Consider the following 57,671-nt stretch of genomic DNA (forward strand, 5'->3'; position numbering starts at 1 on the left):
TCGAAGTGCTGGTCGGCGCGGGCCTCGATGACCTTGGCGCTAGCGCCTTCCTCGATCACCGGCAGGCGGGCGCTGTCTTCATCGCCCTCGTCGTCGCGGCCTTCTTCATAGACCGCCAAATAGCCGGGGAAGAGCACGACCTGGCCGGTCGCGCGCATTCCGGTTTGGCCATCGGCGCTTTCCAGATCGACCGTGGTGCGCTCGATGCGGGCGCTTTCCATCTGGGAGGCGATCATCCGCTTCCAGATCAGCTCGTACAGGCGACCCAGGTCCGGCTCCAGGCGCAGCGAGCCGGGGTTCCGGTTCAGGCTGGTCGGGCGGATGGCTTCGTGAGCCTCCTGGGCGTTCTTGGCCTTGGCCTTGTAGTAGCGCGGGGTCTCGGGGACGAATTTGTCGCCATAGACATTGCCGATCACGCTGCGCGCCTCGGCGATGCCTTCGGGCTCGACCGACACGCCGTCGGTCCGCATGTAGGTGATCAGACCGACGGTCTCGCCGCCGATGTCGATGCCTTCATACAGCTTCTGGGCGGCCTGCATGGTGCGCTGGGCCGAGAAGCCCAGCTTGCGCGCGGCTTCCTGTTGCAGGGTCGAGGTGGTAAAGGGCGGGGCGGGCGAGCGCTTGCCCGGCTTCTTCTCGACGGCGGCGACCTTGAACACGGCGCTCGCCACGGCGGCCTTGGCGGCCAGGGCCGAGGCCTCGGCGCCCAGGTCGAACTTGGTGAGCTTCTTGCCCTCGTGCTTGACCAGGCGCGCCAGGAACGGATCAGCGCCCGCCGAGACGTCGGCGTCGACGGTCCAGTATTCCTGGGTCTTGAAGCGCTCGATCTCCAGTTCGCGGTCGACGATCAGCCGCAGGCAGACCGACTGCACGCGGCCGGCCGAGCGGCTGCCCGGCAGCTTGCGCCACAGCACCGGCGAGAGCGTGAAGCCGACCAGATAGTCGAGGGCGCGGCGGGCCAGATAGGCCTCGACCAGCTCCATGTCGACGTCGCGCGGATTGGCCATGGCCTCCAGCACGGACGTCTTGGTGATGGCGTTAAAGGTGACGCGCTGGACGGCCTTGTCCTTCAGCGCCTTCTTCTTGTTCAGCACTTCCAGCACGTGCCAGCTGATCGCTTCCCCTTCGCGATCGGGGTCGGTGGCAAGAATCAGGCGGTCGGCCTTCTTGAGGGCGTCGACGATGTCGCTGACGCGCTTGGAGGCCTTGGCGTCGACTTCCCAGCTCATGGCGAAGTCGTTGTCGGGCTCCACCGAGCCGTCCTTCGACGGCAGATCGCGGATGTGACCGTAGGAAGCGAGAACCGTGTAGTCGGACCCGAGGTACTTGTTGATGGTCTTGGCCTTGGCCGGGCTCTCGACGACGACGACGTTCATTCTAACTCTGGGCTGGAAGGCGGATCGCCCGGGAGGCGAGCGCCGGGGAAAGTGGGGCCCGCTTGGGGGTCTGTCAACGCGGGCTCTGACGAACGGCTGTGCTTTGGGGCCCTGGTAGCCGCTTGTTAAGACGCTTGTGCGAGTTTTATCGCCTGGTTTTGTGACTGCTCGCCGATGGACCTGACCGTCAACAGGATCGCCACCGAGGCCTATGTCTCGCCGATCCGCCCGATCAAGCCCGTGACCTCGAACGCCGAACGCGCGGATATCGCCGATCGGCTGCGCGAGGCCGTGCGCGCCGCGCCGGCCGCTGGCACGGGCCTGCTGGTGGATCTGAGCGTCTAGAGCGGCGCGCCAAGCTCGACCATTCGCCCACTTCCTGACGCGGACGCGTGGTCCACAAGCCTTTGGGCCGGCGCTTCGGTCCGTGGCGTGGCGGGCCGATGGCGCACTGGAGACGACGTGGCGGGAAGGGCGTAGCTGTCGTCGTGAGCTTGGCCGCTCACGCCGCCGCCGTGGCGGTGTTGTTCGCCGCCCATGTCACCCCCGCGCCGCCCGAGCCGCCATCGGTGGTGGTCTCGCTGGTCGATCCGCCGCCTCCGCCGCCTCCGATACCCGCGCCGCATGAGGGGCCGAAGTCGCCGGTGAAGGCGCCCAAGAAGCCGCCTTCACCCGAAAAAACCAAGGACCAGGCTAGGGCCGCGCCGCGCTCGCCCCTTCGCGCGACCAAGGCTCCGATCCCGAAGGACGTGACGCCGCTGCCGGCCAGTCCGAAGCCCGCACCCAGCCGCGTCATGGGCCTTGGCGAGTCCGAGCTGATGGGCGCGGCGACCGCCGGTTCGGGCTCGGGAGGGGGTGCCGGCGGGGCGGGCTGCGACATGGTCCGGCTGCTGCAGGAGGGGTTGCGTAAGAACCCCCGCGCCCGGGCCTCGCTGATGCGCGCCCATGCTGGCACGGTTGGCGCCGGCCGCGCGCCGCTGGTCTGGAGCGGGGACTGGGTGCGCACCGACGGCGAGGAGGGCGACGGCCTCTCGGGTCTGCGCGAGATGATCATGCTGGAGGTCGCCTTCGCCCCCGCCGCCTGCCGCGCCGAGCCGATGCGGGGGCTGGTGCTGATCTCGTTGAACGACGGTCCAGGCGCGGCGCGCTTCGCTTTGGGGGGCGGCCACTGGCGGTGGTCGGACCTGCTATTCGCCAAGGGCGCGCGAAGGGGCGGCTAGACCCCCGCCACCAGCCCGCCGTCCAGTAGCTCCGCGCGGCCGGCCAGACTCAGCTCCACCAGCGCGGCCATGACCGTCGAGGCCGGGGCGGCGACAGCGCGGATCAGGTCGTTACGCGGGACCGGCGTCGGTGACAGCAGGGCGGCGACGCGCTCGCGCAGGGCGTCCGGATCGAGATCAGATGGCGGCTCGGCGTCATAGGCCTGGTCGCGCTCGCGCAGCCTGGCCTCGCCCGCCAGCGACCGCAGCACGTCCTCGGCGCCCTCGCAGAGGATCGCGCCCTGGCGGATCAGATCGTTGGTCCCTCTGGAGCGCGGATCCAGCGGCGAGCCGGGCACGGCGAAGACGTCGCGGCCTTGTTCGGCGGCCAGACGCGCGGTGATCAGCGAGCCGGACTTCAGCTCGGCCTCGACCACGACGACGCCCTGGGACAGGCCAGCTATGATCCGGTTGCGGCGCGGGAAGTCCTTGGCTTGGGCGCGGCGGTCTGGGGCGCTCTCGGAGACGATGCAGCCCTCGGCCGCCAACTGCGCGTGCAACTTGTCGTGCTCTGGCGGATAGACATCGTCGATTCCGCCGCCCAGGACGGCCACGGTCCCTGTCGTCAGGGCGCCTTCGTGCGCCGCCCCGTCGATGCCGCGCGCCATGCCCGAGACCACGACATAGCCGGCGGTCCCAAGGTCGGCCGCCAGGTTCCGGGCGAAGCGCTGACCGGCAGCGGAGGCGATGCGCGCCCCGACAATGGCGATCGACGGCTGCGACAACAGCTCGGCGCGGCCTCTGGCCCACAGCACCGGCGGCGGCGGGTCCAGCGCGGCCAGGCGGGGAGGGAAATCGGGCTCGCAACCGCAGATCAGGCGCGCGCCCAGCTTTTCGCCGATTTCCAGTTCGCGCTCGATCGTGTCGCGTGGTGGCGGGGCCAGGGGCGCGGCGCGTCCGCCCCGGCGGGAGAGGTCGGGCAGGGCCGACAGGGCTCGCTCGGGCGTGCCGTAGCGGGTCAGCAGATGGTCAAAGGCGACGGGGCCGACCGTCTCGGTGCGCGCCAGGCGAAGCCAGGCCAGGCGCTGGATGTCCGAGAGGCGGCCCGGGATCACGGCGCCTCGGTCGCGGCCGGATCGGCCGACTTCTTCTTGCCGATCTTGGGCTCCTCGCCCTTGAGCAGGCGCGCGATGTTCTCGCGGTGGCGAATGAAGATCAGGATAGCCATGAAGATCGCCAGGCCCAGCATCGGACGCGGCTGGTCGGTGGCGATGGCGAAGGGGCCGGCCAGGACCGCCGCCGTCAGGGCGGCCAGCGAGCTGATCCGGAAGATCGCGGCCATGGCCAGCCAGGTGACGGCCGCCAGCGCGCCAACCGGCCAGCAGGCGGCGAGCAGCACGCCGTAGAAGGTGGCCACGCCCTTGCCGCCCTTGAACTTCAGCCAGACCGGGAACAGGTGGCCCAGGAACGCCGCGCCGCCGGCCAGGGCGATCACTGTGGGGTTGCCGTGGGTCAGGTAGCGGGCCAGCAGCACCGCGACCACGCCCTTGCCGGCGTCGCCCAGCAGGGTGATCAGCGCCAGATCCTTACGGCCCGAGCGCAGCACGTTGGTCGCGCCGATATTGCCCGAGCCGATCTGGCGGATGTCGCCGGCGCCGCCCAGGCGCGTGGCGATCAGACCAAACGGGATCGAACCCAGCAGGTAACCGCCGACGACGGCGATCGCGAGGGTCAGATAAACGGCTGAGGCGAGGCTTTCCACGATTTCTACCTTAGAGAGTGTTTTGTGCGAGCTCAAGCGCGCCGTGTCGACGAGGGGTGTAAATCGCTTTGATCCGCTGGCAAAGTCGCGCGGAGTATCGTGGGGATAGGTTATGGCGGGGGCTATGGGCGCGACGCATCATGTCGAGGAGCGCACGACAAGTCGCGGCGAGTGGGTCGTCTGGGTCCTGCTGACCGCGCTGGCCGAACTGGTCGGGATTCTGCTGGGCGCCTCCTGGTGGGTCTGGGCCGACGGCCTGATGCCCGATCCGAACGGGCTGTTCTGGCAAATCTGCATGCTTCTGTTGAAAGCGCTCTCTGGCGTTCCTGAGGGCATGGTGCTGGGGCTGGTGCAGGCCAATCTGATGAGCCGACGGCTGCCGGAGCTGTCGATCGTACGCTGGACAACAGCGACCTGCGTCGTGGCTGTGATCGGCTGGGCGGCGGGATCGTCATTCTCGATCTTCGCCACAGGCGACGGCGGCGCCGGCAGCTTCGATCCCAGCGTGGGGCAGACCCTCCTGATGGCGGCCGGCCTTGGCCTGGCCTTGGGCGCTGTTTTCGGCGGGGTCCAGACCCTGGCGCTGGGCGGCCTGGGCGTGAAGCGCTGGCCCTGGATCGTTGGCAACGCCATCGGCTGGGGGCTTGGCCTGCCCGCGATCTACCTGGCCGCGTCCGGCGTGGCGCTCGCGCCGGTCTGGCTTCTGGGCGCGATCGGCGGCCTTGTCGCCGGCGCTCTGGTGGGCGTGGCGACCGCCGTGGCCTTCGCCGCGATGACGCGGGAGGGTTAGCCCTCCGCGCGGTGTACGATGCGGCCGTCGACCACGGTCATCAGCACTTGGCCCTGCAGGCGACGACCGTCGAACGGCGAGTTCTTGGACTTCGACAGCAGGCGGGCGGCGTCGATGATGATCGGCGCGTCGATGTCGCAGAGCACCAGATCCGCCGGTGCGCCCGGCGCGATCCGACCGCCGCGCAGGCCCAGGAGCTCGGCCGGCGCCAGGGTGACGGCGCGTATCAGGTCCACGAGCGCGATGCGCTCTTCGTGGTACAGCGACAGCAGGGCTGGCAGCAGGGTCTCCAGGCCGACCGCGCCCGGCGCGGCCTCGTCGAACGGCAGGCGCTTGTCCTCGGCCGGGGCGGGGCTGTGCGAGGAGACCACGACGTCGATCAGGCCGCTCGCCAGCGCCTCGATCAGCGCCTGGCGGTCGTCCTCGCCGCGCAGAGGCGGGTTCAGCTTGGCGAACGTGCGGTAGTCGCCGATGTCCAGCTCGTTGAACGACAGGTGGTTGATCGACACCGAGGCGCTGATCCGCAGGCCCTTTTTCTTGGCGCGCTGAAGCGTCTCCAACGCTTGGGCCGAGCTGATCTGGTCAACCAGCAGCTTGCCGCCGGTGGCCTCCAGCAGGGCGACGTCGCGCTCCAGCATGATCCGCTCGGCCATCGGCGAGATCGAGGGCAGGCCCATGCGGCCGGCGAACTCGCCGCCGATCGCCGCACCGCCGCGTCCCAGCCACGGGTCCATCGGCCGGTGCGCCAGTAGGGCGTCGAAGCCCTTGGCATAGGTCAGGACGCGCTGCATGACCTTGCTGTCGACGATCGGCTTGCCCGCGTCGGTGACATAGACGCAGCCGGCCTCGCGCATCAGGCCGATCTCGGCCATCTGCTCGCCCTTGAGGCCGCGCGTCGCCGCGCCGGCCACCAGGATACGGGCGCTGTCGATGTCGCGGGCGCGGCGTAGGATGAAGTCGACCACGCTGGGATCGTCGATCGCTGGCGCGGTATCGGGCTGGACCACGAACGAGGTGACGCCGCCGGCCGCTGCGGCCTTGGCGGCCGAGGCGAGGGTTTCCTTGGTCTCGGCGCCGGGCTCGCCGGTGCGCACCCGCAAGTCGATCAGGCCGGGCGCTAGCAGCGCCCCACCGCAATCAATAACCCGGACGGCCTTGGACAGCTTGCCGAACTCACGGCCCTTGGCGACGTCGGTGATGACGCCTTCCGAGACGATGACGCCGCCGGGGCCGTCATAGCCGCTTTCGGGATCGACCAGGCGGGCGTTGACGAAGGCGAGGGGCTGGGACGCGTTCATTGGGCGGCCTCCAGTCTGGCTGCCAAGCTGGTCAGCACCGCCATCCGGGCGGCGACGCCCATCTCGACCTGGTCCTGGATCAGGCTGATGGCCGGATCGTCGGCGACGTCGCTGTCGATCTCTACGCCCCGGTTCATGGGCCCCGGATGCATGACCTTGGCGCCGGGCGCGGCGCGCGAGAGCTTTTCGCGATCCAGGCCGTAGAAGCGGAAGTACTCGCGGGTCGAGGGCACGAAGGCGCCCTGCATCCGCTCCAGCTGCAGGCGCAGCATCATGACGACGTCCGCGCCGGCCAGGCCGGACTTCATGTCGTGGTGGACGGTGACGCCCCAGCGCTCGGCCTGGGACGGCATCAGGGTGGGCGGGCCCACCAGGCGCACGCTGGCGCCCAGGGTGTGCAGCAGGGCGACGTTCGAGCGCGCGACGCGGCTGTGCAGCACGTCGCCGCAGATCGCCACCGTCAGGCCCGAGACACGGCCGAAGGCGCGGCGGATCGACAGCGCGTCCAGCACGGCCTGGGTCGGATGCTCGTGCTGGCCGTCGCCAGCGTTGATCACGTGGCCGCTGACCTTCTGGGACAGCAGGGACGCCGCGCCGGACGAGGCGTGGCGGATGACCAACAGGTCGGGCCGCATGGCGTTCAGCGTGACCGCCGTGTCGATCAGGGTCTCGCCCTTGGCCACCGACGAGGTCTTGGGGTTCATATTGACGACGTCGGCGCCCAGCCGCTTGCCGGCCAGCTCGAACGAGCTCTGGGTGCGGGTGCTGTTCTCGAAGAACAGGTTCATCAGCGTCCGACCCTTGAGGATGTCCAGGGTCTTGGACGGCTGGCGGTTGAGCGCGACGAAGGCGTCGGCCAGATCCAGCAGTTCGACGGCCTGAAGCGCGTTCAGATCGCCGGCCGACAGGAAGTGGCGTTTGGGGAAGGCGAAGACGCGGGCGCGGATCGTCTCGATGGCCGCGTGGGCGGGGTCATGGGCTGAAGCCGTCATGAGCCCGCGTCTTAGGCGGCTTTGGCCGGGAAGGGAAGCGAAGGGACGCGAACGCTCTGTGGAGGATGTCGTGCCGCTGATAATCGGCCAGCGTCGCGGGCCCCCACCTGACCACGCTCCGCGTGGTCGTCCGCCCCCGGGGGGGGGCAGAAGGAAACGCGAGCCTTCTTCCCCCTCCGGGGGAGGAGCGCCGCAGGTGCGGAGGGGGCAAGTAAGAGCGTTCGCGGCGCTCTGTGATCCGCGTATTCAGAATCAAACTGAATGAAATCAACGACTTCTCACTTTTACACGCTGCTGCATCATCCGCGTTGAAACCGCCCTTATCCTTTACGCACCTCGTCGCGAGGAAAGGGCGCATGGCCAGCGACCATTTGCGGCGGCGGGGGGCGATCGAGCGGGGACAGGTTCGAGGGGGATACTCGGACGGTCCGGGGCTGGGCTTGCTGGGCTCACCCGCCCGTCGTCGGCGTGGTTGGAGGCAAAAGGGCGTGTTTGGCTGAAAGCCCGTCCTCTCCGACCGTTGGGACTCTCGGAAACGGGAGGCCCAGCTCCCGGTAAGGCCCAAACAGGGCCACCTGACGGGACGCTGGCGGATAACGGTCGCGCGGAGCGTCGGGCTTCGTCGAAACGGTATCTACAAACTCACACTCCGGACGGTGTCCGGCGCTCCGCGTCCCTTTCCATGCCTTCAGCGGCCCGCCGCGTGAAGTCGACCTTACTTGCCCCCACCTGACCGCTTCGCGGTCGTCCGCCCCCGGAGGGGGCAGAAGGGATCGCGCACCTTCTTCCCCCTCCGGGGGAGGAGCGCCACAGGCGCGGAGGGGGCAAGTAACAGGACTACAATCCCCGCAGCCGCTCCAGCGCGCCCTGCAGGATCCAGCCGGCCGCCATCTTGTCCACGACTTCCGCGCGTCTCTTTCGGTTCACGTCATGCTCGTCGATCAGCACCCGCGTCACCGCCGCCGTCGACAGGCGCTCGTCCCAGAAGGTGATGGGCAGCTCGGGTTTCAGGCGCAGCAGGTTGCGCGCCAGCGCCCGGTTGCTCTGGCAGCGGACGCCCTCTGTCCCGTCCATGTTCATCGGCAGGCCGATAACGATGCCGATCGCGCCGCGGCTGTCCATCAGCTTGAACAGGGCCTCGGCGTCCTTGCTGAACTTGGTCTTCTCGATCAGGGCCAGCGGGCTGGCGACCGTGCGGGTGACGTCCGAGACGGCCACGCCGATCGTCTTTTCGCCAGGGTCCAGGCCCACCACGGGCGCATACTGGGGCAGGGCGGCGGCGAAGGCTTCGATGTCGAGAACGGGCATGGCTCTCTTTATCAGGAGCCGCCCCGTCTGAAACCATCCTTGAAACCTTGTCTCCAGCCTAGTAACCGACGCGTTCGAATTTCAGGAGATCCCCATGGCCATTGACGCCGCCACGGTGCGGAAGGTCGCCCGGCTCGCCCGCATCGCCGAACCCGAAGAGCGCATCGAGGCCTTGGCTCAGGAGCTCAACGGCATCATGACCTGGATCGAGCAGCTGGCCGAGGTCGACACCGACGGCGTCGAGCCGCTGACCAGCGTCGTGGACTCGGGCCTGCCCCTGCGCGACGACGTCGTGACCATGGGCGGCGATCCGGCCCGGGTGACCAGCAACGCGCCCAAGTCGGTGGGCAATTTCTTCGTCGTGCCGAAGGTGGTCGAATAATGAGCGCGCTCACGAAGCTGACCCTGAAGGCCGCCGTCGACGGCCTGGCCAAGGGCGAATTCACCTCGGTCGAGCTGACCCGCGCGCACATCGACGCCGTCGAGGCCGCGCGCGGCCTGAACGCCTACATCCTGGAGACGCCGGAAAAGGCGCTGGACATGGCCGCCAAGTCCGACGCCCGTCGGGCTTTGGGCGACGCTGGTCCGCTGGAAGGCGCACCGCTGGGCGTGAAGGATCTCTTCTGCACCGAGGGCGTGCGCACCACGGCCTGCTCGAAGATTCTGGAAAACTTCGTCCCGACCTACGAGTCGACGGTGACCAAGCAGCTTTGGCGCGACGGCGCGGTGATGCTGGGCAAGCTGAACCTTGACCAGTTCGCCATGGGCTCGTCGAACGAGACCAGCTATTTCGGCCCCGTGACCAACCCCTGGCGGGCCCAGGGCTCGACCAAGGCCCTGACCCCTGGCGGTTCATCGGGCGGTTCAGCGGCGGCTGTTGCGGCCGATCTATGCCTGGGCGCCACCGCCACCGACACCGGCGGCTCGATCCGCCAGCCGGCCGCCTTCACCGGCACCGTCGGCATCAAGCCGACCTATGGCCGCTGCTCGCGCTGGGGCGTCGTGGCCTTCGCCAGCTCGCTGGATCAGGCAGGGCCCATCGCCAAGACTGTCGAGGACGCGGCCCTGCTGCTGACCTCGATGGCGGGCCATGACCCCAAGGACTCGACCAGCCTGGACATCCCGGTTCCGGACTTCACCCAGTTCGTCGGGAAGTCGGTGAAGGGTCTGCGCATCGGCATTCCCAAGGAATACCGCGTCGACAACATGCCGGCCGAGATCGAGAAGCTGTGGGCCGACGGAATCGCCTGGCTGAAGGAGGCCGGCTGCGAGATCGTCGACATCAGCCTGCCGCACACCAAGTACGCCCTGCCGGCCTACTACATCGTGGCCCCGGCCGAGGCGTCTTCGAACCTCGCCCGCTATGACGGCATGCGCTACGGCCTGCGCGAAGAGGGCGCCAACCTCACTGAGATCTACGAAAACACCCGGGCCTCGGGCTTCGGCGACGAGGTCAAGCGCCGCATCCTGATCGGCACCTATGTGCTGTCGGCCGGCTACTACGACGCCTATTACCTGAAGGCCCTGAAGGTGCGTCGTCGCATCGCTGAGGACTTCGACAACGCCTGGGAAAAGGTCGACGCGATCCTCACCCCGACCGCGCCTTCGGCGGCGTTCGGCCTGGGCGAGAATTCGAACGACCCGATCGCCATGTACCTGAACGACGTCTTCACGGTGACGACGAACCTGGCCGGCCTGCCGGGCCTCAGCCTGCCCGCCGGCCTCGACGCCAACGGCTTGCCGCTGGGCTTGCAGATCATCGGCAAGCCTCTGGACGAGGGCACGGTGTTCTCGGTCGCGGGGGCGGTCGAAAGGGCGGCCGGTTTCACGGCCAAGGCCTCGAAGTGGTGGTGATCTGATGTCGAAATGGCGACTTGGAGGAGTCTTTTCTATCCTTGGCGCTGTTACGGCCGGCATTTCCGCTGCCTTGGCTCTTACAATCACCGTCGTTTCGCTGCTATTCAGTGCAAGCGTTCCGCTATCGCTCTTCTCGGAAAAGGCTCTGTGGCTACTCAGCCCCTATTTCGGAGTGCTCGTTGGCTCGCTTTTCTGGAGCTTCGGAGCGAAGCTGGGAGGCTCCTCTAACCATCCGTTTTGGGCCATTCCCGCACTTTGGGCCGGCGCAACGCTCGCCGGTTCTGCAAGTTGTTTTCTTTTGATCTTGCTTGGTGGTCAAGACACGCTGCCGGACGTTGGACTACTACTGGTGGCAGCATCTGCAGTCTTGATCGCAGCGGCAATTGGGCTTGGCGCAGTTCTGTTGGGATTGAAGGGCTTGGGTCGTGGCCCATTGGCGAAGAAGGTCCAATGATCGGGTGTAGAAAAGGGCGGCTCCTGCGGAGCTGCCCTTCTTCGTTGGGGATCGGCCTGTTGCGGGTTGAACGGGGTAACCGGGGCTGGAGCGAAACGGCAAGCCCTGCGGCGAAGGCTTTTCCGCCGTGGGGCGCTGGGTGTAAGAGGAGCGTATGACGCAAGATTCCAAGCAGATCCAAGGCCGCACCGGCCCCTGGGAAATTGTCCTCGGTCTCGAGGTTCACGCCCAGGTCGCCAGCAAGTCCAAGCTCTTCTCCGGCGCCGCCGTCGGCTTCGGCGCGGGCCCGAACGAGCAGGTCAGCCTCGTGGACGCGGCTATGCCGGGCATGCTGCCGGTGCTGAACCGGTTCTGCGTCGAGCAAGCGGTGAAGACCGGCCTTGGCCTGAAGGCCCAGATCAATCTGAAGAGCCGCTTTGACCGGAAGAACTACTTCTATCCGGACCTGCCGCAGGGCTATCAGATCAGCCAGTTCGACCAGCCGATCGTCGGCGAGGGCGTGGTCAGCGTCGAACGCGACGACGGCACGACCTTCGATGTGCGCATCGAGCGCCTGCACCTGGAGCAGGACGCGGGTAAGTCGCTGCACGACCAAGACCCGAACGCGACCTATGTCGACCTGAACCGTGCGGGCACGGCGCTGATGGAGATCGTCTCCAGGCCCGACATGCGCACGTCCGAAGAGGCCGCCGCCTACGTCAAGAAGCTGCGGACGATCCTCGTTTATCTGGGCACCTGCGACGGCGACATGGAGAAGGGCAACCTGCGCGCCGACGTGAACGTCTCGGTCTGCCGTCCGGGCGCCTACGAGAAGTTCCGCGAGACGGGCGACTTCAAGCACCTGGGCACGCGCTGCGAGATCAAGAACGTCAACTCGTATCGCTACATCCAGCAGGCCATTGAGTACGAAGCCCGCCGCCAGATCGAGATTCTGGAAGACGGCGGCAAGATCGACCAGGAGACCCGCCTGTTCGACCCGACCAAGCTCGAGACCCGCTCGATGCGTTCGAAGGAAGAGGCGCACGACTACCGCTACTTCCCCGATCCGGACCTGCTGCCGCTGGTGCTGGACGCCGCCTGGGTGAAGTCGATCGAAGAGACCCTGCCGGAGCTGCCGGACGCCAAGAAGGCGCGCCTGCAGAGCCAGTATGGCCTTTCGGCCTATGACGCGGGCGTGCTGATCATCGACGCCGACCGCGCCGACTACTTCGAGGCGGCCGCGAAGGGCCGCGACGCCAAGCTGGTGGCCAACTGGGTGACCAACGAACTGCTGGCCAAGCTGTCGGCAGCCGGGATCGAGTTCACGGACTCGCCGCTGCCGTCGTCGGACATCGCCCAGCTGGTCGAGCTGATCGAGAACGGCACCATCTCGTCGAAGATCGCCAAGGAGGTCTTCGAGCACATGTGGGCCGGCGAAGGCCGTCCCGCCGAGATCGTCGAGAAGCGCGGCCTGGTGCAGATCAACGACACGGGTGCGATCGAGAAGGCCATCGACGACCTGATCACCGGCAATCCGGACAAGGCCGAGGCGGTGAAGGACAAGCCGCAGGCTCTGGGCTGGTTCGTCGGCCAAGTGATGAAGGCCACCGGCGGCAAGGCCAACCCCGCCACCGTCAATGAGCTGCTCCGCAAAAAGCTCGGCGTCGAATAGGCGCTACGCAAAGCTGACATGACGAGGGCTCGCGGTGAGAACCGCGGGCCCTTCTTCGTTGAGCGGACGACCCGCTCTATCGCAGGCTTGGCGGCGACGCCGAGCAGTCCCATGTTGCGTGCAGGCAAAGACAACGGAAGGGGAGGCCGATGAGTCAACCGATCGCACTCTACTACTGGCCCACGCCGAACGGCTGGAAGGTCTCGATCGCCCTTGAGGAGATGGGCTTGCCCTACGAGATGGTCCCGGTGAACATCGGCACGGGTGAGCAGTTCAAGCCAGACTTTCTGGCGATCAGCCCGAACAACCGAATGCCCGCCATCGTCGATCCCGACGGCCCTGACGGTCAGCCGATCTCGGTCTTCGAATCTGGCGCGATCCTGCAGTATCTGGCGCGCAAGACGGGACGCTTCTATGGCGACAACGAGCGGGACCGGGTCGAGATCGACCAGTGGGTGATGTGGCAGATGGCGGGCCTTGGCCCCATGGCCGGCCAGACCCACCACTTCCGCCAGTACGCGCCGGCCATCATCGCCGACCAGCGCCAGATCGCTTACGGCGTCGTCCGCTACACCAACGAGACGCACCGTCTCTATGGGGTGCTGAACAAGCGACTGGAGGGCCGGGATTTCATTTGCGGGGACCTGTCCATCGCCGACTTCATGGTCTGGCCCTGGGTCGTTCCCTGGAAGAACCAGGGCATTATTCTGGATGAGTTCCCCAATTTGAGGAGCTGGTTCGAGCGGGTGGGCGCGCGCGAAGCCGTTCAGAAGGGGTTCAAGCTTGGCGCCGAATTGCGCTCGCAAGGCCTTCAGGCGTCAGGAAAAGCGGCTGAAGAGGCGCGAAAGGTGCTATTTGGTCAGAGGGCGCGTTAAGGTCGCGTATACTAACATTTACAGCCAGTAATAAGGCTTAGGGCCTAGTATACATTTGGTCGCATTCATCATATCGGCGTGATTAACTATATGTTCAGTCGCGCTGGACTTTCCTCCATTCGAGCTCTGATCCGGCAGAACGCCGTGGTGAGCCTAAGAAAGGAGATGAGCCATGATGTTTATGAACGAACCGCCGGCCGTCGTCGCTACCCTGCCGCTGCCGACCGCCGAATCCACCGGCGACGAGCTGTTCCGCATGGGGCTGCTGTATTCGACCGGTCAGGGCGGCGCGCCGCTCGACTATGTTTCGGCCCACATGCTGTTCAACCTGGCCGCCATGCGCGGTTCGGTCGAGGCCAAGCTCTATCGCAAGGAGCTGGCGCAGGAGATGGCCAGCGAAGATGTCGCCGAGGCCCAGCGCCAAGCGCGCGAATGGCTCGCCCACGGCTGAGCCCGGTTCCCCGGGCTCACATTCTTGATCTGAGATCGCCTGAGTCCCGGCGTCCGCACTCCGGGGCCGCCTGAGGCGTCGGCGCCTTGCGTCGCTTGCGCAGGGCTTCCCTCAAGGCCCGCGCCATCAACCCGGCTTGTGGTCAGGGGCTTCCTGCAGACATCCGCGCAAGCAAGGGTGCGCTCCGACCTGTCCGCTATCGGACCGCTGAGCGGTCGCCTAGCAGGCAGGGCACGGTCATCAGGATGATGTAGAGATCCAGCCAGAACGACTGGCGCTCGATATATTCGACATCCAACGCCACACGACGACGCACGCATTCTTGCGTGTCGACCGGTCCGCGCGAGCCGTTGATCGCCGCCCAGCCGGTCAGGCCTGGCTTCATGCGATGGCGGTGAGCGTACTCCGCCACCAGCTTGGCCGACTCGACGCCTGCGGTCTTCATGCCGACCGCGTGGGGGCGGGGGCCTACGATCGACATCTCCCCTCGCAGGACATTGAACAGCTGGGGCAGCTCATCGAGGCTGGTCGAGCGGATGAAGCGGCCCACGCGCGTGACCCGATCATCGCCGGCGCGAATCTGGCGCGCGGCGTTTGCGTCCGCAGCATCGTTGCGCATGGAGCGGAACTTCCAGACCAGGAATTCCTCATTATTGAAGCCGTGGCGGCGCTGTCGGAAGAACGCCGGACCCGGACTGTCGAGTTTCACGGCGAGCGCGATCGCCAGCATGAGCGGGCCGGCGGCGGCGAGGCCCATCACGGCCAGCGTCAGGTCAAGCGCTCGCTTCGCCAGAAGACGGCGTCGCCGGAAGTCGCGCCAGCCTGAAAGTGGATGCTCCGCGCCGGTGGCGATACGCGCCAGGGTCGCGTCATCCTCGTCCGGCGTTCCGCCGTCGACGAAGAGGTTGAGGGGATGGGGCAAGACGCCCAGCTTATCGGCCAGTTCGCGGACGCGCGTCTCGGCTGTCGCGGTGATGGCGAAGACCACCCGGTCTATATAGGGCGCGAGCCGGTGACGGAGCAGGGCGTCGGTGTCGCCCAGCAACGGCACGCCCAGGATGTTCACGGGAGCGCGGCGTAGGCGGTCGTCGAACAAGCCCAGCACGTTGACCTCGCCGGTGCGCATCGCGGCCTCGATCAGGCGCTGTGCGTTGGCCGTAGCGCCGACGATCACGATGTTGGGCGTCAGTAGGCCCTGGCGCCGGGCGTGGTCGATGAGCTTCCACCATCCGGCGTGCAACGCGACGAGACAGGCGCTGGCGCCTAGCAGTGGCAGAGCGGAACGCGCGTCGATGGGATTGAAAACCAATGAGGCGAGGGTCGCCACGAGCGCGGCGCTCACGAGCGCCTTGCCGACACGGTTCAGATGCCGCTTGAGGCTCTGTTTGCGCGGGAAATCGTAGGCGCCGAAAGCGCGCATCGCGATCGGAATGGCCAGTGTCCAGGCGAAGCCCGTCAGAAGGTCCCGTCCCAGCGTCACCGGGGCCGCCATCATCAACGCGCAGGCGACATCGACCAAAGCAAAGATTCGGGCCAGCCAGCGCGCATCCATCCGCGAGCGCGAGGGCACCAGCTTGCCAGGACGCAGAGGGGCTCTGCGCCGCTTCCGGCCAGGCGGGCCGGTTTCGGGACCCATCCGCGCGGAAGCATCCCCTGAAGCGATGAACGCCAAGGCCGAAACGCGCGTGGAATTGATCTCTGGAATAGGCTGCATGACGACCGATGTTCGGAAAACGCCGTTCAATTTAACGGGGCGTTCTAAGTGCGACGTTAACACGCACATTTTTGGCATTGACGCCGTTGTCATGTCGCAGCGAACAGGCTATCGAACCGCTCCCTCTCAGGAGGAGACGTGGCCGAGAGGCTGAAGGCACCGCTTTGCTAAAGCGGCATACCCCAAAAGGGTATCGAGGGTTCGAATCCCTCCGTCTCCGCCACCTTCCGATACAGTTGTGGCAAAAGTTCTGCGGCGCGCTTGGGTGGCCGTTCGACTCGCCGCGTCACATCATCTGACCCTGATTTCCGCCGGCCTTCAGAGGCGGTAATGCGTCTTTGTTATTGAAAGTAACTCGCAGTAACGATTATACGCCCGAAACGTTGATTTTTGAGCGGGCTTCACAGTGCGGTTCCAAACCAAGGGCGCGAGTCGGCGCGCCATCCTCGCTTCCGGCCTGAGCCTGCTGGCGTTGTCGGCCAGTGGTGGCGCGCAGGCTCGCGCGGAAGAGCCCTCGACCAGCGTGGATCGCGTGGTGATCACCGCCGCGCGGACGATCTTGCCCGCCAGCGCCTTGCCGATGACCGTGGATGTCGTCGACAATGAGAGCCTGACCCAGCAGGTCGCTATCAGCGGCTCGGTCATCGACGCCATCGCAACCTTGTCGCCGTCGTTCTCGCCCACGCGCCAGAAGCTGTCCGGTGCAGGCGAAACCCTACGCGGCCGCTCGCCGCTGTACGCCATCAATGGCATTCCGCAGTCGACGCCGATCCGCGACGGATCACGCGATGGCTATACGATTGATCCCTTCTTCGTGGACCGGGTCGAGCTGATCTATGGCTCGAACGCTCTCCAGGGCATCGGCGCCACCGGCGGCGTGGTGAACCAGGTGACGGTCGGCGCGCCCAAGCAGGACGGGGTCTCGGGGCGCGTTCTGGCCCAGACCACGCTCGGCCACGACCTGGGCGACGCGGTTGGCGGCAAGCTGGCGGGCCTGGTCGGCTGGCGCGAGGGCGCGTTCGACGCGACGGCCGGCGTGGCCTACGAGTCGCGCGGCGCCTTCCATGACGCCCGCGGCCGCCGCATCGGCATGGACAACACCCAGGGCGACGTCCAGGACTCCAAGACGTTGTCGCTGTTTGGCCGTTTGGGTTGGCAGATCGACCCCAGCCTGCGCCTGGACATTGTCGCCAACCGCTTCGAGCTGAAGGGCGATGGCGACTATGTGACGGTCACGGGGACCGCCGCCGCGCCGACCGACGGCTCCCGCCTGACGCGTCTGCCCAGCACCGCCTATCGTGGCGTCGTGCCCGGCAAGCCGGCGCAGGGGCGCGTCGAGACCCTGTCGGCGTCCTTGACCGACGACGACCTCTATGGCGGCGCCCTGACCGCTCAGCTGTTCTTCAACCGTACGCGCGACACGTTCGGCGGAGACAGGAACGCCACCTTCCAGGACGTGAGCATCGCGCCGTCGGGCACACTGTTCGACCAGTCCTCGAACCGATCGCGCAAGCTGGGCGCGCGGATGAGCTACGAGCGCGCCGTGCCAGGCCTTGAGGGCTTGACCGCGACCGTGGGCCTCGACGCGCTGAACGACCGCACCGAGCAGCTGCTGATCGCCACGGACCGCGCCTGGGTGCCGCCGACCAAGTTCCAGAGCCTCGCGCCCTTCGTCCAGGGCAACTACGCCCTGCTGGATGGCAAGCTGCGCCTGGCGGGCGGCGTCCGCTTCGAGAACGTCGAGCTGAAGGTCGACGACTTCACCACCTTGGCCTTTTACGGCGCGCGCAAGGTGGCCGGCGGCAATCCCGACTTCAAGGCGACCCTGGCCAACGGCGGCGTGGTGTTCGAGCCCGCCAAGGGGCTTCGCGTCTATGGCAGCTACGCCGAGGGCTACACCGTCCCAGACGTGGGCCGCATCCTGCGCGCCATCAACGTGGCCAATGTCGATGTCGACACCTATCTGGCGATCGAGCCGATCGTGTCGAACAATCGCGAGATCGGCGCGGAGCTGAAGCGCGGACCGTTCGACGCCAGCGTCGCCTACTTCTGGTCCTCTTCGAAGTTGGGTCAGCTGCTGGTCAGGAACTCAGGCGGAGTCTTCGACGTGCAGCGCCAACGGGTGGCGATCGAGGGGCTGGAGGCCAATGTTCGGGCGCGCACGCCTGTGCCGGGGCTCGATGTCTCGGCCGGCTACGCGCGCCTGCGCGGTCAAACCGACACCAACGCCGACGGCAAGGTCGACACCGATCTGGACGGCGCGAACATCTCTCCCGACCGCCTGAATCTCGCCGCCGATTATCAGACGGGTAAGTGGGCGCTGCGGATGCAAGTCCAGTCCTATCTGTCGCGCGACATGCAGAAGGCGCTCGTGAAGGACGACTTCGAAGGCTACACGGTCGCCGACGCCTTCGTGCGATATCAGTTGCCCGTCGGCGCTGTGTCGCTTGGCGTCCAGAACCTCTTCGACAAGCAGTACCTGACCTACTATTCGGACACGACCTTGCCCACCAAGGACAAGATCTACGCCGGACGGGGACGGACCGCGACGCTGGGCTGGGAAGCCCGTTTCTGATGAAGACCCTGCGCCTGCTGCACCGCTGGACCGGCGGGTGCGTCGGATTGCTGCTGGCGCTTTTGGGTTTGAGCGGCGCGCTCTTGGTGCATGAGGACGCGTTCCTGCGCGCGACCGTGCCGCATGCGGCCGACGCGCAGCGCCAGGACACGAAGACCCTCGCGGCGGCCGTCGCGAAGATCTTCGCCGCCGAAGACCGTCCGCGCTCGATCGTGCTGGCGACCGACCGGCTGGGCCTGCACAAGCTGTCGTATCGGGGCGAGCAGGGCGCCTACGCGGACCAGGACGGGAACATCATCCAGCAATGGACCTCGAATTGGACGCGTCCCGAGGTCTGGTTGTTCGACTTCCACCACCATCTGTTCAACGGCGACACCGGCGAGATTATCGGCGGTGTTGTTGGCCTCGTGGGTCTAGGGTTCGTGGCGACGGGCCTGATCCTATGGTGGCCGACGCGACGGATGTTCAGCTTCCGACTCTGGCCCAAAGCCGCGAGGCGCGCCGCTATCGTGCACCACCATCGCGATCTCGGCGTCTGGATCGCGCCGCTTCTGGTTCTTTCGCTGACCACCGGCGCGGCCATGAATATGAAGTGGTTCTCCCAGGCCCTCCGCGCGCCGTTTTCACCGCCCGCCGTCATGGAGGCGGCGTCTGCGCCGCCGAAGATCGCGGGAGGAGAGCTGACGAGGGACCTTGACTGGTCGAAGGTAATCAACGCGGCCAAGACGCGGTTCCCCGACGCGGAGGTACGGACGATCACCCTGCCCGCCAAGAAGGGAGGGCTGGTCCAGATCCGCCTGAGAAGGCAGGCCGAGTGGCTACCGAACGGTCGCTCCGTCGCCTGGTTCGATCCCGCCGATGGCCGCCTGGTGGCCAGCCGCGACGCCTTGGCGCTGCCGCTCGGCTCAAGGATCGCCAACGCCGACTACCCGCTGCATGCGGCGAAGGTCGGCGGTCTGCCCTATCGTCTGGTGATGACTGTGTCTGGCCTGGCGCTGACGCTGCTGGGAAGTCTGGCGGTTGTGACCTTCTGGGGTAACCCGGGTGGGACACCCCGGCGTGCCCGTCGCGCCGCGAAGGCCTAGGCCAGAGGCGCGCGCCTCCAGTCCGACGAGGCGCCGGTCCCCGGTTTCGGAAGGTCGGCCCAGCAGGCGACCTGACGGGCGGTCAGCTTCGGCTGGCCTGTGACGGCCTACATTGGGCCGACGCCGCCTGGGCTCGTCTGGAAGTCGAAGGCCGGCTCGCGCGGACGGCGCGGATTGGCCGCGCCTTGGCCGCCGAAGCCGTAGGTGAAGCCGATGAAGACGGCCCGCAGATCGAGGTCCATGGCGCGACGTTCCTTCAGGGCGGCGGTGTTGATCACGAGCTTGTCGCCGAACGTCTTCAGCGAATCCTGGACGGTAATGACCCCCGACAGGCGGTCGTTGAACTTGTGACGATAGCCAAGGTTCAGCATGCCCGTGGGCTCGCGATAGCCTTGCGGCGTCAAGCGCTTGCCGATGGCGAAGCCGCTGATCTGCAGGAAGTCCTTGGGCGTGGCCTGGATGTTCAGGGCCGCGTAGCCCGAGACGGTCCAGGTTGATCGGCTGTCGGGAAAGCCAAGGTCCGTCGCGCCGATCTCGTTCCAGGCGGCATTGCCGCTGATCGTGTACGAGACCTTGGGCGTCAGACGGGCGTTGGCCACCAGCTCCAGACCGCCGCTGCGGCTCTTGGCGAGATTGGCCTTGGTCGTCAGCAGGGCGCCGCCGGGCAGCTCGCGCACCACGTCGGTGACGCCGTCCCGCGCCTCGCGCCAGTACAGCGTGCCCAGATAGTAGTTGAAGCCCTTGCGCAGCTGGTAGGCGACCTCGAACGAGTCCGTCACCTGCGGCTTCAGGCGCGGGTCGCCTTGGCGGTAGTTATAGGGGTCCTGATAGATCCGGTACGGGTTCAGGTCCTGGGCGGTTGGGCGCTGGATGCGGCGGCTGTAGCTGGCGTTGACTTGGCGTGTGTCGTCGACCTTGTACTGGACGTGCAGCGATGGGTAGGCGCGCAGGTAGTCGTAGGAGTCCTTCAGGTTCGAGGTGACCTGGTTGGTGTCGATATGGACCTCTTCGAGGCGCAGGCCTGGCATCACCGTCCAGTCGCCCATCGAGCGACTGTAGGTGGCGTAGAGGGCGTTGACCGCCTGACCGTACTTGAACTGGTTTGTCAGGGCCGGATCGGTGGTCAGCGCGCCCCCGATCGGGCCTCGAGCGCCGAGGTTGTCATAGTCGTTGTCGTCGAGTTGCAGTTCGTAGCCCGCGACCAGCTTGGCGCCGCCGGGGAGGGGGCGCTTGTACTCGGCCTTGAGCCGGGTCTGGACCAGCTCGTCGCCGACGCGGACGCGCTCTGCGTAGTTCGAGACGATCGGCAGCTGATTGAAGCCGTCCGACTCGGTGGTCTGACGGTTGCGCGTCCGCTCCAGGCTTGCGCGTACGGTGAGCTCGTGCTCGTCGCCGGACAGCTTGCGACGCAGGTCGCCCGAGAGGCCGGCGACCGAACGCTTCATCTCGCCGTCGCCCTGCCGCTGGAAGCGAACGCTGGGCGCGCCGGTCGAGGTGCGGCCGTCATAGTCCGAGCCGGACTTCGACTTGTAGCTCATGTCGTTGTAGCGGGCCTCGGCGCTGAGGCTGGTCTTCTTGTCCAGGTCGTAGTCGACGCCGGCCCGGGCGTTGTGCGACTGGCCCCGGCTGACGAAGCCGACCTCCTGGTGGCTAGGCGAATACTGGCCGGTGGCGGCGTCCAGGCGCTCGCGGTCGTCGACGATCTGGCCCTTGGCCTTGTCGCGGCGCCAGCCGGCATCGGCCGAGAGGGTCAGGCCCTTGGTGTTGCGGGCCAGGCTGATGCTGGCGTTCTTGCGGCCTTCCGTACCGACGTTGGTGCGCACCGAGCCGGTGGTCCCGACTCCGCGCTGCTGTTTGGTGATCAGGTTGATGATGCCGGCCGAGCCCTCGGGGCTGAAGGCGGCCGAGGGATTGGTCATCACCTCGACGCGCTCGAACTGGCTGGCGGGGATCTGCTGCAGGACCTGGCCGCGATTCTCGCCCTTGAACATGCCCGACGGCTTGCCGTCGATCATGATGGTGACGTTGGCGTCGCCGCGCAGGCTGACATTGCCCTGCACGTCGACCTGCACCGACGGCACGTTGCGCAGCACGTCGGCGACCGAGCCGGTGGTGGCCTGGATATCCTTGCCCAGGCTGTAGCTACGCCGGTCGATCGAGGTCTTGATGTCCTGGTTGGATGGCGCGGTGATCGTCACGCCCTGCACCTGATTGGACGGTTCCTTCTTGGCGGGGGAAGGAGCGGGGGTGGTCGTCTGGGCGAAGGCGTTGGCGCTGAAAGCGACCAGGCCCGTGGCGGCCAGCAGGGCGGCGCGGCGGGTCGTGAAGGTCATGAAAGGTCTCCTCTGTTGCGAGGAACCTGACAGGGCGACTCAAAGCGGTGCAGTGCCTGGGGTCACGCGCTTGAGGTGACGTTTGTCATGTCCCGCTCAGGGCGCGACCGCGTCCAATGTCTGAGGCGCGCCCGCTTCGGACCCGTTGAAGATCAGGGTGCGCGTGACGCCCAGGCGGCGGATGTTCACCTGGTTGACCTGGTCGCCGTAGACATCGGCGAACATGGCGGCCCTCACGGTGATTTCTTCCGAGACGGCGGTCGGCGGAATTTTGCCGACATATTCGAAACGCACCTCGTCCGCGCCGAGGGTCATGTCCTTGAGTGTGAGCGCGATGGGCGCGCCGGCGGCGGCCACCGTGAACCGTGTGGCCATGTAGCCTTTCAGCGCTTCGATCGCGTCCGGATCATCAAGGCTGGCTTGGGCGTCGGGCGCGATCACGGCCAGCGCCGGCTCCGCGTCGTGAGCCGGGATGCGGTGGCTGACCGTGACGGCGCCGGTCTTGCCGTCGATTTCCACGACGCTGAGCGCGCCGTGGCCGCGATGCGCGGCCGCCGGAAGCGGGGCGAACACAAGGCCCGCCACCGCCAGCAGAACGGCCGCGCGCCGGTTCACTTGGAGCCTTCGTCCTTCTTGGGTTCGGCGTTGGGCAGGGTGGCCAGGCTGTCGGGTTCGACCTTCAGATTGGCGTCCTTCATGCGGTTGGCGGCTTCCGGCGGCTTGGCGATCTTGAAGGTCGTCGGGACGATCGCGCCTTCATAGACGTTGTTGCCGCGATCAGCGTCAGCGGTTTCCCACAGCGGATCCAGCTGGGCGCCCTTCAACTGCTTGGTCGACACATACTGCCAGGTGACTTGCTTGGAGCTCTTGCGCCAGATCTCGGCGGGAATGCGAACCGTCTCCGAGGAGCCGTCAGCGAAATCCATCTTCAGGATCACCGGCATCACCAGGCCGCCGATGTTGCGGAAGGTGAAGCGATAGACGTTGTCCTTGAAGTCCTGAGCGGCCAGCTCTTCTGGCGTCAGGTCTTCGCGCGCCGACTTGGCCTTCTTACGAGCGCTGTCGAATACCGCGAACTCGTCGTTGGCGTTGTAGAAGTCGCGCGTCTTGGCGTCGAGCTCGACGACGGTCGGAGCCTTGTTGTTAGCGGCGGTGCGCGATTCCGGCTCCTTGGCGCGCTCGGTCTTGCGGCTGGCGGACTCGACGTCGGGATCGCCGCTGTCGAGGCGACCCTGGACGATCTTTTCCAGCGCGATGTCGACGTGATCGGTCGAGTAAAACCAGCCGCGCCAGAACCAGTCGAGGTCAACGCCCGAAGATTCTTCCATCGTGCGGAAGAAGTCGTAGGGGGTGGGGTGTTTGAACCGCCAACGGTTCGAGTACTCCTTGAAGGCGCGATCGAACAGCTCGCGGCCCATGATCGTCTCGCGCAGGATGACCAGAGCGGTTGCGGGCTTGGAATAGCCGTTCGGACCGAACTGGATCACCGAGTCCGACTGGGTCATCAGCGGCACTTGGTCCTGGCTGACCATGTACTCGACGATGTCCTTGGGCTCGCCGCGACGCGCCGGGAACTTCTTGTCCCACTGCACCTCGGCCTGGAACTCGAGGAAGCTGTTGAGGCCCTCGTCCATCCAGGTCCACTGGCGCTCGTCGGAATTGACGATCATCGGGAAGTAGTTGTGGCCCACCTCGTGGATCACCACGCCGATCAGGCCGTACTTGGCGCGTTCGGTGTAGGTGAGGGCGCCGGTCTTCTTGTCCTTCACCGGCCGGGGGCCGTTGAAGCTGATCATCGGATATTCCATGCCGCCGACCGGGCCGTTGACCGATTGGGCCACCGGATAGGGATAGGCGAAGGTGAAGTCCGAATAGACCTTCAGGGTGTGGGCGATCGACTTCGTCGAATAGGCGTCCCACAGCGGGCGCGCCTCCTTCGGGAAGAACGACATGGCCATCACGACCGGATGTTCGGCCTTGGTGTCTTCCTGCTTCACGCCCAGAGCGTCCCAGACGAACTTGCGCGAGCTGGCCCAGCCGAAGTCGCGCACATTGCTGGCCTGGAAGACCCAAGTCTTCTCGGTCTTGGCCTTGCCCTTCTCGGCGGCCAGGGCCTCTTCGGGCGTGACGACATAGACCGGCTCGCTGGCTGTGCGGGCCTTGGCCAGGCGATCACGCTGGGCGGCGCTGAGCACGGCGGCCGGGTTCTGAAGCACGCCTGTGGCCGACACGACGTGGTCGGACGGCACAGTCAGGGCCACGCGGTAGTCGCCGAACTCCAGCGTGAACTCGCCCGAACCGAGGAAGGCCTTGTTGTGCCAGCCCTCATAGTCCGAATAGACCGCAAGCCTGGGGAACCACTGCGCGCCCTCGTAGATGCAGTTGCCGTCTTCGCCCTTGCCGGTGAAGCACTCGTAGCCGCTGCGGCCGCCAACCACCTTGTTCTCGACCATGGGCAGGGACCATTCGATCGTGAACTTGGTCTCGCCGCCATTGGCGCGCACGGCGGCCGGCAGGTCGACGCGCAGCAGGGTGTCGACGACGGTGAACTTCAGCGAACGGCCCGAAGCGTCCTTCACCGACTTGATGGTGAAGCCGCCTTCCCATTCCTTGAGGCGCTGTATGCGGCGAACCTGGCCCAGGCTCATCGAGTCGCCGGAGACCGTCTCGGTCATCTTGCTGATCGAGTCTCGCTTGTAGTCCTGGTCCAGCAACAGCCACAGATAGGGCAGGTTGTCGGGTGAGTTGTTGCGGTAGGTGATCGTTTCCTTGCCGGTCAGCAGCTTGGCGTCTTCGTCCAGACGAACCGAGACGTCGTAGTCGACCTTCTGCTGCCAGTAGCGATAGCCCGGCGCGCCCGCGGCGTTGCGGTAGTCGGTCGGGGTCGGCCAGTCCTCGCCCTCCAGTTGGCGGAACTTGTCCTCGAACGGCGCCTTGGTCTGCTTGATAGCGTCGGCGTGAGCAACAGACGCGGCCAGTGTGGCCACGATGACGCCGGCGACGGCGTAACGAATAGAACTCTTGGACAAGTTCAGCCCCTCAATTCAGAACCCTGACGAACCCCGACGACACCTTGGCTATGGCGGCGGGGGAAATCATCCCTTTTTTCCGTCCTTCGGCGTCAAAAGCTTATCTTGACGCCCGCGCGCACAGCCCGGGGCTCCACCGGATGGAAATGGATGTCCTCGACCCCGCTCGCCGGCTCTCCGGGCAGCCTTGAGGCATAGAGGTAGGCGATGTCGTCGCGCTTGCTGTTGGTCAGGTTCAGCACCTCGACCAGCAGGCTGGCGCGACCCAAATCCTGAGCAAGCAAGGCGTTGACCAGGCTCGTGGGGCGCGAGCGGACCGAATTGTCCTCGACCAGAGGCGCGCCACCAAGCCTGCGATAGGTCAGAGACAGGGACGAGCCCTTGATCGGCGTCCAGGTGGCGCCCGCGCTGAGCACAGAGCTCACCGCGTTGGGAATGCGGTCGCCTTCGGGCGGATCGCCGGCGAACCGGGCGTGCGTTGCGGCGTAGGAGCCTGTCAGGCTCAGATGAGCGGTCGGTCGCCAGTCCGCTAACAGCTCCACGCCCCGGCGGCGGGTGGCGCCGCTGGCTTCGGTGAAACCCGCGTCGCCGACATAGACGAGCTCGGAGTCTACACGCAGCGCCCAGGCTGCGGCGGTCAGGGCCAGGTCGCCGCGCTTCCACCGCAGGCCCAGCTCCGCGCCGTCGGTGGGGGAAATCAAAGGCGCGCGCTCGGCCGGATCGCCGGTGACCGGATCGACCGTGATCACCACGCCCCGCGCGTCATTGGAGTGGAAGCCGCGCCCCGCGTCGGCATAGAGCTCGAAGGTCTTGGAAATCCGCCAGGCCAGAGCGAGCTTGGGGCTGACCTGAAGATCGCTGACGGTCCCGCTGTTGCGAGGATCGCCCGCGTCGACATCGGCGCCCAGGGCGTCGGCGCGCAGGCCAAAGGTGGCGTCCACCTGGCCAAAGCGCCTGGAGGCTTCACCCCACAGCGCCGTCGACCATTCAGTCAGTGAGTCTTGGCGCACCGTCGCCCGTCGCAAGCGGGCGGTGGTGCGATAGAGGCCTACCTTGCCGATGTCGTCTATGCGGGCCGAGACACCTGTGCGGGCGCTCCAGCCGTCGCCCAGGCTCCATCGCTTGATCAGCGAGCCGCCATAGATCCAACGGCGATCGACCTGCTCGAACTGGTCGCCGTTGATCGGATCGTCCAGGAAGTAGGTGAAGTTTGAATAGAGATCGAGCGTATAGCGCTGGACGTAGACAACCGCGTCGAGACCGCGCAGCAGGTCGCGGCGACGGGCCGACAGCATATAGCGCGCGGTGTTTCCGCCGTCGGTCGCATCGACCGCGTCCAGACGCCCCAGGGCGCCGGACTCGACCGCTCGGCGCGGAATCTGGTCCGTGGCGTTCCACTTGGCGTCATAGGCGAGGGCGGTGATCGACCAGCCGCCCGCCAGAGCGCGGCCTAGAAGATTGATCTTGCGAAGGTCCTCGGGGTTCGTCCAAGCCCCGCGCGCGGTCGAGAGGTCCGCCGCGACCAGGACGTTTTCGGTCAGCGCCTTCGACCCGACGGCGCGATAATAGTCGTTCTCACCGGCCCAGGCCTGGAGCCCGTCGCCGTGCAGGTGGTCGGCGGTCTCGAAGGCGACAGCGCCTGCCGTGGCGAAGTCGCCGTTCTCGGCCGAGTAGGGACCCTTTTTGAAACTGATGTCATGGACGAACTCGGGCGTCAGCAGGTTCAGGTCCAGATAGCCCTGGCCATGGCCGTGCGACGGCAGGTTCAGAGGGACGCCATCCAGCGAGGCTGCCAGGTCCGTGCCGTGGTCCAGGTTGAAGCCGCGCAGGAAATACTGGTTGGCCTTGCCCGCGCCGGAATGCTGGGTCGCCGCCAAGCCCGGCACCGCTTCGATCAGCTCGCCGGGCCTGAGCAGAGGGCGGACGGCGAAGTCCGCATAGGCGATACGGCCCTCGCTGGCCGAGGTCGCGCGCCCAAGGTCGTTGGCGCGTCGCCCCCAGACCGAGATCGCCTCGACCTCCTGGCCTTGAGCGAAGGCGGGAAGGGATGTGGCCAGCACCAGGGCCAGCAGGGAAACGTTACGCGACATGACCGGCTGTTACCGGCGCGCCGCGACGGGAGCAAGGCTGGGTGGCGTCACGCCGCTTTGAGCAGGCCGTCGAAGTATTCGATGGTCTTCGTCAGCCCAACCTTCAATGGCGCCTTGGGCGTCCAATCCAGATGCTGCTTGGCGAGCGTGATGTCGGGCTGGCGCTGGCGCGGGTCATCGGAAGGCAGGGGGCGATGGACCAGCGCCGACTTGCTGCCGGTCAGTTCAAGAACCAGCTCTGCAAGCTGCTTCATCGTGAACTCGACGGGATTGCCAAGATTGATCGGGCCGGTGACGTCGTCGCCCGTGTTCATCAGCCGGATCAGGCCGTCCACCAAGTCATCGACATAGCAGAACGACCGCGTCTGGGTGCCATCGCCATAGAGGGTGATGTCCTCGCCCTTCAGGGCCTGGACGATGAAGTTCGACACCACCCGCCCGTCGTTCGGATGCATGCGCGGGCCATAGGTGTTGAAGATCCGCGCCACCTTGATGCGCAGCTTGTGCTGGCGCCAGTAGTCGAAGAACAGCGTCTCGGCGCAGCGCTTGCCCTCGTCGTAGCAAGAGCGGATGCCGATCGGATTGACGTTGCCCCAGTAGCTCTCGACCTGAGGATGGATGCTCGGGTCGCCGTACACCTCGGAGGTCGAGGCCTGCAGGATCTTGGCTTTCACCCGCTTGGCCAGCCCCAGCATGTTGATGGCGCCGTGAACGCTGGTCTTGGTCGTCTGCACGGGGTCGAACTGATAGTGCACGGGGCTAGCGGGGCAGGCCAGATTGTAGATTTGGTCGACCTCGACATAAAGCGGCATGGTCACGTCGTGACGCAGCAGCTCGAAGCGTGGGTTGGAAAGATGCTGAGCCACGTTCAGGCGCGAGCCGGTATAGTAGTTGTCGACGCAAAGCACCTCGGCGCCGCTCTCAAGCAGACGATCGCACAGGTGCGATCCGACGAAGCCGGCGCCGCCCGTCACGAGAATTCTCTGCATATGCATAGCGCGATCTGACTCCCCCGGACTCACGTAGAATTCGTTTGTAACGCGCCGCTCGCCGCGTCTCCAAGGGCGGGTTTGCGCCGGCGCCGGGGCAAGGTGACGTTTGTCATGTCGGCCCAGTGACGGGTGGCACTGATGAACAGCGTTCCCCCGCCGCATGTTGGTTTCGACATCGAGGGGAGCCAACCATGTCAGAGAGCCCAACCCAAATACCTGTCGGCCTGCTCAGCCAGGTCACCAAGCGGCGGGGCGCGACACAAGCCCTGGACGGTCTGGACCTGATCATCCGTCCGGGCCAGTGCGTAGCCCTGCTGGGCCCCAATGGCGCGGGCAAGAGCACCAGCGTCGCCTTGCTCACCGGCCGTCTGCATCCGGACGCCGGCCAGGTCCGCCTGTTTGGTGGCGATCCGCGTGACATCGACACCCGTGGCCGCATGGGCGTGATGCTGCAAGAGGCCGGCCTTCCGCACACTCTGACCGTAAGCGAGCAGGTGGACCTATTCCGCGCCTACTACCGCCGGCCGCGGCCTTTGGAAGAAGCTCTCCGATTGGCGGGGCTTGATGGTCTGGAGAACCGTCGATGTGGCGCGCTTTCGGGCGGCCAGCAGCGACGGGTCCAGTTCGCTATCGCGATCGCCGGTCGTCCAGACTTTCTCGTTCTGGACGAGCCGACGACGGGCATGGATATCGACGCCCGCCGGGGGCTTTGGACCGCGGTCCGCGCCGAGATCGCTCGCGGGGCGGCGGTCCTGCTGACGACCCACCACCTTGACGAGGCAGAGGCCCTGGCCGACCGCATTGTCGTGATCGACCACGGTCGCGTCATCGCCGACGGCACGCCCGAGGCGATCAAGAGCCAAGTGTCGGCTGTCGCGATCCGCTGCCGCACGCGCTTGGCCGACGCCGACCTAGCCAGCCTTGCGCGGGTGACCAGCCTTAGCCGCGACGGCGGCCGCGTCACCCTGCTGACCACCTCCGCCACCGCCACCCTGCGCGAGCTGCTGGCGCGTGATGAAACCATAGATGACCTAACCGTCACGGGCGCTTCGCTGGAAGACGCCGTCACAGGTCTTGTCCAGGCCGGTTCCCCGGCGCAACGCCAAACCGAGGTCGCCTGAGATGTCCACTCTACACACCTTGGCTATCTACGGCCGTGAATCCCGCGCTCAGATCGTGTCGACGGTGCGCACCCCCCAGTTCGTCATTCCCAGCGTCGCCCTGCCGCTGCTTTTCTACGGCGTCATGGGGCTGGGACTCAGCAAGGGACGCGAGGAGGTCGCGCATTTCATGCTGGCCAACTACGTGATCTTCGCCGCGATCGCGCCGGCCATGTTCGGCTTCGGCGCGGGGGTCGCCGCCGAGCGCGAGGCAAAGCTCATCCAGCTGAAACAGATCGCGCCCCTGCCTGCCGGCGGTTATCTGGTTGGACGGCTGGCTGCGGCCTTGGCGCTGATCGCCGCTTCGGTCGTGCTTCTGGGCGGCCTGGCCTGGTTCGGTGGGGTGCGCATGGACGCCTGGCGCTGGGCGGCGACCCTGGGTCTTGGCCTGGTCTCGACCATCCCCTTCGCCATGATCGGCTTGAACATCGGGCTGCGCATGGGCTCACAGGGCGCGACGGCCTTGGCCAATCTCGTGTTCCTCGCCTTCTCGCTGTTTGGAGGCCTGTGGATCCCGCTGAGCGCGATGCCTGGATGGTTCGGTGATATCGCCAGGCTGACGCCGTCCTACTACCTTGGGCAACTGTCCCAGATGCTGTCGGGAATGCAGCCGATGGCGAATGTGGAGCACCATGTTTCGATCCTCGTCGCCATGACCCTAGCCGCTGTGTTCGGGGCTTGGGCGGCCTGGCGCCGCCAGACGGCTTGACCGTGGGCTCCTGGGCGCGCGACACCGATGGGATGAACAAGGATCAGGCGACTTCGCTTGAGGGCGCGAGCGAGCACTCCCCCAAGAGGCCGGCCTTCTCTGGCCGCACCCTCCAGGCCCGCTGGCATTTTATCTGGCTGATCTACGTTCCGTTCTACTTCATCAGCTGGCTCTACAGGAAACCAGGGCCGGTCGAGGTCGCGGCCTCTCTCGCGGGAGCGGCCGCCTTCCTGGCGCTCTTCGTGATGATCTGGCGGCAGCGGGGGCGGCCGACGCTGTGGCAGGTGATCGCTATCTTCTGCCTGGGCCTGGGGCTCTCGCGGTTCAACGTCGGCTGGAGCGTCTACACGATCTACGCCATGTCCTTCGCCGCGCGCATGACGTCCCGTGGCGTGGCGGTCCGGACGATGATCGCTCTGGAGCTTATCCTGCTCGCGCTGGGCCCCTTGTTGCAGGCCCATGGCTTGTCGGCCTGGGTTTCGGGTCTGATCTTCGGCGCGGTCGTTGGCTTCGCCGGGCTGATGCAGAGCGACATGGAGCGAAAGAACCAGGAGCTCGCCGTCGCTCACGAAGAGGTCCGCGCCCTGGCGACGACCGCCGAGCGCGAGCGGATATCGCGCGACCTGCATGACCTGCTCGGCCACACCCTGACCCTGGTCGCGATCAAGGCCGAGTTGGCCGCGCGTCTGGTCAGCCGAGACGCCGAGGCGGCCGAGCGTGAGATGCAGGAGGTCGCCGCCGCCGCCCGCGAGGCCTTGAGCGAGGTGCGGACAGCGGTCGTCGGCATGCGAGGCGCGTCGCTTGCGCTCGAGCTGGACAAGGCCCGCCAGGCCCTGGCCGCCGCCAATGTCCAGGCCGACATAACCGCCCTGGCCACCGACGGTCATCCGGGCCAGGAGGCGGTGCTGGCCATGGCTTTGCGCGAGGCGGTCACCAATGTGATCCGCCACGCCGGCGCCCGTCGATGCGAGATCCGACTGGAGCCCACCGCGTCCTCGCTCGTGCTCACCGTCGCTGACGATGGGGGGGCGGCAAGATCGCGGAGGGGTCGGGCCTGAAGGGTATGCGCGCGCGGCTGGCGGCTATCGGAGGCGGCCTCGAGATTCAATCCGACAAGCGCGGCTCGCGTCTTGTCGCCACCGCTCCCTTGCAGGCTGCTCTATGATCCGTGTCGTGATCGCCGAGGACCAGAAAATGGTGCTCGGCGCCCTAAGCGCCCTGCTGGAGCTTGAGGGCGATATCCAGGTCGTCGGGCGTGCGGCGGACGGAAACGAGGCCTTGGCGTTGGTTCGCGCCCAAAGGCCCGACGTGCTCATCTCCGACATCGAGATGCCCTACCTGACGGGCATTGACGTGGCCACCCGGCTGAAGAGCGAAGGGGTGGCGACGCGGGTGCTGATCGTCACCACGTTTGGCAGACCTGGCTACCTTCGTCGCGCCCTGGACGCCGGTGTGAAAGGCTATCTCCTGAAGGACGGACCCAGCAGCGTTCTGGCGGCCGCGGTCCGCACCGTCGCCTCGGGAGGGCGCGCCATCGCGCCTGAACTGTCCGAGGCGATCTGGGACGCTGAACCAGACCCGCTCACCGACCGCGAGCGAGAGATCTTGCGCCTCGCGGAGGAGGGGCGTTCGAACAAGGATATCGCCGACGTACTGGAGCTCTCCCCCGGCACGGTCCGCAACTATCTCTCTGAGGCGGCTCAGAAGCTGGGCGCGGCCAACCGCGTGGAGGCGGGCCGGATCGCCCGCTCCAACGGTTGGCTTTAGAGCCCTAGCCTCGACCCCAGAGCCGTTCCCACTTCCAGCCGGTCAGATCTTCGACGATCTGCTTGGACTCGGGCGTCTCCGCTTCGGTCGCGCCGGCGCGCAGGCGCTCGACTTCGTGCACCAGCACCTCGTGGGTGCGCGCGTTGAGGCGGAAGCGCCAGGAGATCACCATGCCGGCGATCATCACCAGCAGCGGCCCGCCGACCATGACCAGCACCAGGGCCTGGATGGCTTCCGGCGTCTGCTGGGCGAGCGGCTGGCCCTTGGGCGCGGAGACGAAACCGCCCATGCCGATCAGGCTGGTAGTCAGCAGGATCGCGCCGGACTGGGCGACCTTGCGGGTCAGTGTCATGACGCCGGCGAAGATGCCTTCGCGACGCTGGCCCGTGACCGCCTCGTCGACGTCAGGCAGGTAGTTGTAGACGCCCCACGGCACGAAGTTCAGCGTGCCACGACCCAGGCCCGCCAGGATGATCGGGACGAACAGCCAGAACAGAACCGTCGGGCTGGCGGCGAGGTTGTAGATGTTGCCGTTCAGGTTCGCGACGCTTTCGGTGAAGCCCGCCGGCGGGATCAGGTAGAAGGCCATGAACAGCAGCAGGGCCAAGCCGACGCTGGTGATGGCCATGCGGTAGGCGACCACCGGGCCTGTCCGGATGATCACGCGGATAGCGATCATCACCGAGATTAGCTGAGCCACGTACATGGTCGTCATCAGCTGCGAGATGATCAGGGTCGAGCCGACCATCACCGTCGCCACGAACAACGGGAAGGCGGTGTTGAAGATGTCCTGGCTGATGTAGCCGCCCAGATACAGCGACAGGTGTTGGCGGAAGGCCTTGATCTTCAGGGTCGAGAACAGGTCGCGGAACATATTGACCGGGATCATCGCCGCCTTGCCCCAGTCCATGGGTTCGGGCTGGATTAGCTTCTCGTCCTCGGTGTAGGGGCGTTCCCATGACAGCAGGATCACCAGGATCACGACCAGGCTGAAAAGCACGCCGAAGATTGTCGCCATGATCAGGAAGGTGTTTGGCGAGTCCTTACCGCCGAAATTGTTGATGATCAGCGTCGGCAGGTACGAGGCCAGGATCGCCGAGCTCTGGGCGACCAGCATCCGCGCGCCGGCGAACTTCGCTTTCTCCTTGTAATCCTTCGTCATTTCGGCCGCGAGAGTTTCCCACGGGATCAGGAACATCGTGTAGACGAGTTCGAAGAAGATGAAGGTCACCAGATAGTAGGTGAAGGTCTGGCCCGTGACGAAGATCAGGGCGAAGGCCGGCAGGAGCGGGATGGTGATGAGCAGGAAGATCTTCCTGCGGCCGATCTTTCGCCCGACCCAGGTGTGTCGCAGGTTGTCGGAGATGTAGCCGATCAGCGGGCAGGTGATCGCCTCCAGAAGGCGCGGCAGGCCCAGGATCAGGCCTGTCTCCACCGGAGACAGCCCGCAGAAGGTGATGAAGAAGTAGGCCAGCCAGCCGGTGATCACCGCCTGGGCGCCGGCCCCGAGCATGTCGCCCGATCCCCAGCCCCAATAGTTGACCCAAGTGGGCTTGCGCGCGTCCGAGGCAGCCATATGCGTTTCGTTCCCAGTTCAGGGGGTCTTGCCGCCCCGTCCGGTCCGCCCCGAAGAGCGGACCGGTAATCAATACAAAGGCTTGTGGGCCTAGATGAAGGCGCGCTGGAACTCACCCAGCGCCAGCATGGCCAGCGATTGGCCATAGGGCATCGAGGTCAGGGGGATGTCCTTGTAGCCCTGGATGGTGTCGAACACCGGCGTGCCGAACGAGACCTGCTGCAGCTCGCCCTTATCGTCGATATTGGCCAGCACGCCCTTGATCGCGCGGATGGCGACAGCCTCGTATTCCTTGCTGATGTAGCGCTTCCGCACGGCCTTCAGGATGCCGTAGGCGAAGCCGGCGGTCGCCGAGGCTTCCAGGTAGGAGGTCTTGTCGTTGATGATCGTGTGCCACAGGCCCGTCTCCTGGTCCTGGAACTGCGTCAGCGCCTTGATCTGGGCCTCCAGCGCGTCGATCAGGAAGGCGCGCAGGCCATCGCCGGGCTTCAGGTCCAAGAGCTCGATGAACTCAGGGATGGCGATCGTGACCCAGCAGTTCCCGCGCGCCCAAAGGGCGTCGGCGAAGTTGTGACGGCCCAGGAACGTCCAGCCGTGGAACCACAGACCGGTCTTGCGGTCGGCCAGGTACTTGATGTGGACCATGAACTGACGCTTGGCCTCCTCGACAAAGTCGGGGCGGTCGAGCAGGAGGCCGATCTTGGCCAGCGGCAGCACGCTCATCATCAGCGTGTCGTCCCACAGCTGCTGCGGGTTCTCGCTGTTGAAGACGATGTGCTGGAAGCCACCTTCCTCGGTGCGCGGACCCTCGTACATGACGTAGTCGGCCCAGGTCTCAAGATAGGGGATGTAGGTGTGGTCGCCGGTGGCCTCATAGAGGTAGGCCAGGGTCAGGAACGGCGAGACGGTGTTGATGTTCTTGGTCGGCGTGCCGGCCTCGAAGCGGTCGGCGAACCACTGGGTCATGATGTCGAAGGCGCGCTCGTCGCCGTGCATCTCGTACTGCTTCCACAGGCCGTAGAGACCAACGCCGTGGGTCCATTCCCAGTCGTTCCAGCCCTTGGTGTCGATGACTCGGCCGTCATCGAGGCGCAGCAGGAATTCACCGGTCTCATCGGTGATGTCGACCAGATTGCTGATCAGAGCGGCGATCTTGGCCTTGATGTCCTTGGCCTCGAGGCCGTGGGCGAGATTGGGCACGGGTAGTCTCCAGTAACAGTCGGCGGGGGAGCGCCGGTCTTAGGGTTTGAAGTCGGGCGCGGCGACGCGAGCGACGGGAAGGCCGCCGCGCACCGTGCGAAGGTTGACGAGTTTGACGGCTTCCAGCGCATCGCCGGCGTCGCCGTCGCTGGTCACCGCCAGGGCGATCGTGTTCTTGCCGTGCGGGTCGATTATCCCGTTCGGCAGAACAAAGGTTCGCTGGGGGCCGACATGGGCGATGAACTGGCCCATGTTCCAGCCGTTGACGAAGATCAGCACTCGGTAGTGCTTGTTAGGCGAACGGGGAACATTCGGGTCACCGATCGTCAGTCCCAGGGTCACGTCATGATCCTTGGGCAGGGACAGGTCGAAACGGGTTCGATACCAGGTCGTGCCGGCATAGGCCTTGGTGGCGGCCATATCGGCCTTCGCCCAGGCTGCGTCCGGGAAGCCGGGCAGGTGCCAGCCTTCGCGTTCGCCATACTGACCGCCATTGTTGAGCGAGCCACGAACGGGATCGGCGATGTCTTCGCCGCCCTTGTTGCCCTGGATTCTCCAGGCGATCGGCACGGCGAAGCTGTAGGTCCCCGGACCCGACAGCGAAGCCGAGACCAGACCGCGCGCCTCTTTGTGGAAGTCGTCGGCGTCGAGATCCCAGTTGTGACCGTTGTTGCGGACCATGACCGAGAGCAGGTGCTCGCCCGCTCCGCGCAGCTCGGCGGGGATCTTGAAGGTCGCGACGCCCGTGGTGATCGGGCGGGGCAGGCCGCCGTCCAGCTCGTGCTGGCCCAGGAACTTGCCATCCAGCCAGACCTGCAGCATGCCCGCGCCGCCGGCGCCGTAGTGCAGGGTCAAGGTGTCGATGTCCGCCCGACCCTGATAGCGGCCCCGGTACCAGACGTCGCCGTTGTGGAAGCCATAGGTGCTCATGTCGAGCGCCGGCTGGCCCGTAGGGCCGCGCACGGTCGAGGCGCTGCGGCGGCCCTCTGTTTTCATCCAGGCGCTGTCGTCGAACTTGGGGTCGGCCTCGGGCGAGCCGAGGGCGGCTTTCCAGTCGAGCTTGGTCAGATCTGGCAGGGTGATCGCCGCCGGTCCGGGGAGGGCCTTGTCGACGAGCAGGCTGCCGGAGGCGGTCGCCCTGGCCGCGACCTTGGCGTCGTTCCAGCGGAGCGAGGTCACCGGCTTGGGCGCGAAGATTTCCAGCGGACTGTCGGTCTCGGTGTCGCCGGTCAGCGAGAGCACGCCGCCCTTGATCTGGACGTTCCGCACCAGGCCGGGACCACGCACCAGCACCTCGTCGCGTCGCCAGAAGGTCTGGCCGGTCTCGGCGTCGGCCAGCAGCAGGGTCAGCGGCGGGCGACCGCCGCCGGTGATCCGCACGCGGGCCAGGCCCTTGTGAGCGTAGGTGAGCTTCAGGTCGCCCTTGGCGGCGTCGAAGGCGGACTTAGCATCGCCCTCCAGCACCTCGACCTTTGGCGCGCTGGCATAGCGCAGCACGGTCTCGCCCGCCTCGCCGGCGCGGCCATAGAGCAGGGCCAGATCGCCGTCGTTCCACTTCAGGTGCGTCTGGATTTCCGACGTCGAATAGACCAGCCGCTGGCCGCCCAGATCGTAGCTGGCCATCAGCATCTTGCTGTCCTGGCCCTTGATCCGGCTGGGGACCAGGTATTCGCCATCGCGCGTCTTCACCTTGAAGGTAAAGGCCTCGTCGCCCGTGGCGCTGCTGGGATTGTGGACCACCACATAGAGGTGGCTGCCCGTCTCGGCGTTGACGTTATGATAGACGCGGACCTTGTCGTTCGAGGCAGCGACCGCCTCGCCCTTGTCCATGCGGGTGAGGTCAGGGACGGCGTTGATGAAGTCGCCCATCTGCTTCATCACCCGCGCCTTGTCGCGCAGGCCGCGGGCCTCGTCGATCGCCGAGCCGTAGTCGTAGGACGTGAACACGACCGGGGCCGGCAGCCAGCCCCAGCTGGTCCCGCCATAGGTCATGTAGAAGCTCTGCAGCGTCAGGCCGTTGGCGATGTTGGTTCCGTAGAACACCCGCTGATAGCCTACGCCGCGATGGATCGCGGTGCAGTCGTAGTCGCCGTTGCTGCCCCAGTAGTCGAACCAACCGCCGCCAAACTCCGCGAGGAAGCCTGGCGTATTGGGGCTGGCCGAGGCGCCGCCCTTGGCGCCGCCTGCCCCGTAGAGACCCCAATCGGGCGCGACGCCCGGACTGGAGGGCGTGGAGTCAACCTTGCAGTTGCCGCCCGGATAGCCGTCGAAGGCGTAGAGGTCGTTCGGACCCTCGACCGTTCCGGGCACGTTCGAGCCCTTCGGCACCCAATAGCCGTTGCGGCCCTTGTCGTTGTGGAAGATCGGGACCGTGATCCCATCCGCCCTGGCCTTGTCGGCCAGCCACGTCATGTAGCGCTGTTGCGGCGCGCCGACGACGTCGAGCTCGTTCTCGATCTGGTGGGCGATGACCGTGCCCTGGCCGGTGGTTAGCTGATGGCGGGCCACGACCGCGTTGATCTGCGTGAGCCACTCGTCGGAGGCTGTGACGTATTCGGGCGCGTCGGTGCGGGCCCGGGCCTGCTGGTTGACGAGCCAGCCAGGGAAGCCGCCCCGGGTCAGCTCAGCGTTCACATAGGGGCCGGCCCGCGTGATGACGTAGAGCCCTTCTTCCTTGGCCATGGTCAGCACGCGATCCATGTCCCGGATGCCGGAGAAGTCGTAGACCCCCTGCTTGGGCGAGTGGTAGCCCCAGTCGAAATAGATCGCGACCGTGTTGTAGCCGCTGGCCTTCATCTTCTGGAGGATGTCGCGCCACAGGTCGGGGCTGGGCACGCGGAAGGGGTGGAACTCGCCGCCCCATGAGAAGACCCGCTGGCCGTCGACCATCAGCGAGTACTTGTCCCACGTGATCTTGTGGACTTGCGCCGGCTTGGCCGCGACGGTCTGATCGCCGCCTTCCTTCAGCACGGTGAAGTGACGAACCGTGCCCGACAGCTCGGGCAGCTCGGCCTTCGGCGTCCAGGTCCGGAAGCCGTTCTTGCTATCGGAGTACCAATAGCGCTTGGCCATGTACTCGTCGAAATAGATCCGCCAGCCGCCGTCAGGCGTGCGGACCATGGCGGGACCTTCCAGGAAGCGGCCCCAGCCGGCCCAGTCGCCGGTCCCCTTGGGCTGCCACGGGCCGTCCAGCGACGGTGCGGTCCAAAGCTCGATGAACTTGCTGGTCTCGTTCTTGGCGAAGGCCTGATAGAGGCTTCCCTCACGCACCACGAAGGTGTCGATGAAGTTCGGGCCCAGACCCGAAAGCGGCTTCGGCGCGCTCCAGTTCGCCAGCGAAGCGTCGCTCGCGGCAAGGCGGTAGGCCTGGAACTGGCCTGCGATGCCGGTGGTTGAGACCGACAGGATCAGGTTTACCGAGCCATCCTCGTCGACGAACCACTCCGGCGCCCAGCTGTTGGTGGCGCCAGGAACCTCGACCTTCAAGTCGCGCAGGAAGGTCCAGTCCGTCAGGTCCTTGCTACGCGCCAGGCCGATCGTGTCGCCCGACCAGCCGGTGGTGTAGGCGACATAGTACCAGCCGTCGGTATGCTTCATCACGCTGGGGTCGCGGATCAGCCCCTTGGGCGGCGTGTAGGCCAGCGGCTTTTTCAGTGAAAAACGCGTCCCGTCCGCCGAGTCGTAGACGCTCATGTTCGACTGGCTAGCGTTGGTGAACGCCGTCATCATGTAGCGCGTGGGCTCAGCCAGCGCCGTGGTCGCCAGAAGAGCAGCCGCCAGGCCTAGAACGGGGAGGGCGCGCATGTGCTCAGCCCTCGAAGTAGAAGACGGGCTTCAGCGGCCACTCGACGGGCTTGTTGTCCGGATGGACGGCCATCAAGTCGGCCATATAGTCCCACCAGCGCTTCATCACCGGCTGCAGCGGCAAAGCGTCCTTGTTGTTGTCTGGACGTAGGCGCAGCACTGCGAAAAGGCTCATGGTCTCTTCGTCCAGGAAGATCGAGTAGTCGTAGATTCCCGCGTCGCGCAGGGCTTTGGCGAGATCGGGCCAAAGTTCGTCATGGCGGCGCTCGTACTCGGCCGCGACGCCCGGCTTCAGCTGCATGCGGAAGGCGAGGGGGCGGCTTTCCTGGATCGTGCTCATGTCGTCCTCCCGGATCGTTCTTGTCGTTGTCGAATAGGGGTCAGGCGGCGAGGCGGTAGATACGGCGAGCCGCGCCGGCGAACAGGGTCTCCCGCTCTTCGTCGCTGAACTGGGCCGTGATCGCGTCATAGGCGGCGTAGAAGGCGCCGAAACCGCCGTGCACCTTCTCCACGGGGAAGTTGCTGGCGAACATGCAGCGTTCCGCCCCGAAGGCCTCGATCACTTGCAGCACGAAGGGCTTCAGGCTCTCGACGGTCCAGGCCCGGTCGATCATCGCCAGACCGGAAATCTTGCAGGCGATGTTGGGACGCTTGGCCAGCGCCGCCAGACCTTCGCGCCACGCCGCGAGTCCGGCCTCGTCCCGGTCGGTGGGCATGCCGGCGTGATTGATGATCAGCGGAATGTCCGGATGAGCGTCGGCCAACTCGGCGGCGACGGCCATCTGAGATGGATAGAGTTGTAGGTCGAACGACAGGTCGTACTTGGCCAGTAGCGCGAAGCCCTCGCGCCAGCGGGCGTCTAGCAGCTTGTCCGTGGGGCCATAGGTCTTGGCCGGGTCCTTGTGCCAGTTCACGATCTGGCGGATGCCCCGGACGCTTCGGCGTTCGGCATGCGCGGCCAGCATGGTCTCGACGCCGGGATCATCCAGGTTCGCCCCGGCGACGATGCCGCCGATCACGCCGCGCTGGTCGGCGATAGATTGCAGCCAGTCGGTTTCCGACAGCTGGTCCTTGGGCGGCAGGCCGCATTCGACATGGACCACCTGGACGACGTTCCAGCCCTTGGCGTCGGCCAGATAGTCGTCCAGCCCATAGGACTTATAGGCGATCGGCGTCATGTCGCCGGCCGGGTTGTTCGGCAGCGGGGTGTCCTGGAGCCAGGCGTAGTAGTGCCGATCGAGGTCCCACAGGTGCATGTGGGGATCGACGATGGGGCCCGTGTACGCCATGGCTCCGCTCCCCTTTTAGAACGTGGTCCGGCCGCCGGAGGTGTCGAAGGTCGCGGCCGTGGTGAAGCTGCACTCCTCCGACGCCATGAAGCAGACCATGGCGGCGCTCTCGTGGATTTCGCCGAGACGACCCATCGGGATCTTGCCCTTCATGTACTCAACCTGGCTCGGCGGCAGCTGCGCCAGGATCGGGCTCTCGAAGGTGGCCGGGGTGAGGCTGTTGGCGATCACGCCCTTGGTGGCCAGTTCCTTGCCCAGCGACTTGGTTAGGCCGATCACCGCCGCCTTCGACGCCGAGTAGGCGCCGGCGTTGGGGTTGCCTTCCTTGCCCGCCACCGAGGCGACGTTGATAATGCGGCCGTAGCCGTTGGCCAGCATGAACGGCACGACGGCCTTGCAGCTGTAGAAGACGCCGTTGACGTTGATGTCGAACACGCGCTTCCAGCTGTCGGTCGGATACTCATACACGGTGGCCGTGGCGCCGGTGATCCCGGCCGAGGCGACCAGGATGTCGATGCGGCCCAGGGCGGCGTTAGCGGCCTCGGCGGCCGCCAGCACAGCGGCCTCGTCGGAAACGTCGAGCGCGGCGGTGTGGTCCGCGCCGACTTCCTCGGCGGCGGCCTTAAGGGCGTCGGCGTGAAGGTCCCATAGCGAGACCTTGCCGCCTTCGGCCACGATCCGGGCGGCGACAGCCTTGCCCAGGCCCGAGGCCCCGCCGGTGATAACGGCCGTGCGGCCGGCGAAACGGTTGGCGTAAATGGCGGTCACGCGACGCCTTCCTTGGTCCAGGAGACGACGATCTGGCGTTGTTCGCCCAGCTTTTCGATGCCGAGGCGAATCTCGTCGCCGGCTTTCAGATAGACCGCCTCGGGCTTCTGGCCCATGCCGACGCCGGGCGGGGTGCCGGTGGTGATCAGGTCGCCGGGCTCCAGCGTCATGAACTCGCTGATGTACGAGACCAGCTTGCTGATCGGGAAGATCATGGTCTTGGACGAACCGTCCTGCTTGCGCTGGCCGTTGACCTCCAGCCACATGCCCAGGTTCTGCGGGTCGCCGACTTCATCCGAGGTCACGAGCCAGGGGCCCACCGGACCGAAGGTGTCGCAGCCCTTGCCCTTGTCCCAGGTGCCGCCGCGCTCGATCTGGAAGGCGCGCTCGGAGACGTCGTTGATCAGCACGTAGCCGGCCACGTAGCCCAGGGCCTCGGCTTCCGAGACATAGCGCGCGCGCGAACCGATCACGACGCCCAGCTCGACTTCCCAATCGGTCTTCAGCGAGCCCTTGGGCAGCATGACCGGATCGTTCGGGCCCTGCAGGCAGCTGACGGCCTTGGTGAAGATCACCGGCTCTTCCGGGATCGGCAGGTTCGACTCGGCGGCATGGTCGGCGAAGTTCAGGCCCACGGCGATGAACTTGCTGACGCCCGCGACCGGGCAGCCATAGCGGGGCGCGCCCTCGACGAGGGGCAGGGTGTTGGGGGCGATCGCCGACAGGGCGTTCAGGCTGGCGGGCGACAGCTGGGCGCCGGTGATGTCGGGCACGTGGCCGGACAGGTCGCGGATTTTGCCTTCGGCGTCGAGCAGGCCGGGCTTCTCGGCGCCCTTGGGGCCGTAACGGAGCAGTTTCATAGGTCGTATGCCTTGCGGGAAAGTCTATCGGGCGTAAGGGCGGTGCAGACCGACCTCGCGATTGAGTTCGACGCCGAAGCCCGGCGCGTCGGAAAGCTTGAGCTTGCCGTTCACCGGCACAGGCTCGCCGATCAGCTGCGGGTGGAACATCGGAACCACCTCATCGGCCTTGGGGGCCATCATCAGGAACTCCGCGAACGGGCTGTTATGGCGCGTAATGACGAAGTGGTAGCTGTAGACGCTGGACCCGTGCGGGATCATCATCACGCCCTTGCTGTCGGCCAGGTTGGCGATCTTGATCAGCTCGGTGACGCCGCCGCACCAGCCCACGTCCGGCTGGATGATGTCGCAGCACTCCATCTCCAGGAGCATGCGGAAGCCCCAGCGCGTGGCTTCGTGCTCGCCGGTGGTGACCAGCATGCCCTTGGGCGCGTTCTTCTTGAGGTCGCGATAGCCCCAATAGTCGTCGGGGCTGAGGGCCTCCTCGATCCACTTGAGGCCGTACTCGTGGGCCTTGTGGGCCAGCTTGGTGGCGTAGTTCAGGTCCAGCGACATCCAGCAGTCGAACATCAGCCAGAAGTCCTCGCCCACGCGCTCGCGCATGGTGGCCAGTTCCTCGATGTTCTTGCGCAGGCCTTCCTCACCCTCGGCGGGGCCGTGGTGCAGGGGCATCTTGCCGCCGATGAAGCCCATCTGCTTGGCCAGATCCGGGCGCGCGCCCGTGGCGTAGAAGGTCAGCTCGTCGCGGACCTTGCCGCCCAGCAGGGCGTAGACCGGTTCCTGGCGCAGCTTGCCGAGCAGGTCATAGAGGGCCAGATCGACGCCCGAGATGGCGTTCACCACCAGGCCCTTGCGGCCATAGTACTGGGTCGAGAAGTACATCTGATCCCAGATCTTTTCGACCTCGCTGGGATCGCGGCCTTCCAGGAAGCGCGAAAGGTGCTTTTCGACGATGTAGGCGGCCGGCTCGCCGCCGGTGGTCACCGCGAAGCCGATCGTGCCGTCAGCCGCCTCGATCTCGACGACCAGCGTGCCCAGCACATTGATGCCGAAGCTTTGGCGGCTCTGCCGGTACTCGGGGTAGCGCGACATCGGCGTCGCGATATGATCGTCGATCCAGTGGCCTTCGCCCTGATCATGATAGTCTGCGCCGCCCCCGCGGACGACAAAGGCGCGGACGTGTTTAATGACGGGGAACGCCATGGACGACGAGGCTCCAACCTATTGGGCGGTCGCCCTCGACGACGCCCGAGACAAGGAAGGCCTGTCCGCCGAACATTTTCGGCAAGACTGGGCGCGGTTTGGCCGCGCCTACCTCCCCAACACAACCTATGACACGCTATCGGTCCGCGTCGTTCGGCTACTTCTAGGAGTCTCCGAGCGCCCGCTTGCCTTGCGTTCCACAATATGAGAGGTAGTGCTATAAAATGAAACGAGCGTCAAGGGGAGCGGAGACGATGGCGGGGGAGGACAAAACGACGCCCAAGTCTCCCAGCGGCAGTCAGACGCTGTTTCGGGGCCTGGACCTGCTGGACGTGGTCGCCGAGTCCGGAACCATCGCCCTGCCAGCTCTGGCCAAGCAACTGGGCCTGACCCGCAGCACGACCCACCGTCTCGCCACAGCCCTGGTCGAGCGCCGTCTGCTGTCTCAGGCGCCGCGCGAAGGCTACAGCCTCGGTTCGAAGCTTCTGGAGCTGGGCTATCTGGCCAGCCAACAGATGGATCTGCCGCGCATCGCCAGGCCGCATCTCGAAAAGCTCTGGGAAGACACGGAGGACACTGTCCACCTGGGCGTGCTCGACGATGACCGGGCGCTCTATCTGGACAAGCTGACGGGGCGCCGTCGGATCAATATCAGCTCCCGCGTCGGCGATCGCCAGCCGATCCGCTCGACGGGCCTGGGCAAGGCCCTGGTGTTGGATGAGCTCGAGGGGCGTTGGCGCGCGCTCTACCGATCGGAAGGCCCGCCCGCGCCGGGCGCGCCCGACGAGACGCAGTGGATCGACTGGATGCGCGACTACGCCAAGCGCGGCGTGGCCTTCGACTTGGAAGAGAACGAAGATCGCATCCGTTGCGTCGCTGCCCCGATCCGCGGCGCCGCCGGCCAGATCGTTGGGGCGATCGTTGGGGGCGATCAGCGTCTCGGGTGCGGCGCAATACATGGACGACGACCGCCTGAAAGCGCTGGTCGATGACGTCCGCGACACCGCCAACGCCATCGGCCGTGATCTCGGCTGGAACGGCAAAAGGACAACCGTCCGCAAGGGCTAGACGGATAGTAACGGAGTGGAGAGACGATGCTTCTGAAGGACAAGGTGGTGCTGGTGACCGGCGCCTCGCAGGGGATCGGCAAGGCCGCGGCGATCGGCTGCGCCCAGCACGGCGCCGACGTGGCGATCAACTACCACTCCGACGAAGCGGGCGCGGCCGACGCTGTCGCCCAGATCGAGGCTCTGGGCCGCCGCGCCATCGCGGTGAAGGGCGATGTCGCCAAGGTCGAAACGGCCGGTGCGTTCGTCCAGGCCGCCGTGGATGCGTTCGGCAAGGTCGACGTCTTCGTCAATAACGCCGGCATCTGCCCCTTCCACGCCTTCCTCGACATGCCGCCCGAGGTCATGGAGCGGACGATGAAGGTGAACCTTTTCGGCGCCTACTACATGGTGCAGGCGGCGGCCAACCAGATGGTCAAGCAAGGTCATGGCGGCGCGATCATCGCCGTCAGCTCGATCAGCGCCCTGGTGGGCGGTGGCATGCAGACCCACTACACGCCGACCAAGGCGGGTGTGCACAGCCTGATGCAGTCGACCGCGATCGCGCTGGGCAAGTACGGCATCCGCTGTAACTCGGTGCTGCCGGGCACCATCGAGACCGCGATCAACAAGGACGACCTCGCCGACGTCGCCAAGCGCGAATACATGAGCAGCCGCATCCCGCTGGGCCGTCTGGGCGAACCCGACGACCTGGCCGGGCCGATCGTGTTCCTGGCCTCGGATCTCGCCAAGTACGTCACCGGCGCGGCGCTGCTGGTCGATGGCGGCGCCTTCGTGAACCTGCAGTAGCCCAATGATCGTCTCGTCCACGACGGACTTCCGCGAGGCGGCGCGGCGGAAGCTGCCGCGCTTCCTGTTCGACTATATCGACGGCGGCGCCTATGCCGAACGGACCCTGGGCCGCAACGTCTCGGATCTGGCCGACATCGCCCTGCGTCAGCGGGTGCTGAAGGATGTCTCGGCCGGCGATCCGTCGACGACCCTGTTCGGCGTCAAGCAGGCCCTACCGGTCGCGCTGGCTCCGGTGGGTCTTACGGGGATGTACGCGCGACGTGGCGAATGCCAGGCGGCGCGGGCCGCGGCCAAGAAGGGCGTGCCGTTCTGCCTGTCGACCGTCTCGGTCTGCGACGTCGACGAAGTCAGCAAGGCTTCGTCGGCGCCGATCTGGTTCCAGCTCTATGTGCTGCGCGACCGGGCGTTCATGCGCGACCTGCTGACCCGGGCTCGCGAGGCCGGCGCCACGGCTCTGGTCTTCACGGTCGACATGCCCGTGCCCGGCGCCCGCTATCGCGACGCCCATTCGGGCATGAGCGGTCCGAACGCGGCCGCGCGGCGCATAGCCCAGGCGGTGTTCAAGCCGTCGTGGGCCTGGGACGTCGGCGTCATGGGACGCCCGCATACCCTTGGCAATGTCGCGCCGGTGCTGGGCGAGAACTCGGGGCTTGAGGACTTCATGGGCTGGCTGGGGGCGAATTTCGACCCGTCCATCCAGTGGAAGGACCTGGAGTGGATCCGCGACCTCTGGAAGGGCCCGCTGATCATCAAGGGCGTGCTGGATCCCGAGGACGCCAAGGCCGCCGCCGACATCGGCGCGGACGGGGTCGTGGTCTCCAACCATGGCGGTCGCCAGTTGGACGGCGTGCTGTCCAGCGCCCGGGCCCTGCCAGCGATCGCCGATGCGGTTGGCGACCGGCTGACGGTGCTGGCCGATAGCGGCGTGCGCTCGGGCCTCGACGTGGTTCGGATGCTGGCGCTGGGCGCCAAGGGCGTTCTGCTGGGACGCGCCGCGGTCTATGCGCTCGCCGCGCGCGGCGAGGCCGGCGTCACCCAGCTGCTGGACCTGATCGAGAAGGAGATGCGCGTGGCTATGGCCCTGACCGGCGTGCGTGACGTGGCCAGCATCGACCGGTCCATCCTCGCTGAGCTGAAATCGTGATCGCCGCGCTCGCCTTGGCGGTCGCTATCAGCGGGGCTCCCACGCCGGAGCCGCGTATCGTGATCGCCAGCGACTCCACCGCCGCCAACTACGGCGCCGACCGCTACCCGCAGATGGGTTGGGGCATGGTGCTGAAGTGCTCGCTCGATCCTTCGGTCCAGGTCGTCAACCTGGCGCGCGGCGGTCGCTCGACCAAGACCTTCATCGAAGAGGGGCTGTGGGACCAACTGGTCGCCCAGCTCAAGCCCGGCGACACGGTGCTGATCCAGTTCGGTCACAACGACGCCGACACCAAGAAGATGGAGCGCCACACCGATCCGAACGGCGCCTACGACGTGAACCTGCGGCGTTTCGTGGCCGACGTGCGCAAGGCCAAGGCGACGCCGGTGCTGGTCACTCCGATCGCCCGCTGGATGTGGGAGAATGACGAGCCCAAGGACGCCCACGGTCCCTACGCGGCGACCTTCCATCGGGTGGCCCAGGACCTGAGGGTTCCGCTGGTCGATCTGGACGGTGACATGATGGCGGCGCTGAAGGCGAGGGGACCTCTGGCGTCGCGCGGTCTCTATCTCTTCTATCAGCCGTACGACCATGTCGCGCGCTATCCCGACGGGATCAGCGACGACACCCACATCAATGAGCAGGGCGCTCGCCTTGGCGCGGCCTTGGTCGCTACGCGGCTGGCCAGCCTGAATCTGCCGATCTCCCGTCACGTGCGTCCGGCTTCCGTCGCCGGCCAGCCGCGACTGGGCGGACCAAACTGTCCCTGACGACATAAACGGGGGAGGAAGACCATGAAGAATTTTCGCGCCGCGCTGCCGCTGGCGGTGATCGCCGCTGTCCTGACCGCGGGGCCCGTCCTCGCGGCGCCTAAGCCAAAGCCGGCGGTCGCGGCGACGCCGCTTTCGACCTGGTCAGCCGCCTGGGGAACCGCGCCGCTGCAGTCGGTTGCTGTGGCTCGGCCCAACGAGGTCCGATCGTTCTCGGACGTCACCGCGCGACAGATCGTGCGCCTCAATCTCGGCGGCGACGCTATTCGCCTGCGCCTGACCAACGAGCTCAGCGAACGCTCGCTGAAGGTCGGTGCGATGACGGTGGCGCTGGCGAGCGCGGACGGAAAAATCCTCGGGACGCCGATAGCCATCACCTTTGGCGGCAAGCCCGAGGCTTCCATACCGCCCGGCGCGCCGCTGCTGAGTGATCCGATCGCCTTGCCCGTCAAGGCCATGGACCGTCTGTCGGTCTCCACCTTCTATGTCGAGCCCACGGCGCCCGCCGGCCATCGCGTGCGCCTGTTCGTTTCGCCACAGGGCAACCACACGGGCAAGAGCGAGATCGCGGGCGAGCAGGCGTTGCGCGGTCCCGGCCTGATCTCGGGCGTCGAGGTACGCGGGGGCAGTCAGCGGCCGGTCATCGTCGCTATCGGCGACTCCATCACCGAGGGCGCGCGGTCAACGCCGGACGCCGACCTGGGCTGGCCCGAGCAGTTGGCGGCCCGGCTCGCGGCGCGCGGCGTTGACATGAGTGTGGTCAATGTCGGGATCAGCGGCGGTCGTCTGCTGCGCGAAGTGTCTGGCCCCAGCGCCCTGACGCGCTTCGATCGCGATGTGCTTTCGACTTCCGGCGTTTCGAGCGTCGTGCTGCTAGAAGGAATCAACGACATCGGCCGCGCCGCCCAACCTGGCTACGCTAGCGAGGCGGTCTCGGCCGACGATCTGATCGCGGGCTATCGCCAGTTGATCGCGCGGGCGCATGCGCGGGGCGTGAAAATCTACGCAGGAACGCTACTGCCCTTCGAGGGCGCGATGTACTTCCACGCCGCTGGCGAGGCGACGCGCCAGGCCGTCAACGCTTGGATCCGGACCAGCGGCGAGGTCGACGGCGTCATCGACTTCGAGGCGGCCATGAAGGACCCGGCCAAGCCGACGCGGATGCTGGAGGGCCTGCACAGCGGCGACTTCTTGCACCCCGGCGACGCCGGCTATGCCCGCATGGCCGAGACGGCCGATAAGGCCCTGTTTGGCGGGCGATAGAGATCGCGAGCGCCAAGGTTGCGGCCTTCAGGGCTGCGCCTTGGCGATCTCCACGGCGTAGACTTGGTTGGCGCCGTGCATGTTCGAGCGGAACACCAGCCACTTGGCGTCGGGCGTGAAGTTGACGTTCGGCTCCAGGCGATAGTCGTGGTCGCGCATGTCGACCAGCCGCTCTGAATCCAGCACGCCGGGGCTGATCAGGTGCTCGGCGCCGGGCGCGTGAATACCCGCCACGTCCGGGATGGCGCGCGGCTTCAGCAGCACGATCCATTTGCCGTCCGGCGCGTGGGCGACCATCTCGCTGTCACCGCCGTCGCCCGCAAACAGCTTGCCGTCTAGCGACGAGTTGAAGTGCACCGACCAGTCGTTGCGCTGGACGTGCAGCCAGGTGCGTTTGCCCGTGGCGATCTCGTAGCCGGCGACCCAGAAGTCCTCGCCGCGCGGCGTCTGCAGGTCGTACCAGACCGTTTTGCCGTCGGCGCTGAACCACTCGTGGCCCGCGATCTCCATGTTCATGGTGCGGGTGTGGATCTTGACCGGCGTGTTGCCCGGGTCACTTGGGGCCTTGTCGGTCCGGACCAGCCAAAGGCGGTCGACCTTGTGCCAGGGCCCCTCGTGGCAGAACATCAGGAGGCCCGGGTCCGTCGGCGAGAACTGTAGATGGTTCAGCCAGTCGGTGGCTTGGTGGACGACCTTGCGCTCGCCAGTGACCGTGTTGATCGTGAAGATCTCCATCGGAATACGGCTATCGAGGCGCGCGTTCAGCTGCACCTCGCGGCCCTCGGCGTAGGAGAGCGCCTTGCCGTCGGCGCTTTCGACGTCGTCCGGGTTTTTGGGCAGGGCGTCGGCCAGGTTTGGCGGGATCGGAACGTCCGTGCGGATGGCGACGCCGGCCAGCAGCGTCTCATCGGCGTTGAGCGTCTGCAGGCCGCCGTGCGCCATTCGGGCCACTTCGCGCGTCGCCTTGGTGTAGGGATCGGTCGCCATCACGACCTTCGGCCCCATCGGATCGGCGGTCAGCGCCTTCTCGTAATAGACCGCGCCGGTCTTGCGGCCGACGAACAGCAGCTTGACCTTGCCCTCGACGATCTTGGTCAAGGCCCGAGTCTTCAGGTCCATCGCCGTGACGCCAGTCGGCGTCGAGAAGACCAAGCGATCGCCCTTGGGCGTGTAGGCGTTGTAGTTGAAATAGAGGCTGGAGCTGCCGGCTTCGCGCGACAGGCGCACGATCCGGTGGCCTGTGGCCTTGTCGATCCATTCCAGCGGCGGCTCGGGCGCGCCAGGCTTGGCGGCCGTTTCCATGTCCTGGCTGTGGGCGAAGCCCGCCAGCAACAAGGCGGCGACGCCGCCGATCAGAAACGCCTTCATGGCTGGGCCTTCCGGGTCACGATGTCGGCCGGCTTGGGCGCCTTCATGCCCGCGCCAAGGTGGAAGCTGGTGTGCGGCGGCTGATTGTAGGCGGTATTCTGCCAGGCGATCGCGACGCGATACTGCGGGTCATGCATCAGGGTCGTCAGTCGGCGATCGGTGGAGTAGGGCGTCGCGTAGATTCGCAACGATCTGTTGTCTTCCGCTCGCAGGATCAGCTCCTCCCGCCAGTCGCCCAGGAGGTCGGCTGACAGTGCGGGGTTGGCTTTAGTGCCATTGTTGGAGGTCATTCCCTCCGCCGTTAGCAGCGGGAGCGCTTGGCCGGTTTTCCAGTCCCACTTGCTGATCTGGTTCTTGTCGAGCAGCTCGCGCAGCTCATCCCCGTCCCACCAGATCGCGAAGTTGGTCTGGCGCGGGTGTTTTACACCCTCGATGACCTTTCCCTGAGCCGTGTACAGCGCTTCTGAGTTCGATCCCCACGCCTCGGCCCCCGGGAAACGAGGGTCGATGTCCGCCGCGAGCCCGCGCCCTGTGTCCTTCTCCGTCGGCGTGCTCCACAGGACCTTGCCGGTCTTGGCGTCCAGCATGGCCGAGCCAACGCCGCCATTGGCCTTAGGGCTCTCATGCACTCCGAATTTTTCGAGCCCGGGGTGGGCGGGGTCCAGATCGCTGACGTGCATGGCGTCGCCGTGAAAGAGGCGCGCGCTCCAAAGGCCCTGGCCGTCGTCGTCGAGCGTCATCGAGCCGTAGAGAACCTCGTCTCGGCCATCGTTGTCGACATCGGCGACGCTGAGCTGGTGGTTGCCCTGGCCGCCGTAGGCCTCGGCGCCAGGCGCTGAGCTATCGAACAGCCAGCGCTGGGTTAGCTTGCCGTCCCGATAGTCCCAGGCGGCGACCGTCGAGCGAGCGTAGTAGCCGCGCCCCATGATGATGCTGGGGCGCTGTCCGTCCAGATACGCCGTGCCCGCCAGGAATCGGTCGGAGCGGTTGCCGTAGCCGTCGCCCCACATCTGGGTCATCTGCTCGACGGTGGGCGCGTCCGTGCGCGGGTCGCGCGGGGGCGAGTAGGGAGCGCTGGCCAGCGCCTTGCCGGTCGCGCCCTCGAAGATGGTGAGGAATTCAGGGCCCTTGAGGATTCGTCCCTGGACCTTGGCGACCTTGGTTCCGTCCGGTTGGACAAAGGCACCGGTGCGGTCGGCCTGGGGCCGCTCGCCGCCGGTCTCGCGCCAATCGGCGTTGGGGGCGCCCAGCACCGTGCCGGTTCCGTCGATGGTTCCGTCGCTGGTGCGCACGGCGATCTCGGCCTTGCCGTCGCCGTCATAGTCAAAGACCTGGAACTGGGTGTAGTGCGCCCCCGCGCGGATATTGCGGCCCAGGTTGATGCGCCATAGCCGCTTACCCTCCAGCGAGTAGGCGTCGATATAGACCTCGCCGGCATAGCCGCCGAAAGCGTTGTCTTTCGAATTCGTGGGGTCCCATTTCAGGATGATCTCGTAGCGCCCATCGCCGTCCAGGTCGCCCGCGCTAGCGTCGTTGGCCGTATAGGAGTAGGCTTCGCCCGCAGGCGTGATTCCGCTGGGCGGTGGCTCGATCGGGATCGAAAGATAGCCTTCAGCCCACGCCTTGGCCGGGGCGCTGGCGGGCCCCTCCTTGCCCTTCGCGACAAGCCGAACCGTGTAGGTTCCCGCGCCCGGCGTCTTGTCGACGAAGTTGGTTCCGCCCTTAAGAGGCGCGCCGTTCAGCTTCCTGCCATCGCGATAGAGATTGAAGGCCGCGTTCGCGGGATCGTCTCCCAGCAGACGCCAGCTGACCAGAACGCCTCCGTCGACGGCCGGGACGGCGACTACGCCGCGATCCAGTGATTCCATCCAGCGTGGCGCGGCTTGAGCGACTCCGCCTGCACAAATCAGGGTCAGGGCGCAGGCGCCCGCCGTGAGGCGATTTTTCCTGTGGAAATGCATCTGACTGGCGACCTCCCTCAAGCCTTATGGGCCCGGGACCACCTTGGCAGCCAGCCTACGAAAGGCTTGTTTCGCGCCTAGTTCGGGCGGGGGAGGTTACACCATGAAACCCCCGTTTTGTCTTCCCACAAATTGCATTGACATCTCATTATATGGAAATTAAGAAATTTGACCAAGAATGAGCCATCGTGTGTCGGGTCTGTCCTCAGTTGGGGCGCCTTCGCACGAGGCTTCCGAACGCGGGGCGCGCTCGGAAAAAAGGTCAAGTAAAGGGAGAGGGACAGGATGTATTTCTCGACGGCTCGGCGCCGGAAGGCCGCCGCCACCGCCTCTGTGCTGGCGCTCACCGCCGGCATTGGCATTGCAGATCACGCCGCGGCTCAGACCGCGCCCGCCAGCAACTCGGAAGCAACTGTCGTCGAGGAAATCGTCGTCGGCACCCGCGCCAGCTTGCAGTCGGCGATGAACCGCAAGAAGCGCGCGGGCACAATCTCCGACTCGATCGTCGCTGAAGACATCAGCCAGTTCCCCGACAAGAACGTCGGTGAGGCCCTCGGCCGCATCACCGGCGTTCAGCTGGCGCGCGACTTCGGTGAAGGCAATGCGGTGTCGATCCGCGGCGTCGAACCCGACCTGAACCGGGTCGAGATCAACGGCATGAGCACGCTGTCCACGGCGGGCAACCTGCAGGTCTACGGCGGTGGCGGTCGTTCCAACGACTTCCGCGAACTGGCCTCGGAGCTGGTTCAGTCGATCGACGTGTTCAAGGGCTTCACGGCCGACATGACCGAAGGCGGCGTTGGCGGCACGGTCTCGGTCAAGACGCGCAAGCCACTGGATATCAAGAAGCCGACCCTGTCGCTGACCGCTTCTGCGCAGAACCTCGACACGGCTGACAGCTGGAAGCCGCGTGGCAACCTGTTCGCCGCGACGCGTCTGCTGGACGGCCGCCTCGGCCTGATGGCCAACATCACCTACGACAACGTCGACACGCGCGGCGACTACGTGCGTAACACCTCGTGGGGCCGCTTCGCCGACTTCGACAACTCGGCCAACAAGACCGTCGACTACTATAGCACCGCCTACAACTCTCAGATCAACGCGCTGGCCAGGGGGGTGACCTCGGCGGCGGGCTGCAGCACGCTGGCGACACCTGACGCGACCCAGATCTCGACCACCAACCTGCGCACCGCCTGTCTGTCGCAATGGTATGACTACGCGCCGCGTACGGCTCGCTATGGCGTTTGGACGCGTAACGACGAGCGCGTCTCGGCCGAGTTCACGGCTCAGTACCGCTTCACCGACAAGATCGACGCTTGGGTCAGCTACAATCGCAACGAGCGTAAGCAGCGCCTGAACGACATCAACTACGGCACCGACTTCACCTCGACCACCCGCCTGCGTAACGCGGCCTCGGCCACGGCGTGCTCGACCACCGATACGACGGCGTCGTCGGTCAAGGTCGACGCTAACCACAACGTCACGGCCTACACTCTAGGCAACTGTCTGACGACGTCGGGCGCTGGCGGCTTCGGCGGCTTCGGCATCAGCGCCCGCGACTTCTCGTACGACACGAACAGCAACTACTACAACTTCGGCGCCAACTATCGCGGCGATCGTCTGCAGGTCGAGTTCCAGGGCTCGAAGGCCGACACCAGCAACGTTGCTCAGACGAACAACGTCAGCGTGACGTTCGATACGCCCGGGATGACGGTCACGCTCGATCCGTCCACTGGCAACCCGTCGTTCGCCTTCGCCAGCGGCTACAGCCCCTCGGACGCCTCTGCGATCCGCCAGTGGCAGATCCAGTATCGCCCGTCCAACTCGGGCTCGAAGGAAGAGCAGTACAAGCTCGACTTCGACTATGACACGCGCCTGCGGTTCATTCCGAAGATCGAGTTCGGCGGCCGTGCGACCGACTTCTCGACCAAGGGCTATGGCTACGGCGGCTTCATTCTGGACGCCGGTTCTAACCCCTACGCGACCACCGATGACACCGTCATCTATTCGAACGCCGTCAACTCGACGGCAACGATCCTGTCGTCTCAAACGCTCGATCAGACCAATCCGGCGAACGCCTCCTTGGCTTCGACGACGGGCTATTGGTCGACGACCGAAACCTGGTCGCGGGCGTTCTCGAATTCGGTCTTCGCCCAAGCGATGACGGGCCTGCCCAGCGACTTCTATTTCGGTGGCGGCTCGATCCCGTCGACCTGGAACTACCCGAACTTCTCGTCGGTGGCGCAGTACCTCGACACCTCGCACTTCAACATGAACAACCTTGAGAAGACCACCGGCAGCGACGGCAAGGCCTACAGCCAGTTCCCGTACAACATCGCCGAGAAGACCGACGCTCAGTATCTGAAGATCAACTACGAGTTCCCGCTGGCCAGCTTCGACGTCGAAGGCAACTTCGGCGTTCGCCGGGTCCACACCGAGACCAGCGGCAGCGGCGTCTCCACGCGTCAGCAGACCTACGCGGCCACTAATGGCGGCACGTCGACGACCTATACGATCAGCAACTCGCTCGCGAGCATGAAGAAGAGCTACACGGTGTGGCTCCCCAGCTTCAACGCCGGCCTGTGGATCATCCCGAACCAACTGGCTGCTCGCGCTGGCTTCGCCCAGCTGATGGCCCGTCCGCGGATGGACTTCCTGATGCCGACGGTGACCTGCACCACCGACAACTCGCCCGACGCCAACGGTGAGTTCGACGAGCCGAGCTGCACGGCCGGCAATCCGGAGCTGAAGCCGTACCGCGCCGACCAGTATGACCTGTCGTTCGAGTACTACCCGAACAAGGACACTCAGATTTCGGTGGGCCTGTTCAAGAAGGACATCAAGTCGTTCTACGTCTCGAGCCGCACTCTGATCGGTAGGCGTGACGTCTACGGCGACGGTACGCTGTACAACTACAACACCTATATCAACGGCGATGGCGCCAAGATCTCGGGCGTGGAAATCACGGGTAAGACCGCCTTCACGTTCCTGCCGGGTCTTCTGTCGGGCTTGGGCGTTGACGCCAACTACACCTACCAAAAGGCCAAGAACGTTGAGCTGTACTCGCAGCTGGACGGCTCGCCGCTGCCGTTCCCGGGTCTGTCCTCGGACAGCGCCAACCTGACGGTCTGGTATGACAAGGGTCCGATCAACGCTCGTCTGGCCTACAATTACCGGACCAAGTACCTGGTCTCGGCCGCCGACAACTCGGGCCAGCCGGTCTATCGCGACTCGACCGGCTACCTGGACGGGAAGGTCACTTGGAAGCCGCAGCAACTGTTCGGCGTCCGGAACATCTCGCTCTTCGTCGAAGGCAAGAACCTGACCAAGGAAGAAGAGCGCTCGACCGCTGGCGACATCCGCCTGACCGAGCTCGGCTACTTCGGCCGCCGCTTCTTCGTCGGCATGGGTCTGAAGTTCTAAGGCGCAACTTGGAGGGGGGCGCGGCGAGCGCCTCCCCCCGCTTGTTCCGCGATCTGAAAGAAGTCGGCCGAGGCCCTTTCGCCTCGCGCCGGCTTTTCTTGTCTTTAAGGGCGCTCAGCGCCCGAGGCGCGAGACGGAGAAGTTGCGTACGCGCAGATGGTTCTGCGTCGTCCGCAGGCCGAACCAGCCACGCCGATAGGGGGCCGCGTCGTCCAGGTGAAACAGCCGACGGCCTTCACTCCAGTATTCAATGCGGTTTCCATCCGCCACCAGGCGCACGGACGTCCAGCGGTTGGGCGTCAGCATCTCGTCTGGCGCGGCGTGATCGTGCTGGGGGAGTAGCGGCCGGTCGCCGGGACGGCCGACATAGCGCCGAAAGCGCGTGGTGGTGTTTCCGTTGCCGCCTTGGCCCACATAGTAGGTTTCCAGCGTATCGTAGTCGGCGAAAGCGCCGCTGCGCGGATGGTCCAGCGGCGAGCCGCCGCCGATTTCGCGCGCCATCCAGAAGGCGTTCAGATCGCTGACCCGGTCGTACGCTCCGCCTTCGGAGACGGCCTGGGCCTCATAGGCTATCGCGACCGAGCCGACGAGCTCATGCTTGAACCAAGCCGTCAGGCCTGCTGGCGCTACAATGTCGAGCACACCCTCGCGCGCGAGGACCGTGGCGGGCTTCTCGGCTTCGATCACCCATTGGTCCAGGCCGCGCCGGAAGTCGTCGGCGAAAAGGCGCTGGCTTTTCGCGCTGGCGGGCTCGGCCGCCAAGGGCGTCGCGGCGAGGCCAGCGAGCAGGGCGCGGCGGTCGAGCATCATGGAGCCTCCTTCTCGCGGACATTCTCCAGCAGGCGCTCGGGCCGAGGATCAGGCGCATCCGTCGCGATCGACAACGCCTCGATCTCGAGACCATCCACGTGCCGCGCCCAGAGGCCGTGCGCCGGGGAGGGGCCGAACATGCTGGGTTCGGGATAGGCCTGTGGCAGGTCGCCCGGCCGCCTTTCGGCCCAGGCGGCCTGGCCGCCGCCGCGATAGGACAGGTGGATGTTCGACAGGGTGACGTTCGTGATCGGCGACGCCGGCAGGCCGGCGAGGGTGGCCGCGTAGTCGGGCAGGATATCGCTCGCCACGATGTCGCGCAGGGCGATGTTCCTCATCGTCCCCAGAGGCGTGCCCTCGGGACCTCGGCGACGGTCGCCGACCCGCAGGAAGATCGGGGCGGTCGTGACCTCCTCCAGCGTCAAGCGCTCGGCCAGGACATTCTCCATCGTCCCGCCATCGACCACCTCCAGCGCGAGGCCGCGTGAGCGGACGAAACGGCAGTCGCGGATGGCGATGTCGCGGAAGCCGCCGTTGGACTCCGTGCCCAGCTTGATCCGCCCCGTGACGCGGTCCTGGTCGGGCGCGAGCTGCTGGGTGCGCCCGAAAGTCCCGTCCAGCATGCTCCCGAGATCAAAGCCGCTGACCTCGCAGTGCTCGATCGTCACCCGTTCCGTAGCGATGAGCTCGCCCAGGGCCAGTGAGCTCTTCAGCACGATCGCGTCGTCGTTAGGCGTGTTCACCCGGCAGCCCGAGACCAGAACGTCACGGCAGGCGTCGATATCTAGGCCGTCGCGATTGGTGTCGATGACGAGATCGCGCAGGACGAGGTCCTCGCAGCCGGTGGCGAGCACCGCGAAGTGGCCGCCTCGGAAGATCGTCAGGCCCTCGATCCGCGCTCGCTTCGCACGCTTGAGGGCGATGGCCTTGTTGCCGAGGCCGGCCATGGCCTCGATCGCTGGCGACAGCTCCGCCATGGCTTCGGCCGATAGGCCCGCCATGCTGAGGGGGAATTCGCCGGCCTGGCGCGACCAGCGCGAGCCTGGCCCTTCTCGGGTGAGGCCAGCCCCGTCGATGCGGCCGGGACCCAGGATCGCGACATCCTCCAGGTCCTCGCCCCAGATCAGGCTGTTGCGCCAGTGGCTGTGACCGAAGTCCTGCCAGAGATCGTAGGGATTGGGTTCGGCCGGATCGTAGGCGCCGCCGTGCAGCGCTGGATCGGCCGCCTCAAGCACACAGCCCTCCTCAAGTCGCAGGGTGACGCCGCTCAGCAGACGGATTGAGAAGGACAGATGGCGGCCCGCCGGCAGCACGACCTCGCCGCCGCCTCGCGCGTGGGCGTGGGCGATCGCGGCGTTGATCGCCTCGGTCGCCAGGGCGGGGCGCGCTTCCGTCACGCGTAAAGGCCGTGACGTCTGAAGAAGGCGTCCAGCGCCAGCATCGACGGCGCGACCTGGCCGTCAGGGCCTTTCAGCCCGAAGCCGTGGCCGCCGACCTCCTGCAGGTGCATCTCGACCGGGATCTTCTTGGCGCGCAGGGCCTGCCACATCAGGACGCTGTTTTCGACAGGCACCACCTTGTCGTCCGCCGCAGCGGCTATGAAGGTCGGCGGCGCGTCGGCAGGCACGTGCTGCTCGGCCGAAACGGCCAAGCGTTGGGCGTCTGTCGGGTTCGCGCCCAGCAGCTGCTTTAGCGAACCGCCGTGCGCATAGGGCGGCGTCATGGTCACGACCGGATAGAAAAGGCCGGTGGCGAAGGGGCGGGTCGGCTGCTTGTCGGCTTCGTCGACGGCCGCGTAGGTGTCACGGCCGTACTGCGTGGCAAGCCGCGAGGCCACGTGCCCTCCGGCCGAGAAGCCGATCACGGCGACCTTGGCAGGGTCGACCCCCAGGGAGGGCGCGCGTGCCCGGATCAGGCGGATGGCGCGCTGGGCGTCCTGCAGGGCCACGTCTGGACCGGCGGCCCAGCCGTCGGCTGGCAGGCGATAGTTCATGACAAAGGCGGTGATCCCGAGGCTTGCCAGCCAGGCGTCGATCGGACCGCCATTCTTGCCCACGGCTACGCGCAGATAGCCGCCGCCAGGGATCATCAGCACCGCCGCGCCGTTCGGCTTGGCTGGTCGCCGCATCGTCAGCCACGGCTTGGTCACGTTCAGGAAGGCGGTGTCGTTCGGATCGCCGCCGGGCGTGCGCAGGATGACCTGCTCGGTGACAGTGACCTTCTCGCCGCCGGGCGCGGCCTTGGGCCAAAGATCGACCGTTTCGATCGCCGATGAGACGTCCTGAGCGCGGGCGAGGGCAGGCACAGCCGCAAGGCCAGCGGCGAGGCCGAGTAGGGCGCGGCGGTCGGTGTCAATTGCCACGGGGAGCTTCCTGGCTGGCGGCCGCGCTGGGCGGCAGGGCGAAGGTGTCGGGTGAGGGTGGGCGCGTCGGATCGAACGGCGCCAGATCGGTGGAGAGATGAGCGGCCAGGTCAGGCACGCTGGCGCGGATCCCTTCGACCACGCAGCGCGCCAGTTGATAGGCGCCGTAGTTGTCGTGGTGAGTCATGTCCTTGCCGCCGTCGTTGAAGGCCTTCCAGGCTTCCTTCGGGCCAAGCGCTTCATAGAAGACGGCGCTCATGGCGTGCAGGTCGATCAGCGGAACGCCCAGTTCTCGCGCGGTCTCGCGCATGGCCTTGGGATAGTCGCCGTGAGTGTCGACCACCTTGCCGGTCGCATCAAAGCGGTGGCGGTGCATGGACGTGACGAACACGGGAGACGCGCCCCGCCGCCGGGCTTCGCCAGCATAGACGCGCAGATAGTCCCTGTAGGTCGTGGAGGCCTCGGCGTAGCTCTGGGGCCATTGGGTCTTCTGGTCGTTGTGACCGAACTGAATCAGCAGCCAGTCGCCAGGCTTGATTTGGCT

45 protein-coding genes, 1 tRNA gene and 3 pseudogenes (1 of these 49 running past the window's edge) are annotated in these 57,671 nt (G+C 66.3%); 23 read left to right on the forward strand and 26 right to left on the reverse strand.

Annotation, left to right across the window (positions count from 1 at the left end; genetic code table 11):
- Window positions 1-1,376, reverse strand: a 1,376-nt coding sequence (gene topA / locus CSW59_RS07095) for a type I DNA topoisomerase (RefSeq protein WP_099443382.1), incomplete at its 3' end; no start/stop codon positions are given.
- Window positions 1,377-1,550: 174 nt separating this feature from the next.
- Between topA and CSW59_RS20575 the strand changes: the two genes are divergently transcribed.
- Entirely contained in the window at window positions 1,551-1,721 is a 171-nt protein-coding gene (locus CSW59_RS20575) for a hypothetical protein (RefSeq protein WP_143754971.1), read from the forward strand.
- Window positions 1,722-1,819: 98 nt separating this feature from the next.
- Window positions 1,820-2,596, forward strand: coding sequence for a hypothetical protein (locus tag CSW59_RS07100; RefSeq protein ID WP_099443383.1), 777 nt, complete (start codon window positions 1,820-1,822; stop codon window positions 2,594-2,596).
- Here the strand turns inward: CSW59_RS07100 and dprA are convergent.
- Window positions 2,593-3,690 (reverse strand): DNA-processing protein DprA, encoded by a 1,098-nt coding sequence (gene dprA / locus CSW59_RS07105; RefSeq protein ID WP_099443384.1) that lies wholly within the window; start codon window positions 3,688-3,690, stop codon window positions 2,593-2,595. The genes CSW59_RS07100 and dprA overlap by 4 nt on opposite strands.
- On the reverse strand, window positions 3,687-4,337 hold the full coding sequence (gene plsY / locus CSW59_RS07110; RefSeq protein WP_099443385.1) for a glycerol-3-phosphate 1-O-acyltransferase PlsY: 651 nt from the start codon (window positions 4,335-4,337) through the stop codon (window positions 3,687-3,689). Before plsY ends, dprA begins: the two co-directional genes overlap by 4 nt.
- 124 nt (window positions 4,338-4,461) lie before the next feature.
- Between plsY and CSW59_RS07115 the strand changes: the two genes are divergently transcribed.
- A complete protein-coding gene (locus CSW59_RS07115) occupies window positions 4,462-5,127 on the forward strand; it encodes a hypothetical protein (RefSeq protein WP_099443386.1) in 666 nt (221 codons plus the stop codon).
- Here CSW59_RS07115 and pyrC read toward each other — a convergent pair.
- Entirely contained in the window at window positions 5,124-6,425 is a 1,302-nt protein-coding gene (gene pyrC, locus CSW59_RS07120; protein ID WP_099443387.1) for a dihydroorotase, read from the reverse strand. The two genes, CSW59_RS07115 and pyrC, sit on opposite strands and share 4 nt — an antisense overlap.
- Window positions 6,422-7,417 (reverse strand): aspartate carbamoyltransferase catalytic subunit, encoded by a 996-nt coding sequence (locus CSW59_RS07125; protein WP_099443388.1) that lies wholly within the window; start codon window positions 7,415-7,417, stop codon window positions 6,422-6,424. The genes pyrC and CSW59_RS07125 overlap by 4 nt, the downstream gene beginning before the upstream one ends.
- Window positions 7,418-7,739: 322 nt before the next feature.
- On the opposite strand from CSW59_RS07125, the pseudogene CSW59_RS21285 reads away from it, so the two are divergent.
- Window positions 7,740-7,889, forward strand: a pseudogene (locus tag CSW59_RS21285) (hypothetical protein); the annotation flags it as partial.
- A 365-nt stretch (window positions 7,890-8,254) separates the two neighbouring features.
- Here the strand turns inward: CSW59_RS21285 and ruvX are convergent.
- On the reverse strand, window positions 8,255-8,725 hold the full coding sequence (gene ruvX / locus CSW59_RS07135) for a Holliday junction resolvase RuvX (protein WP_099443389.1): 471 nt from the start codon (window positions 8,723-8,725) through the stop codon (window positions 8,255-8,257).
- Window positions 8,726-8,819: 94 nt separating this feature from the next.
- On the opposite strand from ruvX, the gene gatC reads away from it, so the two are divergent.
- From gatC to CSW59_RS07160, 6 genes are all read left to right on the forward strand, one after another.
- Window positions 8,820-9,107 carry an Asp-tRNA(Asn)/Glu-tRNA(Gln) amidotransferase subunit GatC gene (gene gatC / locus CSW59_RS07140; RefSeq protein WP_099443390.1) on the forward strand — a complete coding sequence of 96 codons (288 nt, stop codon included), beginning with the start codon at window positions 8,820-8,822 and terminating at the stop codon, window positions 9,105-9,107.
- A complete protein-coding gene (gene gatA, locus CSW59_RS07145; RefSeq protein WP_099443391.1) occupies window positions 9,107-10,579 on the forward strand; it encodes an Asp-tRNA(Asn)/Glu-tRNA(Gln) amidotransferase subunit GatA in 1,473 nt (490 codons plus the stop codon). Before gatC ends, gatA begins: the two co-directional genes overlap by 1 nt.
- Before the next feature lie 4 nt (window positions 10,580-10,583).
- Window positions 10,584-11,036, forward strand: coding sequence for a hypothetical protein (locus tag CSW59_RS20580; protein ID WP_143754972.1), 453 nt, complete (start codon window positions 10,584-10,586; stop codon window positions 11,034-11,036).
- A 154-nt stretch (window positions 11,037-11,190) separates the two neighbouring features.
- Window positions 11,191-12,687 carry an Asp-tRNA(Asn)/Glu-tRNA(Gln) amidotransferase subunit GatB gene (gatB, locus tag CSW59_RS07150; protein ID WP_099443392.1) on the forward strand — a complete coding sequence of 499 codons (1,497 nt, stop codon included), beginning with the start codon at window positions 11,191-11,193 and terminating at the stop codon, window positions 12,685-12,687.
- Between the two features lie 149 nt (window positions 12,688-12,836).
- A complete protein-coding gene (locus CSW59_RS07155; protein ID WP_099443393.1) occupies window positions 12,837-13,562 on the forward strand; it encodes a glutathione S-transferase N-terminal domain-containing protein in 726 nt (241 codons plus the stop codon).
- Between the two features lie 172 nt (window positions 13,563-13,734).
- Window positions 13,735-14,013, forward strand: a complete 279-nt coding sequence (locus CSW59_RS07160) for a sel1 repeat family protein (RefSeq protein WP_099443394.1) — start codon at window positions 13,735-13,737, stop codon at window positions 14,011-14,013.
- Window positions 14,014-14,209: 196 nt separating this feature from the next.
- Here the strand turns inward: CSW59_RS07160 and CSW59_RS07165 are convergent, their stop codons facing one another.
- Entirely contained in the window at window positions 14,210-15,727 is a 1,518-nt protein-coding gene (locus CSW59_RS07165; protein WP_099443395.1) for an exopolysaccharide biosynthesis polyprenyl glycosylphosphotransferase, read from the reverse strand.
- Between the two features lie 132 nt (window positions 15,728-15,859).
- Between CSW59_RS07165 and CSW59_RS07170 the strand changes: the two genes are divergently transcribed.
- The 3 genes from CSW59_RS07170 (at window position 15,860) to CSW59_RS07180 (ending at window position 19,387) form a co-directional block, all read left to right on the forward strand.
- A tRNA-Ser gene (locus CSW59_RS07170) sits at window positions 15,860-15,950 on the forward strand.
- Between the two features lie 183 nt (window positions 15,951-16,133).
- Window positions 16,134-18,302 (forward strand): TonB-dependent receptor, encoded by a 2,169-nt coding sequence (locus CSW59_RS07175; protein WP_099443396.1) that lies wholly within the window; start codon window positions 16,134-16,136, stop codon window positions 18,300-18,302.
- Entirely contained in the window at window positions 18,302-19,387 is a 1,086-nt protein-coding gene (locus CSW59_RS07180; protein WP_099443397.1) for a PepSY domain-containing protein, read from the forward strand. Before CSW59_RS07175 ends, CSW59_RS07180 begins: the two co-directional genes overlap by 1 nt.
- Before the next feature lie 107 nt (window positions 19,388-19,494).
- On the opposite strand, the gene CSW59_RS07185 is transcribed toward CSW59_RS07180, so the two are convergent.
- From CSW59_RS07185 to CSW59_RS07205, 5 genes are all read right to left on the reverse strand, one after another.
- Window positions 19,495-21,720 carry a TonB-dependent receptor domain-containing protein gene (locus CSW59_RS07185; RefSeq protein ID WP_099443398.1) on the reverse strand — a complete coding sequence of 742 codons (2,226 nt, stop codon included), beginning with the start codon at window positions 21,718-21,720 and terminating at the stop codon, window positions 19,495-19,497.
- A 96-nt stretch (window positions 21,721-21,816) separates the two neighbouring features.
- Window positions 21,817-22,335 carry a DUF6702 family protein gene (locus tag CSW59_RS07190; protein ID WP_099443399.1) on the reverse strand — a complete coding sequence of 173 codons (519 nt, stop codon included), beginning with the start codon at window positions 22,333-22,335 and terminating at the stop codon, window positions 21,817-21,819.
- Entirely contained in the window at window positions 22,332-24,755 is a 2,424-nt protein-coding gene (locus CSW59_RS07195) for a M1 family metallopeptidase (RefSeq protein WP_099443400.1), read from the reverse strand. Before CSW59_RS07195 ends, CSW59_RS07190 begins: the two co-directional genes overlap by 4 nt.
- 86 nt (window positions 24,756-24,841) lie before the next feature.
- Window positions 24,842-26,839, reverse strand: a complete 1,998-nt coding sequence (locus CSW59_RS07200; protein ID WP_099443401.1) for a TonB-dependent receptor — start codon at window positions 26,837-26,839, stop codon at window positions 24,842-24,844.
- A 47-nt stretch (window positions 26,840-26,886) separates the two neighbouring features.
- The gene (locus tag CSW59_RS07205) at window positions 26,887-27,834 is read right to left on the reverse strand and encodes a UDP-glucuronic acid decarboxylase family protein (protein ID WP_099443402.1); all 948 of its coding nucleotides are present in this window, start codon (window positions 27,832-27,834) and stop codon (window positions 26,887-26,889) included.
- A gap of 188 nt (window positions 27,835-28,022) precedes the next feature.
- Between CSW59_RS07205 and CSW59_RS07210 the strand changes: the two genes are divergently transcribed.
- The 4 genes and pseudogenes from CSW59_RS07210 (at window position 28,023) to CSW59_RS07225 (ending at window position 31,467) form a co-directional block, all read left to right on the forward strand.
- Window positions 28,023-28,952, forward strand: coding sequence for an ABC transporter ATP-binding protein (locus tag CSW59_RS07210; RefSeq protein WP_099443403.1), 930 nt, complete (start codon window positions 28,023-28,025; stop codon window positions 28,950-28,952).
- 1 nt (window position 28,953) lies between these two features.
- Window positions 28,954-29,700, forward strand: coding sequence for an ABC transporter permease (locus tag CSW59_RS07215; protein WP_099443404.1), 747 nt, complete (start codon window positions 28,954-28,956; stop codon window positions 29,698-29,700).
- A 116-nt stretch (window positions 29,701-29,816) separates the two neighbouring features.
- Window positions 29,817-30,865 (forward strand): annotated as a pseudogene (locus tag CSW59_RS07220) (sensor histidine kinase); the annotation flags it as partial.
- On the forward strand, window positions 30,862-31,467 hold the full coding sequence (locus tag CSW59_RS07225; RefSeq protein WP_099443405.1) for a response regulator transcription factor: 606 nt from the start codon (window positions 30,862-30,864) through the stop codon (window positions 31,465-31,467). The pseudogene CSW59_RS07220 and the gene CSW59_RS07225, both read left to right, overlap by 4 nt.
- Window positions 31,468-31,471: 4 nt before the next feature.
- On the opposite strand, the gene CSW59_RS07230 is transcribed toward CSW59_RS07225, so the two are convergent.
- The 8 genes from CSW59_RS07230 to rhmD form a co-directional block, all read right to left on the reverse strand.
- A complete protein-coding gene (locus CSW59_RS07230) occupies window positions 31,472-33,043 on the reverse strand; it encodes an MFS transporter (protein ID WP_099443406.1) in 1,572 nt (523 codons plus the stop codon).
- Window positions 33,044-33,133: 90 nt separating this feature from the next.
- Complete coding sequence (locus tag CSW59_RS07235; protein ID WP_099443407.1) at window positions 33,134-34,243, reverse strand: glycoside hydrolase family 105 protein; 1,110 nt, start codon at window positions 34,241-34,243, stop codon at window positions 33,134-33,136.
- A gap of 39 nt (window positions 34,244-34,282) precedes the next feature.
- Window positions 34,283-38,047 (reverse strand): beta-galactosidase, encoded by a 3,765-nt coding sequence (locus CSW59_RS07240; RefSeq protein WP_099443408.1) that lies wholly within the window; start codon window positions 38,045-38,047, stop codon window positions 34,283-34,285.
- 4 nt (window positions 38,048-38,051) lie between these two features.
- Window positions 38,052-38,387 (reverse strand): L-rhamnose mutarotase, encoded by a 336-nt coding sequence (rhaM, locus tag CSW59_RS07245; protein WP_099443409.1) that lies wholly within the window; start codon window positions 38,385-38,387, stop codon window positions 38,052-38,054.
- A 40-nt stretch (window positions 38,388-38,427) separates the two neighbouring features.
- Window positions 38,428-39,336 carry an amidohydrolase gene (locus tag CSW59_RS07250; protein WP_099443410.1) on the reverse strand — a complete coding sequence of 303 codons (909 nt, stop codon included), beginning with the start codon at window positions 39,334-39,336 and terminating at the stop codon, window positions 38,428-38,430.
- A gap of 15 nt (window positions 39,337-39,351) precedes the next feature.
- A complete protein-coding gene (locus CSW59_RS07255; RefSeq protein WP_099443411.1) occupies window positions 39,352-40,104 on the reverse strand; it encodes an SDR family NAD(P)-dependent oxidoreductase in 753 nt (250 codons plus the stop codon).
- Window positions 40,101-40,964, reverse strand: coding sequence for a fumarylacetoacetate hydrolase family protein (locus CSW59_RS07260; RefSeq protein ID WP_099443412.1), 864 nt, complete (start codon window positions 40,962-40,964; stop codon window positions 40,101-40,103). The genes CSW59_RS07255 and CSW59_RS07260 overlap by 4 nt, the downstream gene beginning before the upstream one ends.
- Window positions 40,965-40,988: 24 nt before the next feature.
- Window positions 40,989-42,167 (reverse strand): L-rhamnonate dehydratase, encoded by a 1,179-nt coding sequence (gene rhmD / locus CSW59_RS07265; protein WP_099443413.1) that lies wholly within the window; start codon window positions 42,165-42,167, stop codon window positions 40,989-40,991.
- A gap of 254 nt (window positions 42,168-42,421) precedes the next feature.
- On the opposite strand from rhmD, the pseudogene CSW59_RS07275 reads away from it, so the two are divergent.
- The 5 genes and pseudogenes from CSW59_RS07275 (at window position 42,422) to CSW59_RS07295 (ending at window position 47,203) form a co-directional block, all read left to right on the forward strand.
- Window positions 42,422-43,235 (forward strand): annotated as a pseudogene (locus CSW59_RS07275) (IclR family transcriptional regulator).
- A gap of 26 nt (window positions 43,236-43,261) precedes the next feature.
- Window positions 43,262-44,023, forward strand: a complete 762-nt coding sequence (locus tag CSW59_RS07280) for an SDR family NAD(P)-dependent oxidoreductase (protein WP_099443415.1) — start codon at window positions 43,262-43,264, stop codon at window positions 44,021-44,023.
- Window positions 44,024-44,027: 4 nt separating this feature from the next.
- Window positions 44,028-45,170, forward strand: coding sequence for an FMN-dependent L-lactate dehydrogenase LldD (lldD, locus tag CSW59_RS07285; RefSeq protein ID WP_099443416.1), 1,143 nt, complete (start codon window positions 44,028-44,030; stop codon window positions 45,168-45,170).
- On the forward strand, window positions 45,167-45,940 hold the full coding sequence (locus CSW59_RS07290; RefSeq protein WP_099443417.1) for a rhamnogalacturonan acetylesterase: 774 nt from the start codon (window positions 45,167-45,169) through the stop codon (window positions 45,938-45,940). The genes lldD and CSW59_RS07290 overlap by 4 nt, the downstream gene beginning before the upstream one ends.
- Window positions 45,941-45,964: 24 nt before the next feature.
- Complete coding sequence (locus CSW59_RS07295) at window positions 45,965-47,203, forward strand: SGNH/GDSL hydrolase family protein (RefSeq protein ID WP_099443418.1); 1,239 nt, start codon at window positions 45,965-45,967, stop codon at window positions 47,201-47,203.
- Window positions 47,204-47,230: 27 nt separating this feature from the next.
- On the opposite strand, the gene CSW59_RS07300 is transcribed toward CSW59_RS07295, so the two are convergent.
- Both CSW59_RS07300 and CSW59_RS07305 read right to left on the reverse strand, forming a co-directional pair.
- The gene (locus CSW59_RS07300; protein ID WP_099443419.1) at window positions 47,231-48,571 is read right to left on the reverse strand and encodes an oligogalacturonate lyase family protein; all 1,341 of its coding nucleotides are present in this window, start codon (window positions 48,569-48,571) and stop codon (window positions 47,231-47,233) included.
- Entirely contained in the window at window positions 48,568-50,439 is a 1,872-nt protein-coding gene (locus CSW59_RS07305; RefSeq protein WP_099443420.1) for a rhamnogalacturonan lyase, read from the reverse strand. Before CSW59_RS07305 ends, CSW59_RS07300 begins: the two co-directional genes overlap by 4 nt.
- 378 nt (window positions 50,440-50,817) lie before the next feature.
- Here CSW59_RS07305 and CSW59_RS07310 point away from each other — a divergent pair, with 378 nt between their 5' ends.
- Window positions 50,818-53,955: a TonB-dependent receptor gene (locus tag CSW59_RS07310; protein WP_099443421.1), complete on the forward strand. Its 3,138-nt coding sequence runs from the start codon at window positions 50,818-50,820 to the stop codon at window positions 53,953-53,955.
- A 114-nt stretch (window positions 53,956-54,069) separates the two neighbouring features.
- Here CSW59_RS07310 and CSW59_RS07315 read toward each other — a convergent pair whose 3' ends face one another.
- The 4 genes in view from CSW59_RS07315 to CSW59_RS07330 are tightly spaced (each overlapping or abutting the next) and all read right to left on the reverse strand, a layout consistent with a single transcriptional unit that may run on beyond the window.
- Window positions 54,070-54,765 carry a DUF6250 domain-containing protein gene (locus CSW59_RS07315; protein WP_201722736.1) on the reverse strand — a complete coding sequence of 232 codons (696 nt, stop codon included), beginning with the start codon at window positions 54,763-54,765 and terminating at the stop codon, window positions 54,070-54,072.
- On the reverse strand, window positions 54,762-56,162 hold the full coding sequence (locus tag CSW59_RS07320; RefSeq protein WP_099443422.1) for a glycoside hydrolase family 28 protein: 1,401 nt from the start codon (window positions 56,160-56,162) through the stop codon (window positions 54,762-54,764). The genes CSW59_RS07315 and CSW59_RS07320 overlap by 4 nt, the downstream gene beginning before the upstream one ends.
- A complete protein-coding gene (locus CSW59_RS07325) occupies window positions 56,159-57,127 on the reverse strand; it encodes an alpha/beta hydrolase (RefSeq protein ID WP_099443423.1) in 969 nt (322 codons plus the stop codon). The genes CSW59_RS07320 and CSW59_RS07325 overlap by 4 nt, the downstream gene beginning before the upstream one ends.
- On the reverse strand, window positions 57,117-57,671 hold the 3' portion of the coding sequence (locus tag CSW59_RS07330; RefSeq protein WP_236632178.1) for a rhamnogalacturonan acetylesterase. 591 nt of this gene lie beyond the right edge of the window; the window shows 555 of its 1,146 coding nt (coding positions 592-1,146); its start codon lies beyond the right edge, outside the window; the stop codon is at window positions 57,117-57,119. The genes CSW59_RS07325 and CSW59_RS07330 overlap by 11 nt, the downstream gene beginning before the upstream one ends.

This window comes from Caulobacter sp. BP25 (genome assembly GCF_002737755.1).
Lineage (GTDB): Bacteria > Pseudomonadota > Alphaproteobacteria > Caulobacterales > Caulobacteraceae > Caulobacter.

Bases quoted from the DNA above. Each gene is read 5' to 3' on its own strand.
- CSW59_RS20575 (WP_143754971.1), top strand. From the start codon at position 1,551: ATGGACCTGACCGTCAACAGGATCGCCACCGAGGCCTATGTCTCGCCG.
- CSW59_RS07100 (WP_099443383.1), top strand. From the start codon at position 1,820: ATGGCGCACTGGAGACGACGTGGCGGGAAGGGCGTAGCTGTCGTCGTG.
- CSW59_RS07115 (WP_099443386.1), top strand. From the start codon at position 4,462: ATGGGCGCGACGCATCATGTCGAGGAGCGCACGACAAGTCGCGGCGAG.
- pyrC (WP_099443387.1), bottom strand. From the start codon at position 6,425: ATGAACGCGTCCCAGCCCCTCGCCTTCGTCAACGCCCGCCTGGTCGAT.
- CSW59_RS07125 (WP_099443388.1), bottom strand. From the start codon at position 7,417: ATGACGGCTTCAGCCCATGACCCCGCCCACGCGGCCATCGAGACGATC.
- ruvX (WP_099443389.1), bottom strand. From the start codon at position 8,725: ATGCCCGTTCTCGACATCGAAGCCTTCGCCGCCGCCCTGCCCCAGTAT.
- gatC (WP_099443390.1), top strand. From the start codon at position 8,820: ATGGCCATTGACGCCGCCACGGTGCGGAAGGTCGCCCGGCTCGCCCGC.
- gatA (WP_099443391.1), top strand. From the start codon at position 9,107: ATGAGCGCGCTCACGAAGCTGACCCTGAAGGCCGCCGTCGACGGCCTG.
- CSW59_RS20580 (WP_143754972.1), top strand. From the start codon at position 10,584: ATGTCGAAATGGCGACTTGGAGGAGTCTTTTCTATCCTTGGCGCTGTT.
- gatB (WP_099443392.1), top strand. From the start codon at position 11,191: ATGACGCAAGATTCCAAGCAGATCCAAGGCCGCACCGGCCCCTGGGAA.
- CSW59_RS07155 (WP_099443393.1), top strand. From the start codon at position 12,837: ATGAGTCAACCGATCGCACTCTACTACTGGCCCACGCCGAACGGCTGG.
- CSW59_RS07160 (WP_099443394.1), top strand. From the start codon at position 13,735: ATGATGTTTATGAACGAACCGCCGGCCGTCGTCGCTACCCTGCCGCTG.
- CSW59_RS07165 (WP_099443395.1), bottom strand. From the start codon at position 15,727: ATGCAGCCTATTCCAGAGATCAATTCCACGCGCGTTTCGGCCTTGGCG.
- CSW59_RS07180 (WP_099443397.1), top strand. From the start codon at position 18,302: ATGAAGACCCTGCGCCTGCTGCACCGCTGGACCGGCGGGTGCGTCGGA.
- CSW59_RS07185 (WP_099443398.1), bottom strand. From the start codon at position 21,720: ATGACCTTCACGACCCGCCGCGCCGCCCTGCTGGCCGCCACGGGCCTG.
- CSW59_RS07200 (WP_099443401.1), bottom strand. From the start codon at position 26,839: ATGTCGCGTAACGTTTCCCTGCTGGCCCTGGTGCTGGCCACATCCCTT.
- CSW59_RS07205 (WP_099443402.1), bottom strand. From the start codon at position 27,834: ATGCATATGCAGAGAATTCTCGTGACGGGCGGCGCCGGCTTCGTCGGA.
- CSW59_RS07210 (WP_099443403.1), top strand. From the start codon at position 28,023: ATGTCAGAGAGCCCAACCCAAATACCTGTCGGCCTGCTCAGCCAGGTC.
- CSW59_RS07215 (WP_099443404.1), top strand. From the start codon at position 28,954: ATGTCCACTCTACACACCTTGGCTATCTACGGCCGTGAATCCCGCGCT.
- CSW59_RS07225 (WP_099443405.1), top strand. From the start codon at position 30,862: ATGATCCGTGTCGTGATCGCCGAGGACCAGAAAATGGTGCTCGGCGCC.
- CSW59_RS07230 (WP_099443406.1), bottom strand. From the start codon at position 33,043: ATGGCTGCCTCGGACGCGCGCAAGCCCACTTGGGTCAACTATTGGGGC.
- CSW59_RS07240 (WP_099443408.1), bottom strand. From the start codon at position 38,047: ATGCGCGCCCTCCCCGTTCTAGGCCTGGCGGCTGCTCTTCTGGCGACC.
- rhaM (WP_099443409.1), bottom strand. From the start codon at position 38,387: ATGAGCACGATCCAGGAAAGCCGCCCCCTCGCCTTCCGCATGCAGCTG.
- CSW59_RS07250 (WP_099443410.1), bottom strand. From the start codon at position 39,336: ATGGCGTACACGGGCCCCATCGTCGATCCCCACATGCACCTGTGGGAC.
- CSW59_RS07260 (WP_099443412.1), bottom strand. From the start codon at position 40,964: ATGAAACTGCTCCGTTACGGCCCCAAGGGCGCCGAGAAGCCCGGCCTG.
- rhmD (WP_099443413.1), bottom strand. From the start codon at position 42,167: ATGGCGTTCCCCGTCATTAAACACGTCCGCGCCTTTGTCGTCCGCGGG.
- CSW59_RS07280 (WP_099443415.1), top strand. From the start codon at position 43,262: ATGCTTCTGAAGGACAAGGTGGTGCTGGTGACCGGCGCCTCGCAGGGG.
- lldD (WP_099443416.1), top strand. From the start codon at position 44,028: ATGATCGTCTCGTCCACGACGGACTTCCGCGAGGCGGCGCGGCGGAAG.
- CSW59_RS07295 (WP_099443418.1), top strand. From the start codon at position 45,965: ATGAAGAATTTTCGCGCCGCGCTGCCGCTGGCGGTGATCGCCGCTGTC.
- CSW59_RS07300 (WP_099443419.1), bottom strand. From the start codon at position 48,571: ATGAAGGCGTTTCTGATCGGCGGCGTCGCCGCCTTGTTGCTGGCGGGC.
- CSW59_RS07305 (WP_099443420.1), bottom strand. From the start codon at position 50,439: ATGGAATCACTGGATCGCGGCGTAGTCGCCGTCCCGGCCGTCGACGGA.
- CSW59_RS07310 (WP_099443421.1), top strand. From the start codon at position 50,818: ATGTATTTCTCGACGGCTCGGCGCCGGAAGGCCGCCGCCACCGCCTCT.
- CSW59_RS07315 (WP_201722736.1), bottom strand. From the start codon at position 54,765: ATGATGCTCGACCGCCGCGCCCTGCTCGCTGGCCTCGCCGCGACGCCC.